Genomic DNA, 57,020 nt, shown 5'->3' on the forward strand with positions numbered 1-57,020 from the left:
GCGTGAACCACCTGATCCCTTGCCGAACTCAGTAGTGAAACCGCTTAGCGCCGATGGTAGTGTGGGGTCTCCCCATGCGAGAGTAGGTCATCGTCAGGCACTTATTATGAAAAATCCCCCGGGGCTTGCGCCTCGGGGGATTTTTTTATGTGCGAAAGAAAAAAGTAGCACGCACGTTACCATTCAACGGGCTTTCCCGCCCAATCCCAGAAACTGCCGGTATCATCGGGTGTGCGCTGGGAGATAACCTCCAGTAGCTGGTCTGCCACAAACTCAGGGGTAAACAGTTTTTCACTGGGCACGCGGGCTTGAAAAGGCTTTGAGAGCGATGTGTCGGTGGTGCCTGGGTGAAGGCACAAGACGACTGACTGAGGATTGAGACGCTTCAATTCGATGGCAGCGGTTTTAAGCAGCATATTGTGCGCCGCCTTGCTTGCCCGGTAGCTATACCATCCTCCTAGCCTGTTATCACTGATAGACCCGACCCTTGCTGACAGGCTGGCAATCACGCACGGGTGCGCGCCTTTGAAATTGTCTGCAAGAACCGCGACAAGTAGCGCTGGCGTGAATGCATTGACTTGCATCACGGCCTGTAGGTGCTCATCGCTGAGCTGATCGAGGCGCTTTTCGGGCTGAAGCGCTTGCGCATCGTCGTGCAGCAGGCCGAGCGCATTGAAAAATAGATGCACCGGCTGGCCAGCCAATTCCGTTTTTAGCGCCTGGCGGCCTTCGGCGGTGGTTACGTCAAGTGTGAGTGGAACCACTCGCTCGTCATCAACGGCAAGCGCTTGGCGGGTAACCGTTACGACACGGCCTACGTGAGAAGAGGATAGGAGCTTTTTTAAAATCGCGTGACCGATACCACCAGAGGCACCGGTGATCACAGCCGTAAAGCGTTCGGGGAGTGTATCGAGCATGGGCGAGCCTGATAAGAAAAGAAGGCTCTCATTGAAGCGGCTGCAAGAAGATCTGTCCAGCCGGCCGGCTCGTCAGGCAGAAGCGTTGATTCTTCCGGACTGAGCCCGCGTGCGTCCATCCGGCTTGTAGAGCGTCTTTTCGGCGATCTGGCGTATATAGTCGAGCATTTCCTGATTGTGCTTCATGCGCAACGAGAGCATCTGCCCGGTCAATTCGTTCATGCGCGCCACGCGCTCGGTTTTTTCGAGCAGTGTTTCCCAGGCATCCTGACAGTTACCATCACGCGCGGCGGCTCTGGCACCATCAGCGCTTTCTTCGTAGCCAAGGCGCTTTTGCACGCTGTAGCGGAGTGTTTCGATACGCTCGATTTCAGTAAGAAGACTCTGCTTGTCCATTGCCAGGCTGGCAAGGGCTTCGCCATCGATATCACCCTGCGTTAAAAGCGTTTGCTCACGCGACAGCAGGACCGAGAGTTCTTCAAGGCGCTGGTGTTGATCAGAAAGCAAGCGAGCAAGGCTCATTACTGGTTATCCTATGATTCACTAAGGTTGGCAATCAGGCCGTCTGCGATGCGCTCGGCGTTCATTTCAAGACGGCCCTCGCGAATGGCATCGCGTATTTCCTGCACTTTTGCCATATCGATATCGAACGTCTCATCAAGACGCGACTGGCTAAGTTGAGTGGACTCACGCGTAGTGCTGCCTGATTCGATCGGCTTGGGACTACCCGCTTTCTGCGTTTCATCGCGCTGGTGTGCCTGATTGGCACGTAGCAGCGGATTTGCGTTTTCAATTTTCACGTTGTGTGCCTCACCTGGTCAACGTCTTGTATTGGATGCAGTGTTAACAACTATCGGCACTGATGGATAAAACTTTAGACGTGGAATTAAAAATCTACCACCAATATTCCCTGGTCGGTAACGCGGGCCGTCAAGATTTCACGCGACTCGAAGCGCACGCGAACACGATCACCAAGCCCACCTTCCTCGAGCGCTTCACCTTCGCGAGAAACGCGAAAGGAACTGCCCTGTGCGATGACCGTTACACGCTGACCACGCTTGACCAGTGCCGGCACCTGCAAGGCATTGGCCTGGAACACGCTGCCGCCCCGAATTGGGCGCTGAGCGATCTTGCCTACAATGTCTGTTTCATCAATCAGGGCCTGGGAGGAAAGCGCGCTTAAACTCCCGCTTTGCCTGGCCAGCATGTCTTGTGTGATCAATGTACCCCGCTCTATATCGTGCTGGGCTACCCAGTAACCACCAATGACATCGATCTGGGCCTGGAGGTAGCGTACCTGCCGCTGTGCTTCGCCACAGCGAACGCCTACCGACACACGCCCTAAAGGGGGTTGACCTGCGTTGGGCAGAAAAGGTTCCGGTTTGACGCAGGCAGGCAGATGGGGTGAAGGGGGGCGGATATCGATGACCACTTCCTCTCCAAGTGCCTGTGTCTGCTCGTAGAGAAACTGATGAACCCTCATCATCAGCTCATCATCAGCCCGGACAGAAGACGTATGGATAAACAGGCCTGCGCCCAGCAGCGCATAGCACATCAATACTGCCAGGCGGCGGAACGTAACGTGCAGCGGGTAAGGCATGAACGGTGCTCGAAAAAGAGGAGAAGTCAGGAGGAATGACTAGCAAGTTTAGCGAAAAGGCACGACAGGAAACACGCGAAATGCTGGTGTAAACACGAGCTGTTCCAGGCTTTGGGCTGACATTCTAGCGCGTATTCTCCACCATCAATAAATTCCATCATATGTTGCCTCCCGGCCAGCGAGAGTTCGGCATGCTTGATCAGCTAGAGTCTGCTTTTAACTACCATCAACGGGCACTTGGCCTGCGCCAGGCGCGCCACGAAGTACTTGCCGCCAATATTGCCAATGCCGATACGCCCAACTACAAGGCGCGGGATATCGACTTTGCCAGCGAACTTAAAAAAGCGGTTGAAGGTGGCGCCACTCAGCAGGGTAGTCAGGGGGGGCTGGCGTTGGCGCGCACGTCCGAGCGCCACCTCCAGGGGGCTGGGCCCGCCTGGCGGGGCGTTGGCAGTACGGATCTTCTCTATCGGATCCCAGACCAGCCGAGTCTGGATGGCAATACGGTGGATATGGATCGCGAGCGTACTCAGTTTGCTGACAATGCGGTGCGTTACCAGGCGGCACTGACCATCATGAACCGCCGTATCCAGGGTTTGAAAAACGCGATGCAGCCTGAGTAGGCAAACCGATCGCGGAGGAGATAAGTATGTCGATGTTTTCAGCGTTTGATGTGGCCGGTTCTGCCATGAGTGCTCAGTCGCAGCGCATGAACGTGACCGCCAGCAATATGGCCAATGCCGACAGCATTGCCGGACCCGATGGCGAGACCTATCGTGCCAAACAGGTGATGTTTCAGTCCCAGGCGCAGAATACCCGCTACGGCGTGGGCGGCGTTCGGGTTTCCGAAATAGTCGAAGACGACTCGCCGTTACGCTTTGAGTATATGCCAAACCACCCCGCGGCGGATGAAGATGGCTATGTGGCCAAGCCTAACGTGGAGCCTGTGCACGAAATGGTGAACATGATTTCTGCGTCTCGCTCCTACCAGGCGAACGTCGAGGTGTTCAATACCACAAAGCAGATGATGATACAGACACTGTCGCTGGGTGAGGGGTAAACATGAGTATTGATACTAGCGTTATAAATAGCATCAACGGCGGTAGTACCAGCACCAATGGAGCGTCTGCTCGCCGTTCGGACGATCTACGCGACAGCTTCATGACCTTGCTGATCACCCAATTGCAGAATCAGGATCCGCTGAATCCCATGGAAAATGCGGAAATGACGTCTCAGCTGGCACAGATCAATACGGTAAGCGGCATCGAAGAGCTTAATACTACGCTCAAAGGTATTACCCAGCAGATGGATGCCTCTAAGACGTTACAGGCGGCAGGGTTGATCGACAAGGCAGTGCTGGTGCCCGGTAACAGGGTAATGGTAAGCGTTGATGAAGCGAATGGATCCTACGCTACGCCTTTTGGTATTGAGCTGGACTCGGCTGCTGACAATGTGGTGGCCACGGTCGTTAGCAAAGCGGGAGAAGTGGTCTACACCAAGGACCTAGGCGCGGTAGCGGCAGGCGTTGAGTCCTTTAGTTGGGGCGGGTTGACAAATGATGGTACTGCAGTACCCGCCGGTGCCTACAGTGTCAACTTCAAGGCGACGAATGCCGAAGGCGAGCTGATGGAGTCGCGAGCGCTCAACTATGCGCTGGTGCAGGGCGTTTCGCCCGGCGCAGGTGGCAAGGATGTTCGTCTGGATCTGGGCGCGATCTACGGTCAGGTAGCGCTTGATCAAATTAAACAAATTCTTTGATTATTCGCTAAACACTATCTTTTCAGGGGAACATCATGAGCTTCTCACAAGCACTCAGCGGCCTAAATGCCCAGCGTGAAAAACTAGGCGCTATTGGCAACAATATCGCCAACTCACAAACCGTTGGTTTCAAGAGCTCCAGCGTGCAGTTTGCCGACGTATATGCACAATCGCGTATCGGTCTGGGGGTTCGTACCTCTTCTGTATTGCAGGATTTCAGCCAGGGTAACGTCGAATCCTCGTCCAGAAATTTGGACCTTGCTATTGCCGGGGACGGTTTTTTCCGCTTTCAGCAGACGAATGGTGAAATAGGTTACTCGCGTAACGGGCAGCTAACGATGACTCCCGATGGCCGTCTGGTGAATGCTCAGGGTGCACAAATAATGGGCTACCAGGCCAGCGCCGATGGCAATATTCAGGCTAGTGGTCAGGTGTCGGCGCTTACTGTGGACTCCGGGGCGCTGCCGGCTCGATCAACGACGGCAGTACAAAACGTTTTGAACCTCGACTCGCGTGAGCGCGCAGGAGAAGAACTCAACACGATCAGCGTTAATGGGCAGAATATCGATTTTCATTTCTCGACGAACTTTACGGCCTACGACTCTTTGGGGAACCCTGTCAATACCACGGTTTATTATGAAAAGGTGGGAAGTCCAGGAGGCGATAACCAAAATGTTTGGGAGGCTAAAGTTGTCTCCAATAATACATATGACCAAAGAAACAACTTCTTTGTTGCATTCAATCAAAATGGCACCTTGACATCCATTCGTGAGCAAACGTCTGAGTATCTGGCTGCTCAAAACAACCTAAGTACAGCTCAGCAGAATTTAAGCAACTCAGGAAATGCACTTAATACGCAGCTTAGTAATATTCGTAGTCGGCTTGGTTCTGCAGAAACTTATCTTAATGGCTTGGTTGAAAACGGAAGTGTGGCTGCTGATAACCCGCAAATTACGACCTTGCGAAACAATATAGCTAGCTTGAGGAGTAGCTTAACTACTGCGGAAGCAAACGTCGCTAATGGAAATAACGTTGGAATCGGATTTATAACCAATTTGAATAATCTGATTGATGCTGCCGATGCCGTAAGTGATCCTGATTTTGACGATGAAGAATTTCTTGGTACGTTGGGCAACTTCAATGGAGAGGACCAGCGAGATACCTATAATACGCGTATAGCGGAGTTAGGTACTGCGCAAGCAGCGCTAGAAGCCGCATTCAACGATTTGCCGAGTCAGGATAATCAAGCTCAGCTTTCTTTAGCTATCGATAGTGGTGCCGCCTCACCGCTCACGTTTACTTATAACCTGGCCGGCACAACGCAGTTCGGTAACGATTCGACGGCGAGCGATTCAAACCAGAATGGTTATACGTCGGGCGCTCTGGTGGGTATTACCATTCAGGATGACGGCACCATCATGCGTAACTACTCCAATGAGCAGTCACTCGCAGCAGGTCAAGTCGCTTTGGCAAGCTTTCGTAACCCAGAAGGCTTGAACCCTATTGGCAATAATCTTTGGACGGCTTCGGCAAGCTCAGGTCAGGAGTTAGTTGGAGCGCCGGGTACCGGGCTACGCGGGTCAATACAGCCCGGCGCTACCGAAACTTCCAACGTGGATCTGGCTCAGGAACTGGTCGACATGATCGTCTCCCAGCGCGCCTACCAGGCGAACTCGCAGACCATCAGCACCCAGGACGAGCTCCTGCAGACCATCATCAACCTGTGATAGCGGGCCCAACGAGCGAGGAGTAGCGCGTGGATAGAATGCTGTATACCGCCATGAGCGGTGCTAAAAACGCCATGGACCAGCAGTCGGTGGTGACCAACAACCTGTCCAATGTGACCACGACGGGGTTTCGTGCCCAGCTGCAGGCGGCGCGCTCCGTACCTGTTCAGGGGGATGCCTTGCTGGCCACGCGCACCTCGGTGGTTACCACCACGCCGGGCAGCGATTTCTCCCAGGGGCCGGTCGAGTTTACCGGTCGTGCGCTGGACGTAGCGATGCAGGGGAACGCCTGGATGGCGGTATTGGCAGACGATGGCTCCGAAACCTACACCAAGCGTGGTGATCTGCAGCTCGATAGCGACGGTGTACTGCTGAACGTCGGCCGGCCGGTCATGGGCGGTGGCGGCCCCATCGCGGTTCCTCAGGGGGCGCAGGTATCTATTGGCGCCGATGGCACGATCAGTGCCATTCCTGCAGGTGAAGGTCCTGAAGCGCTGGTTGAGGTTGGTCGCATCAAGCTGGTAACGCCGGATGAGCAGTTTCTGACCCGCGGTGACGATGGCCTGTTTCGCGGTCCGCTCAATGAAGAGGGTGAGCCTGGCGTTTTGCCCGGCGATGAAAACGCCCGCCTGGTGAGTGGCGCGCTTGAGGGCAGCAACGTCAGCGCCGTGGATGCCATGGTATCGATGATCGATGTTGCCAGGCGTTACGACATGCAGATGAAGATGCTCAGTACTGCTGATGAAAACGCACAGCGTGCCAACAGTATTCTCTCCGTTCAGGGCTAGACCCTAGCCTCTTACTTCAAGGGAACATGAATCCTCATGATTACTTCTCTATGGACCGCCAAGACCGGCCTTGAGTCCCAGCAGACCAAGCTGGATGTTATCTCCAATAACCTGGCCAACGTCAGCACCAACGGTTTCAAGCGTTCGCGTCCGGTATTCGAAGACCTGCTGTACCAGAACATGCGACAGCCTGGCGCCCAGAACAATATTCAGGATCGTCTACCCTCCGGCATGCAGGTCGGTACCGGTGTTCGCGCCGTTGCCACCGAGCGTCTGCATACCCAAGGCGGGTTGGAGCAGACGGAAAACTCGCGCGACCTGGCGATCAACGGTGAAGGTTTCTTCCAGGTACTTCTGCCGGATGGCACCACGGGCTACACCCGAGATGGCAGCTTCCAGCTCGATGAAAATGGTCAGATGGTAACCGCCAACGGTTACCCGCTGGAGCCAGCTATCTTTGTACCCGAGAATGCCCTGGCCGTGACAATCGCCGAAGATGGCACCGTAAGCGTGCGCCAGCCTGGCGTCGCACAGGACAATAACGTGGGCCAAATAACGCTGACCTCGTTCATCAATCCGGCAGGTCTTGAGAGTGTCGGAGGCAATCTTTACCTGGAAACCGGCGCCTCAGGCGCGCCGAATGAAAATATACCCGGTAACAATGGTGCCGGTCGCCTGTTTCAAGGCTACGTGGAAACGTCGAACGTAAACGTTGTGGAAGAGATGGTCAGCATGATTCAGACCCAACGGGCCTACGAAATCAACAGCCGGGCCGTGTCGACCAGTGATGAAATGCTGGCGCGACTGAGCCAGCTCTAAGCGCGTCTTGAGGTCTATTGAGCCATGCAGGAATTGAACTATCTTGGCCGTCGGCTGGGCGTCATTGCCGTGCTGTTTTTTGTACTGCTGGCAGCGGGGTGCGCGCAGATCCCCCGTGCTTCGGTAGTCGGCGAGCAGGAGCAGATCGATATCGTGGATCGTCCGCCGCCTGTTCCCAATGGCTCGATCTACCAGGCCCGGCGTGGTTATCAGCCACTGTTTGAAGACCGCCGGCCCAGGGCCATGGGCGATATCCTTACCATCGTGCTGGATGAGCAGGTAAGCGCAAGCAAGAACGCGCGCTCCAATGCTACGCGTGCTGGCAGTTCGTCACTTACGCTTGCCCAGTTGCCTGACGTGCTCGATACCTTGGCCGAATACGGCTTCGACGTCTCTGGTGCCAATGACTTCACCGGGGGCGGGGGCGCACAAGCCACCAACTCCTTTACCGGCACGATTACCGTATCGGTCCTGGAAGTCATGAACAATGGCAACCTGAGGGTAAGAGGGGAAAAGCAGATAGCCATCAATCAGGGCACGGAATTTATCCGCTTCTCGGGCGTGGTGAATCCTCGGACGATAACGACGCAGAACACGGTGCCGTCCACGCAGGTAGCCGATGCCCGCATCGAGTATGTTGGGGACGGTTACATCAATGAAGCGCAGCACATGGGGTGGCTACAGCGCTTTTTCCTGAACGTTTCACCTTTCTAGCAGTGCCTGGAAGGTTGCACAGCAGAGTATTCCAGAGTGATGGCAATGCGGCTAAACGGTTTTCGATTGATTAAAAGACGCTTTATCCAGCTAGGTAGCGTACTGCTTGTATGCCTGCTTGCCCTGCCGGCCCACGCCGAACGTGTTCGCGAGCTGGCCAGCTTTGCAGGCGTGCGCGATAACCAGTTGGTAGGTTACGGGCTGGTCGTAGGTCTGGACAGCACGGGTGACCAGACGACCCAGGCGCCGTTTACCGGTCAAAGCTTGACGAATATGCTGTCGCAACTGGGCGTGACCATTCCACCGGGCACCAACATGCAGCTGCGCAACGTGGCCGCGGTAATGGTAACCGCCGATCTGCCACCGTTTTCACGACCGGGCCAGCGTCTGGATATCGTGGTTTCCTCGATTGCCAACGCGCGCAGCTTGCGTGGCGGCACGCTCCTCATGACCCCCTTGAAGGGTGCCGATGGCGATACCTACGCAATTGCTCAGGGCAATATGCTGGTAGGGGGGGCGGGAGCTCAGGCGGGCGGCAGTAGCGTACAGATCAACCAGCAGGCCTCAGGGCGCATCCCGGGCGGGGCGCTGGTCGAACGTGAAGTGCCACTGAACCTGGGCGGCAATGGGGGGCTGCTGGAGTTGCAGCTCAACGAAGCCGATTTTGGCACCGTGCAGCGCATGGTATCTGCTATCAACAGCGAGTTCGGTCAATCCGTGGCTTACGCCCGTGATGGCCGTGTAATCGCGCTTGATGGCCCGCTGGATCCCAATGCGCGGGTCAATTTCATGGCGCGGGTCGAAAATGTTCAGGTCACGCCTACCGAGGCCCCGGCGCGCGTGGTGCTTAATTCCCGTACGGGTTCTGTCGTCATGAACAGTGCCGTGACACTTCGCCAGGCGGCGGTTGCCCATGGCAGTCTGTCCATCATGATCGATTCGCGCTTTGGCGTGAGCCAGCCAGCACCGCTGGGCCAGGGGCAGACCGTCGTGGTACCCGATGCTGACATCGATATCGAGCAGCAGGAGGCCTATCTGCAGATTGTCGAGGGTGCCCAGCTCAATGAAGTCGTCAACGCGCTGAATGCGCTCGGCGCGACGCCTCAGGATTTGATGTCGATTCTGGAGGCCCTCAAGGCGTCTGGCTCGCTGCGCGCTGAGCTCGAGGTCATCTGATGAGTATTTCCAATGACATGACCAGTCAGTTTGCTCTCGATGTCCAGGGCTTTCAGCGTTTGCAGCACAACGCTCGCATGAACCCTGAAGCCAGCGTTCATTCAGCGGCTCAGCAGTTTGAAGCCCTCTTTGTGCAAATGATGATGAAGAGCATGCGGGAGGCGATTCCAGCCTCTGGTCTGATGAACAGTTCCACCACCGATACCTACCAGCAGATGCTGGATCAGCAGTGGTCACAGGTGATTGCCTCAAAGGGCATGGGCCTGGCCGACGTGCTGGTCGAGCAACTGCAGCGCCAAGGAGCCATCGGTGGCGCCCCTGAGGCGGATAAAGAACTTCAGGCACTCATTGCCGGCATCCCGAGGGGGACTCCCCGTGTACTGGATGGAGCCTTGCAACCCCAGGGTGAGCGAGCCGTGGGAACTCAGGCGGATGGCCGCTTTTTGAGCGAACTTGAGGCCATACGTCAGAAAGCCGATGCCGCAGCAGCGGAGCCTGTCGTGTCTCGCTCGCCGGTATCCACTAACGCACCAGACCATGTTCAGCGCTTTCTGGACAAGCTCGCCACGCCTGCCCAGGCCGCAAGCCGGGCCAGCGGTGTGCCTGCCGAGTTGATTCTGGCTCAGGCTGCGCTGGAAACGGGATGGGGCCGGCATGAGATAGCGACTCGCCAGGGTGGCAATAGCCATAACCTGTTTGGTATCAAGGCAGGTAGCCATTGGCGTGGAGAAACCACCGATATCGTGACGCACGAATATATCAATGGCCGACGTACTCAGGTGGTGGATACATTCCGTGTCTACGATTCGTTCGAGCATTCGCTTACCGACTATGCCAATCTGATAGGTAAGAACGCACGTTACGCAGGGGTTGTCCAAGCGGGCAGCGCCGAACAGGCTGCCTACGCACTTCAGCAAGGTGGGTATGCAACCGATCCACGCTATGCCCAGAAGCTTATCGCCGTGATGAACACGATGGGCAGGCTACCCGACGCAGGCACTTTACTGGCCGATTCCCGCTAGCAGATTCTCAAGTTTCCAAGAATGCTGCCGATAGAGTGGGTATCGGTTTGAGGATATAAATTATGAGCATGTTTTCTGTTGGTTTAAGCGGCCTGAACGCGGCGCAAAATGCCCTGAACACGACCAGCAATAATATCAGCAACGTGTTTACACCCGGTTATAACCGCGAACTTGCCCAACTGGGGGAGGGGCGCGTTGGCGGCGGCGTTCGTGTCGACAGTATCGAGCGCCAGTTCAATACCTATGTGGCCAATCAGTTAAACAGTGCGAAGACTCAATCCAGTGCGCTAAATACCTACAATAACCAGATTTCACAGATCGATAATTTGCTGGCAGATAGGGCAGCAGGTCTGTCGCCGTTGATGCAAAATTTCTTCTCTTCCCTGGAAGCAATGGCCAGTGCGCCTTCTGATCCAGCGGCACGCCAAGGTGTGCTCGGGACCGCTAACACCCTGAGCTCCCAGTTTCGCTCGTTTGATGGTTACCTGCAGGACATGCAGAGCAACATCAATAATCAGATAAAAGATGAAGTTACTCAGATCAATAATACGGTAGAACAGATTGCCGGGCTCAATAAAGAAATATCCCTGGCCCGAGCGCGTACCGGTGAAGCGCCCAACAGCCTTCTGAACCAGCGCGATAAAATGGTTTCTGATCTTAACGAGCTCATGGATCTGCGCCTGAATATTCAGGATGGCAAAACGTACAATATCAGCTTGCCTAATGGTCAGCCGTTAGTGACCGGCACCAACACGTTCAAGCTAGAAGCTGTGGCGTCCGATGCTGACCCACAGCGTATTGTCGTCGGTTATCGTGATGGTGGTAATAATCTAAAGAAGTTGGATGAGTCAACGATCAAGGGTGGAGCGCTGGGCGGCTTGATGACCTTTCGCTCAGAGACCCTGGACAAGACCCAGAATCAAATTGGTCAGTTGGCGGTGTCACTCTCCGTTGCATTCAATGAGCAGCACAAGGAAGGCGTAGACCTAGAGGGAGAAAGGGGAGGGGACTTTTTCTCTGTTGGCACGCCACGAGCAATTCCCAGCCAGAGAAATAGCAGTAGTGTTGATGTGGTGGTGACCTTTGACGCTGACAATATCGGTCAACTTAAGGCAACGGACTATACCATTCGTTTTGAAGGTACTGACCCTGTTATCACGCGTAAAGATAATGGACAGACCGTAGCGTTCGACAAAGATGCCTGGAATAACGACAGGGAACTTAAGTTCGGTGGTGTCAGCGTTGACTTTAATGGTAATCCGCAAGCCGGTGATCGTTTCGAAATCCAGCCCGTACGGCGTGCCGGTAACGGTATGAACGTGGATATTACCGATATAGATAAGATTGCTGCTGGCGATGCAGGGTTTGAGGGCGGAGACAGCAGTACGCTCAACTCATTTAAACGTACGGGTAATTTAAACATTAGCGGACTAGAAACTTCTCCGACAGCGTTTTCTAGTAGCAAGCAGTATCAATTAACTGTGGATGAAGACGGTAAGTTGACCGCAGTGCCTTCAGCTCCGATCAGGGTCAATGACACGGCTTTTGATGCAGATACTGAAGTATTAGAGGAAGGAAATATAGTAGTTATTGATGGCATCAGCTTTACGATGGGAGCACTGCCAGACGCCAATGCAACAGCGACGCTAACCGTTAGTCAGAATATTATTTCGGCCACAGGTGATAACCGTAACGCCTTAGCCCTGCAAGCGCTGCAGAATAATAATAAGGTGGTGGGCGGCTCCGCTTCGGTCAGTGGCGCGTATGCTTCTATCGTGAGCGATGTGGGTAATCGTGCCAATATTACCCAAGTGAACCTGGACGCTCGCCAGGGATTGACGGATCAACTGCGTGCGGTTCAGCAGTCGGAATCCGGGGTCAATCTGGATGAAGAGGCCGCGAACCTGATTCGTTACCAACAGTACTATATGGCTAATGCGCGGGTCATTGATACCGCAGGCTCCATTATGGACACCATCCTGAACCTGCGTAGCTAATTTTAGGAGTTCCTGTCATGCGTATTAGCAGCGTCACCATGTTCGAGCAAAGCACGGCGTCGATGAATCGACAGCAGAGCGATTTTCTGAAAATTAGTCAGCAGATTGCAAGTGGCCGCCGCGTCGTGAACCCTTCTGACGATCCTCAGGCAGCATCACGTGCCATTGGGGTCGATCAGTCTATGGCTATTACCGAGCAATATACGAATGCGCGCGTTTCTGCGCGTAACTCGCTTGCTCAAACGGAAAGCATCGTCAACAGCGTTGCAGACGCCATTACAAGAGCTAAAGAACTTTTAATACAAGCATCAAGCGATACACTCAGTAACGCTGACCGTGAGTCGGTCTCTAGTGAGTTAAAAGGCGTTTATGAGACGCTGATAGGCCAGGCAAACGCGACCGACGGGAATGGTCGGCATCTATTTGGCGGATACAAAGATAATGCACCACCGTTTGCCAGAACGCCAGATGGCAACGTTGTATACAACGGCGATGCGAATGGCCGCCAGCAGCAGGTAGACAGTATGCGTTTGATGCCAGTAGCTGAGAGTGGCAAGTCCATTTTTCAGAGCGTGGCGAGCAGCGCCGGTTACATAGCCAAAGCTGAGTCTAGTAATGCAGGTAACGTAACGTTCTCGGGTCTAAGGACTCAAAATGCCTCTGATGATAATTACGGTGGAAGCTTTGCTATTCAATTTTCAGTAGCCGATAGCGGAGACGGTTTTACCTATAGCGTTATCGGAGGCGATGGCGCAGAGCTTTCAACAGGCAGCTATATAGGCAATGGTCAGCAGATAGTATTTGGTGGGCTGAGTATTACGCTTGATGGCATGCCTGCAGCAGGTGATCAAATTAGCGTGGCTCGAGCAGGTAGCGAAGAGCAGCCAGCCGATCTGTTCAAGACGATGGAAGCTGCTATTAGCGTGCTGGAAAAACCTGCTGAAACTCCAACTGAAAAAGCGGCATTGCGCAATACGCTTAGCACTTCTATGCGCGAGCTAGACAATGCACTGGATAATGTATTGACCGTCAGGGCTTCTGCCGGTGCTCGCCTTAACGAGCTGGATGTCATTGACGCCGTAGGCAGCAACCGCATGATGAACTACACGCAAACGCTCTCCGATCTGGTAGATCTGGATTACGCGGAAGCGATTTCCGAATACAGTTTGCGCCAGGTGGGTCTGCAGGCTGCGCAGAAGACGTTCGTGGATATGAAGAGCATGTCGCTGTTCAACTACATGTAGAACCGGCCTGAGTACTTCGCGTCATCGTATCCCCCTTGAGGCCAGCAGCTTCACGGGGGATTAGTTTAAGGGGGCCATCGCTTCTATCAGTGTTTGCATCATCCCGAGCGCCTGGCTGAAGAGTGATTGCAAGAAACGGCCGATATCGGTCATCAGGACCATCAAGAGGGTAAGGCCAACGGTCAGTGAGGTAGGAAAGCCGATGTTGAAAACCGTGAGCTGAGGGGCGGAGCGGTTGAGAATGCCAAGTGCGAGATTAATGGTCAAAAGCGAGCCAACCAGCGGCAGAGCCAGCAACATGCCTGAAGCAAAAATGGTACCTGCATACCGGGCCAGCAGTTCGAAGGCGTTTGGATTGAGTCCTTGCATGCCGATGGGTAGCGTCTGAAAGCTCATTACCAGCGTTTCAAGCACCATCAGATGTCCGTTGTACGCCAGAAACATCAGTAGCGTGATCATGTACAAGATACGCGAAAGCACCATGATATTGGTACCGCTTGCCGCGTCAAAGAAACTGGCGAATCCCAATCCCATCTGCAAGCCGATATACTCACCCGCCGCTTGCACGACTGCAAATATGATGTGCATCACCAGGCCAATGGCCAGGCCGATCACGATCTGCTCGACCATGATGCCTATTCCCGCCCAGGACATGATGGCCACGTTGGGCATGGCCGGCAGGAGAGGGGCGATGACGATGCTGACCAGAACGGCCAGGCCTACCTTGGCCTGATTGGGAATGCTGGAGTGCCCCCAGAGCGGTGCGGCGGCCATGAAGGCCGTGATACGCGCAAAGGGCCACAGGAAGGCGATAAGCCAGCCTTGCAGTTGGGCGAAGGTGACCTCTACCACCGCACTACATCACCATGTTGGGGATATTGGTAAATAGCCGATAGGTAAAATCGGTGATAAGCCCGATCAGCCACGGGCCGGCCAATACGAGAACGGCAAATACCGCCAGAATCTTGGGAATGAACGTCAGCGTCATTTCATTGATCTGGGTCGCGGCCTGGAAAAGACTGATGATCAAACCTGTAAAAAGGGCTGCCAGCAGTACGGGCGCTGCCAGGAATAGCGTTACCCGCATGCCCTGATAAGCCATGCTCATCACCATTTCAGGGGTCATTTCGGCGCTCCTAGAGTATGTAAAAGCTTTCGGCCAGCGAGCCAATGATCAGTTGCCAGCCATCGACCAGGATAAACAGCATCAACTTGAACGGCAGCGAAATGGTGACTGGTGGTACCATCATCATGCCAAGTGCCATCAGCGTACTCGCCACGACCAAGTCGATGATCAGAAAAGGAATGAAGACGGTAAAGCCGATCTGAAAGGCCGTCTTGAGCTCGCTGGTGACGAAGGCCGGCAGCAACACACGCATGGGCAGCTCTTCGGGACCTTGCAGCGGCCCTACGTCGGCCAGACGAACAAACAGGGCAATATCCGGCTCTCGTGTCTGTGCCAGCATGAACTCACGAAACGGTAGTTGGGCAAGCTGCAGGAACTCCTCGAAATTGATGGTCTCGTTCGCTAGCGGTTGCCAGGCGGTGTCATATACCTGGGTAATGACCGGCGACATGATGAAAAAGGTCAAGAATAGCGCAATGCCGAGCAACACCTGATTGGGGGGTGTCGACTGGGTTCCCATGGCCGTGCGCAGCAGGCTGAGAACGATGATGATGCGCGTAAAGCTGGTCATCATCAAAAGCATCGCCGGCAAGAAGGCAAGGGAGCTTAACAGCAGCAGTGTTTGAAGGGAAAGAGACCACTGCTGGCCACCATCGTCCAAGGGTTGGGAAACAATGCCTGGCAACTGCTGGGCGTGAGCGGGGGTGATCAGTAGGCAAAGAATGATCGCAATGCCAGGCAGCAAGCGCCAGAGGGGCCGAGAAAAGTGCATCCGGTATCTCATGGAGTCTGGGGGGGATCGCTGTCGACGGCTTTACGCCGGGTTTTCGCCAGTGCCTGAGCAAGGCGCTGCGAAAAGCGCGAAGAAGCGTCAGGGGGCGTATCCGTATCAAGCGGACGATCTGCTGGCGCCGGACGTTCATGGAGCTTGGTAATACGCCCGCTACTCACGCCCAGCACCAGCCACGTATCTTCTATCTCGACCACGACCACGCGCTCACGATTGCCGACCGCCGTACTGGTAATGACGCGCAGATGAGCGCCCTGGTAAGGGCGCAGGTTCTGCCAGCGTTTCAATAGTGCGGTAAACAGCAAGATAAGTGCAATGACGAATGCCAAGGCCGCGGCCGTCTTGCCCAGCATGGCCATGCCGATAAAGGCATCGCTGCCACTACCCAGCGCGTCAATGGCGTTATCTTGATGTGACGGCGGTGCGACACTCATCGGTTAAGCTTGTGAATGCGCTCGGATGGGGTAATGATCTCCGTGATGCGGATACCATACTTGTCTTCAATGACCACAACCTCGCCCTGGGCAATCAGATAACCGTTGATCAGGATATCCATCGGTTCACCCGCGAGTCCCTCGAGCTCGATCACCGAGCCCTGAGCAAGTTCAAGCAGCTGCTTGATGGTCAGTTTGGTACGGCCAAGCTCGACGGTCAGCTTTACCGGAATATCCATGATCATTTCGAGATCGCGGGCCTGCTCGTTGGCACTACCCGGACCCAGTGGCCTGAATATCTCATCGCTTGCGGCCTTGGCCACCGGGGCAGGCTCGCTTGGAGCCTCTTCTTCTTCGGAAGCTCCCTGTTCGGCCATCGCCGCCGCCCACGGGTCGTCCTCTTCAGCGGCGTCCTCTTCGGCGGCTTCCTGTTCGGCCATCGCGGCTGCCCAGGGATCTTCTTCACCAGCCGTGCTGGCGACGGAGGAGTCTTCCTGCTCAGACATGGCGTCCGCCCAATCGTCATCGGAAACATTTTGATCGGGTTTGTTAGGATCAGTCATGCTTTGGATTCCTTGGCTTTCTGTCGCGTCGAACCTTTAATAAAGTCCTTCGACGATACGTTGTTCATGACCGCATGGTCGATCATGCGAAGTACGCGCAGCGCGCGTTGCTGGCGCTGGCTACCGTATTCGCACTCCATGACCGGGACACCGTCAACACGGGCCGTGATGGTATTGGGAATATCCAGAGGCAGCACGTCGCCTTGCTTGAGCCCCATCACGTGCGCGATGCGACTCGAGATCTGGGCAAACTCGGCAACAAGCTCTACCTCTGATTGGCGCAGCTCGCTTGCCATGCGTCGTGACCAGGTGCCGTCATGATCATGGTTACTGTCGTTGATAGGGTTGGCAAGCAGATCCCGCAACGGCTCGATCATGGCGTAGGGCATGCAGATCTGAAAGTTGCTCGAAAGATTGCCCACTTCGATATTGAACTTGGTATTGACCACGATTTCATTGGGCGAACTGGTGATGTTGGCAAACTTGGCCTGCACCTCTGAGCGCATGAAATTGACATCCAGCGGATATACGACCTTCCAGGCTTCCTGGTAGGCATCGATCGCCAGGTTCAGCAGTCGGTGAATGATGCGCTGCTCGGTGTTGGTAAATTCGCGGCCATCCGACTTGGTAACGAAGCGACCGTCTCCGCCGAACAGGTTATCCACCACCATGAACACCAGGTTGGGTGGAAATACCACCAGCGCTGAGCCGCGCAGCGGCTTCATCGATACCAGGTTCAGGTTGGTGGGTACCGGCACGTTACGCGAGAATTCGCTAAAGCTCTGATAGCGTACCGACTCAACCGTAATGTCCGCGCTGCGTCTGATCAGGTTGAACAAGCCGTTACGGAAGTAGCGGGCAAAGCGCTCGTTGATGAAATCAAGCGCATGCAGGCGTTCGCGGATGACCCGATGCTGCGTGGCAGGATCATACGGGCGAATGCGTGCTTCATCCTTGGACGATGACGATACAGCCGACGGCTCATCGTCACCGCTGACCCCTTTCAGCAAGGCATCGATTTCTTCCTGGGACAGTAGATCGTCCTGCGACATGAACGGCTCCAGTTCCCGGGTTATTGCACAATGAATTCGGTAAACAGCACTTCGCGCAGATCGAGCGGCGGCTGATTCTCCGTCAGAGGGACGCTGAGGCGGCTGATAATGGCCTGCGCCAACTGCTCCTTGCCCTCCACCGAGGTCAGCTCACTTGCCTGCTTGCCGGAAAGCAGGATCAGCAGGCGGCTACGTACCTGGGGCATGTGCTCTTCGATAATCGCCTTGCTCTCTTCGTTTCCAACGCGCAGTGTAATGCCGGTGTACAGCAGGCGCGAGCCGTAGCGGTCATCGTTGAGATTCACCGTGAAGGGATCGATACGTGTAAAGACCGGCGTTTCGCGCACTAGCGGCTTTGCATCTTCACCGTCAGCGCCATGCCCATCACGTTGATCCAGCACCATGTAGATGGCCGCTGCAGCCCCTATGGTGGAGAGCAGGACCAGCACTACCATTATCCAGAGCAGCTTTTTAGATCCACCGCTTTTTTTTTCAGCCATGTACTTTTCCGTCTCAATCGTCACTACCTGCTACTGATCAGGCATTATGCCCAATGTGGAAGCGGGTGATGAAATGAACAGGCTCGCTTGGCAAGCCTATCTTTTGGTTTAGCTGTTTTAACGCCTGCTCAGTCTGCAAGCGTCTGATCAGCGTGCGGGTGTTCAGGCGTAAAGATCGACCCGGCCATCTAGCGTCAGCGTGGTGCTATCGGGCATTGCTGTGCCGTCATGGCTGCCATCTGGCAGCAGGCTATCGCCACTGCTGGCGTCAGCGATGGCGCCCTTGCCCGATCGAGAAGGCGACTGCTCCCTATGGTGCTGCTGTTCACCCACGGAGGTCTCGCCTAATGAAATGCCCTGTTCCGCCAGCGTTTCGCGAAGCTGAGGAATGGCATGCTCTATCACTTGGCGAACCTGGGCGTGTGCCGACAAAAAGTGTGCCTGGGTACCCTGGTCGGTCATCTTCAAGGTGATGGAGAGGGGGCCGAGCTCAGCCGGATGCAGCTGCATCTGAACCTGTTGGTCGCCACCGCGCTGGGAAAACTGAATCAGCTGCTGACCAAGCTGGGAGGGCCAGGCTGGGCTGGTGACCGGCGTGCCAATAAAGGAAGGCAGCGCCGTACCCGTGGCACCTTCAGCCAAGGGGCTTGACGGAACGAATGGCTGAAGACCACCCGCCATTTGTCCGGCACGCAAGGGCATCAGGTCATCCAGCGTGGTGCCATCTGCTGGTGCGAGAGCCGCCATGATGTCCTGGCTGGCAAGGCTAGTGAATGATGGATTAAGGAGGCTGGCTGCCGGGGAGTAGGAAGCGTTTGGGCGGTAAGCATCCAGGGCAGCAGCGTCACTGCGCCACTGTGCCATTGAGGTCAGCGCAAAAGACGCCTGACGAGCAGGCTCGGCCAGAGGTAGGGGACTGGCCTGCTTACTATCACCCTTGAGCGGGGCAAGCAGGGTGCTTAACGTGCTGCTGACTTGCGCCACTTCGTCTTCTGACAACTCGAAGGTACCGGCAACTCCCGCGCCAAGAGGCTGACGAGGATCGATCAGTGCCTGCAGAGTGCTGATGAGGCTGGCAGTTTCGTCTTCGCCGAGATCAAGCTGTCGAGCGATGCTTTCCAGAGTGGGGACGGCTATCGGCGATGCCTGAGAAGCAGATACGTCGGAGAAGGAGGCCATCAGCTTGAGACGCTCGGCAATCTCCTCAAGCGGCGTGGATGCTTCGCCCGCGGAAGTATCACGTGCCAGCAGCGACGGAAGCGTTTCTTCGCTGGCGAGTGAAAGCTGAGACAACAGAGTCGAAAGCTCGGCTTCGCTCAGTTCGAATCCCAGACTGTGTAGTATATCAAGCAGTGCTGCAGCGGGCTCTTCCCCGATTCCTGCATGAGCCAGATTGGTAGCAGGGGGCTGTGCAGACGCACTGGCCGCTTGCGACAGCGCCTGGCGGAAGAGGGCCTGCGAGGATTCCAGCGGGCCAGTCAGTGCCGGCCTGGCTGGCGAGGAAGCGTCCTGGTGCTGTACCCCTGAAAGCAATAGCTGTAGGTTCATGTACTATTCCTCGGGCGCCGTCAGTGCGGCGTTTCGTTGCGCTGGCGGGCCAGACGGCCGTTCACCAGGTCATCACTTGTTTTTTGTTCAGAACGCTCAAGACGGCGGTGCTCTTCCGATAACCGGCGTGTGGCCAGTGTATCGTAGGAGGATAGCTTGCGCTGTTCCTGCTGCCAGTGCTGCTGGCTTTTCTGAACCCGTTGCTGCTGGGCAATAAGCGCTTGGCGTGCACGGCTAAGGGCTGCGTCAAGCGAGGCCAGAAACTGCTGGTAGTTGTACATGGTGGCCGGGTCGATACCTTCGCGCATCGCCTTTTGCAAGCGCTCGGCGTATTCGGCGCGGTACTGGCTCAGCGACTGCAGTTGAGCGGCGGTCTGCTGCTCGGTCTGGCGCTCCTGCGCGAGCAGTTTACCTGCCTGGTCACGGGCATCCTTGGCCATGCCCGTCAACATTTCAAGCTGTGAATGACTCATGTTCGGCCTCCCACCACGGCGTGCAGTGCTTGGTGTGACTCTTCAAGCGTTGCCCGCTCATCGATATTCTGTTGAAGAAAACGCTCCAGTGCAGGAAAAAGTTTCACTGCTTCGTCAAGCCTGGGGTCGTGCCCCGGGCTGTAGGCTCCAACGCTGATCAGGTCACGGTTACGTTGGTAGCGGGAAAACATCTGCTTGAAGACACGCGCCTCCTGCAGTTGTTCAGGAGTGGCAATGGCGGTCATGGCCCGACTGATCGACGCTTCGATATCGATTGCCGGATAGTGTCCAGCTTCGGCCAAGCTGCGCGAGAGCACAATATGACCGTCCAGAATGGCCCTCGCGGAGTCTGCAATAGGATCCTGCTGGTCATCGCCTTCGGTCAGGACGGTATAGAACGCGGTAATCGATCCGCCGCCGCGTTCGGCGTTGCCGGCGCGCTCCACAAGTCCCGGCAGCTTGGCAAAGACAGAGGGCGGGTACCCCTTGGTAGCTGGCGGCTCGCCAATCGCCAGGGCGATTTCCCGCTGGGCCATGGCGTAGCGTGTCAACGAATCCATGATCAAAAGCACGTTTTTTCCCGTATCACGAAACCCTTCGGCAAGGCGCGTGGCGTACGCGGCACCCTGGAGCCGCTGCAGCGGCGAGGTGTCGGCTGGTGCGGCCACGACCACCGAGCGGCGGCGGCCTTCCGGGCCCAGAATGTGATCGATGAAATCCTGTACTTCACGGCCACGCTCGCCAATCAGCCCCACAACGATGACATCGGCCTGGGTATAGCGCGCCATCATGCCGAGCAGTACCGATTTACCCACCCCCGAGCCGGCAAATAGCCCCATCCGCTGGCCTCTACCGACGCTCAAAAGAGCATTGATCGCGCGGATGCCCACATCGATCTGATCTTCTATCGGTGCTCTGGAAAGCGGGTTGAGCGGGGCTGAGCTGAGGGTTGCGTGAGGAACATCATCGATGCCTTCACGGTCATCCAACGGCTTGCCATTGCCGTCCAGTACGCGTCCGAGGAGTTCGTCGCCAATGGGAAAACGGCGTGCGCTATGGCCGCTGCCATCCCCCAGCGGTGATACGCGAGCGCCAGGCATCAGCCCGGAAATCTCTTCCAAGGGCATCAAGAAGAGCTTGTCGCCGGCAAACCCCACTACTTCCGCTTCGGCATGTCTATTACTATCAGCCAGGCGGCCATCTGGCCCGGGCAGCTCTATCTGGCAGGCGCTGCCGACGGCCACACGCAGCCCCACGACTTCAATGACCATGCCGGTGGCGCGCGTTACCCGACCGCTGCTGCGGTGGGACGGCAACCGGCTGACGCGCTGCGTGGTGCGGCGTACAGCCTTGCGCCAGTGATGCTGATGCGGACAGGTCGAGTCGCTCATGGGCTGCTCATTTATGATGACGCCGAGGTTGAAGAATGGCGCTTGCGGGCCTGGGCTTCAATAGCCTGCCAGCGCGTTTCAAACGTTGCATCCAGCTCGCCCTGGGCGCTGGTCACTCGGCAGCCGCCGCGTGCCAGCTGATCATCGGGCTGCAGCTTCCAGCCGGCGGCGTTGAGCTCGGCGCCTAAATGCTCTTCGACGACGGCATGATCCTCGATATTCAGCCACAGACGCTGCGGACCTACCAGGGGTGGCTCGGTATGCAGAAGTTCACGCACGATGGTCAGCACCTGCTCGGGTTTCTCCTGCAGCGCTTCCCCGGCAAGCTGTCTACCGGTGGCCAGCGCCAGCTCGACCAGATCATGGGCGATGGTGTCGTCGAGTCGATCCAGCGCATCCGCAAACTGTCTGGCCAGTGCCTCCAGCGGCGTAATGGTCTGGCGAACCTGGTTTTCCAGTTCTTGGCGCGCCTGAGCGCGGCCCTCTTCCAGACCTTTCATGACGCCTTCGGCATGCCCTTTCTCAAGGCCAGCCTGATAGCCTTTCTCTTCCGCTTCCTGGCGAAGCTGCTCATAGACGGCCTGACGCTGTTCCTGCTCGCGTTGATGTGCCTGCTCGGCGGCCTTTTGAGCGGCCAGCACTTTTCGCTGGTGCGCCGTCGGTTCGCTGCTGAACGTCCGTTCATCATTTCGACTGGTCGTGCCCAGTTCGTCCATCTGCCAGCGTTTCCAGCTGCCATGGCGGTCAAACTCGGGCGTCGACGGGTTAGACATACTCGTCATCCCCGCCAGCCAGCACGATTTCGCCGGAGTCGGCCAGGCGGCGTACTACCTGCAGAATAGCCTTCTGCTCGGTTTCGACCTGGGAGACACGTATCGGCCCGCGCGCTTCCATGTCTTCGCGCACAAGGTCGGCGGCGCGCTGGGACATGTTGCGCAGGAACTTGTCGACCAGCGCCTCCTGGGCGCCCTTGAGCGCGACGACCAGCGAGTTGGTCTCGACTTCCTGTAGCACCATCTGGATGGCACGGTTGTCCAGGTCGAGCAGGTTCTCGAAAAGGAACATCTCGTCGATGATCTTCTGAGCGAGGTCTTCGCTGTGAGCCCGCACGGTTTCGATGGCTGTCTCTTCCTGAGAAGAGTTCATCAGGTTGAGGATCTCGGCTGCGGTTCTCACGCCGCCCATCTTGCTGCGCTTGAGGTTCTGGCCATCCAGCATGCTGGTCAGTACCTCGGTCAGCTCCTGAAGAGCCGCTGGCTGAACGCCGCTGAAGGTAGCGATACGCAGGACGACATCGTTACGCAGCTTCTCTTCGAACAGTTCCAGAATATCCGCGGCCTGGTGGCGCTCCAGGTGAACCAGAATCGTGGCAATGATCTGCGGATGCTCATCGCGGATCAGCTCGGCCACCATGGAGGCTTCCATGAGGTTGAGCGCATCGATACCCGAGTTGTTACCCGTACTATCAAGTATGTCTTCGATCAGGCTGGTAGCCCGTTCACTGCCCAGCGCCTTGGTAAGCACCGAACGGATATGCTCGCTGGAATTGAGGTTGAGCGCGACAAACTCTTCGGTTTCGCGATGGAAGGCTTCCAGCACCGCTTTCATGTCTTCATGAGAGATCTGGTTGAGCTTGGCCATCTCCAAGCTGATCTCTTGCACTTCACTGGCGCTCAGGTACTTGAAGACCTCAGCCGCACTGTCTTCATCAAGGGCGAGCAGCAGAATGGCGCTCTTGCGAGTGCCGCTCATGTCGGCCGTTGCACTACTCATTGGCATTCATCCAGCTGCGAATGATCATGGCGACCATGCGGGGATCTTCTTGGGCCATTTCTCGCAGGTCATTAAGGTTGTGCTCGTAAAGCGATGTCTTGCGCCGCCGCTTGGGCTGGCCGCTGTAGGTATCATCGCTCTCGTCAAAGGTCGTGTCTTCGCTCTCGTCCTCGTCGCCTTCACCGCCGACACTGGCGGTCAACGTGCGCCCTGGCATGGCGGCAGGGGCGGCAAGCGGCGTTTGCGTATAGCGCTTGATCAAGGGGCGCAGAATCAGCAGATACAGCAGCAGTGCGACAATCGCTACCAGCAGGTAGCGGCCCAGCGTGCTGGCCATGGCCCGAATCTCTGGATCCTTCCACCATACGGTTTCTTCGATCTCTTCGCGGGTATCGGCGAAGGGCGAGTTCACGACTTCGATCTGATCCCCGCGCACTTGAGAAAAGCCGATCGCCTGCTGCACCAGACGCTCGATCTGGGCAACTTCGACATCGGTCAAGGCAACGCGCTCGATCTCGCCTGCGTCATTGGCGACCTCGCGATAGTTGACCACCACGGCGGCCGACAGCCGCTCTACCTGCCCAAGCCGGTGTTGAACATGCTCAACACTGCGATCGACTTCGTAATTGACCACGTCTTCCTGGCGCAGGCTGCGCAGCGCATCGGCGGGTGCGTCCTCACCGCCTTCCTCACCTTCGCCATCTGCCTGATTGATGGGGGAGGGGGCAGTGCCGGGAGGCGTGTTGCTCAGCGCGCCAGGAATGCCGCTGGCAAGCGGATCATCGCCATCAAACGACAGGCTGAGCTGACGGCTGCGTATTGCGGCCTCGTTGGGCGGCTGGTTCGGTCCGTAGCGCTCCGAGGTCTGTTCACGGCGTGAAAAGTCAATTTGTGCCGCAACCTGGGCGCGCACATTGGTGCTGCCCAGGATGGGCGTCAGGATATGTTCGATGCGCTGCTGATAGGAGCGCTCCACTTCGGCAATGTATGCAAGCTGAGTGCCGTCCAGATCAGAGCCTTTCGTGGTGTCGGTAGACAGCAGACGACCGTTCTGATCAACGACGGTGACATTATCGGCAGCCAGTTCAGGAACGCTGCCGGATACCATGTGGACAATGGCGTTCACTTGCCCTTCACCCAGCGCCCGGCCGGGTACCAGGGTCAGAATCACGGAGGCCTTGGCGGGCTCGCGGTCGCGAATGAATACCGATGGCTTGGCCAGGGAGAGGTGCACGCGCACCCGCTCGACCGGCCCCAGGGACTCGATGGAGCGGGCAAGCTCACCTTCAAGGCCGCGCTGGAAGTTCACCTGCTCGGCAAATTGGCTGATGCCGAAGGCCTGGGTGTCCATCAGCTCAAGGCCCAGATTGCCTCCACGCGGAAGGCCTTGTTCGGCAAGTTGAAGCCGCAGTGTGTGGATCTGGTCGCTGGGCACGAGCAGTGCCTGGCCGCCCTCGCTGAACCGATAGGGCACGCCGCGGCTATCCAGCTCGGCGATGATGCGCCCGCCGTCGGCCTCGCTGAGGTTGCTGTAAAGCACGCGGTAATCCGGGCTGCTTGCCCACATGAACAGCGCCGCCACCACGGCAATAGACGCCGCCGCGGCAAACAACAGCATTACCAGCGGATTGCTGCGCAGCTGCTTTAGCATGCGTTCAACCGCAGATTGACTGTTTGACGTGCTGTTGGTGGAGCTGCTGGAAGAAGCGTTTTGTGTCGTACTGTTTTGACGGCCTGCCGTTGCACCTGCTTCGCTCATGCGTCCCTCCATAGGGGTAAGCAGATCAGGTGTCGGCCCAGGCACATCACCAAAGAAGGCATAGGCTATATCCGTCAATCGCGGTTATCCGCAAAACAAAAGAGCGGAATTGTGATGGGCGCCATTATGCGGAGGTGTGTCGAGCATAAATGAACGAAAAGGTTGGCTTTTGATACGCATTTGTTCGTATGAGGCGATCGTCAGGAGTGTTAGGCTTCGCCCATTATCTACTTTCCAGCCGATGAGGCATGTCTATGAGTACACCGGCGATACAGTCAGCGCTTCAACAGATGCAGGGGCTGGCCACACAGGCAGCGGCGCAGCCTTTAAAAGGTGGGCATGTCTCGACGGCGGTAGGGCAAGGTGGTTTTGGCAGTGAGCTGCAGGCCTCCATCCAGCGCATCAACCGCCTTCAGAAGACGGCAGACACCAAGGCGATGGCCTTTCAGGCCGGCGAGCCCAATATCGAGCTCAACGACGTCATGGTAGACATGCAAAAAGCGAGCGTTGCCTTTCAGATGGGGCTTCAGGTGCGTAACCGCCTGGTCACCGCCTATCGTGATGTCATGAATATGCAGGTCTGACCCCTGCTCGGTTCAGTGCAGACAGCGAGCGTCAAGAATCAATGCCATGCGTCTGGTTAACGCTCGCCTTTGGGCGTCAAGCTTCGAGCGAGATCAGTCGGCCCTGCAGCTCTTCCAGCCGCTCGGCCAGTTGCAGGACTTCCTCGGCAGGAATTTGGCGGATTACCTCGCCGGACTCACGATCAACGACTCGCGTAATGACGCGCGACGACTGTTCGCTTACCTCGAACTCCAGGCCATGCGGGCGCATGGTGGCGTTGATTCGCTGAAGCGGCTCGACCAGTTCACCTTTGCTTATCGCATCGGCGGCAGCGCCTTGCTGAGTGGCAGAACCATCCGTGACGGAGAGTTGGGTCAGCGTACTGTCCAGCCGTTGCTGTGGCGTCAAGGTGCGTGACGAAGTGCTTGATAGCGTTGTTATCATATCCGTTAGTGGTGATGTCATGAGAGCCGTTCCTCGCAAAGATAAGCGCTAATATTAACTTCCGGTTATTTCCCTTGATTGAGTGAAGCGCAAGCCCCGCATAATTTTATTGAGCTTCACCCATACCATCGGCCAATGCGCCGTAAACTTTATATACCTCTAGCGAAAACGCCCCTCTCCCCCAGTCGATGGGGCATTCAGCGTTAATGGCGGCTTGCCTGGGCTAAGAGAAAGTATGCGTTGGGCATCTGCGATTGCTTGAGTGCATCTGATATGCTTCGCCGGTTTGTGACAAGTTGTAAACGGTAGTTTCGATTAACGCAGTCGCTAAAGCGAGGCGAACATGCTAGCGCAGCAAGATGGATATGAAACGGTTGCCAACGTGGCAATGATCGAGTCACTGCTGGATACCATGATAGAAAGTGGGGGGGTGTCGCTTTGCATGGCGGTGCCCGGGTCTCTCGCCGAACCTATCGTCTTGATGGAGCAGCATCCGGGTGAGTCGCTCGTGATGGATCTCTCTTCCGTCGATTATCTGATGGGGCGTCTTCAGCAGGGAGAGGCTTTCTATCTTCGCGGTCAGGCGCAGAACAAGGTCGTCCGTACACCATCTCTCAACCTTACCGAGGTGCGCCGTTCGGGTGGGCGCTTGCTGTGCTGCAGTGACTATCCGGCCACTCTGGATGTGCTGCAGCGGCGTGAGTCCTTTCGTGCGGAGCTGCGCATGGGAATGGTCGTGTCGGCCAATGTGTTCGGCGTGCTGGGGGATACGGTAGCAGGCGAGTTGCGCGATATTTCCCAGGACGGTTGCCAGCTGGAGCTGCCGCTCACTGCCAGCGGCATACTGGCCGAAACAGAAGGCCCTTTGAAACTTGCCTTCAGTTTTCCCGATGGTACCTACTTCGAAGGGCACGGAGCTGCGCGACATCAAAAGGTCGACCCGGAGCGGCACTTGCTGCGTGTAGGCTTCAAGTTTACTGGTTTTACCGCCGAGCAAGAGCGCCAGGTATGGTATTTCGTGTGTGAAATAGAGCGCGAGGCGGCTCGCTACAAGAAGGAGGGCGCTGATGGGCGCCAGTCATCACCGCTCTTCGAGCAGCCCCGTAAGCATATCGACACCGAGCATGTAGGGCGTCGCGATATCAAGCTTTATGCTACGCCCATGGCGCGACGGCTCGTCAAGGTAGCGGCCTACCTGAATGCCCAACTGTTGCTGCTGCAGCAAGGTAGCAATATCGATGGTCGGCGGCTGTCGCGTAACGCCGATCGCGTACTGGCGCTGCATGAGGAGGATCGCGAAGGGTTGCTGTTTGCCTCGCGCTGCATGTCGTTCGAGCCCTTGCTGGTGCGCCATGGGATCGGCGTGGCGGTTCATCTGTTGGATTTGGTGGGTGCCAATATGCCCCACGAGGCGCGAAAGGCCATTGTGGCGAGCGGCTTGATTCATGACCTGGGGAAAGCCTTGGTACCGCACGTGGTATATAGAGTGCCACGTTTCGAGGCGACACACCGCCAGGCAATGAGTGAGCACGTCTCGCTGCTGATCGGCCGTCTTCAGCACTGCCAGTGGCTGTCGAAGCATATCGTTCAGGCGGTCGTTGGCGGCATCAATGAGCGTCTGGATGGCAGCGGTTATCCCGATGGGTTGAGCGGCAGTGATATCAACGAACTTGCCAAGGCTTCTGCGGTCGTTGATGTAGTGGAAGCGATGAGGCGTGACCGTACTGACCGGCCTGCCACGACGACCCAGCAGATCTATCGTCATCTACTGGGTCACGGCCATCAGTTCGATTCGCGGTGGATAAAGTGCTATATCGAGCACTTCAAGGTGCTGCCAGTTGGCACTCTGGTGCGCTTTTCCAGTGATCAGCTTGGCTGGATAACCCGTCTGGATCAAGCGGGCGCGCCTGCTGAGGTGGTGCTGACCCAGCAGGCCGAGCCGCCCATGCGCGATACGCTTGGCAGCGTCGTCAGTGGCGACGTGCATGATCGGCTAGGCAAGCCCGTACAGGAAGTAGCCGTTTCAACCTGAGGGAGGCGCATGTAAATAATCGCGATCTTGTAAAGAAAACTCGGCTTATCCGCTAAAGTCTGGTGGTTCAGGGCCGATATGATCTATAGCCGAGCCTGATGTGCTCGTATCAAGTAATGAAGCAAGTGGCGTCTCTTGGCCTTTTCATCGGCAGCCGCCACATACAAGGAGCTTTAGCGAATGACATACTCTCGCGGCGGTGCTGCCTACGGGCGGGGTGCGAATGCTTACGCCCGCGTTGGCGTAGAAAGCGGCGTCATGTCAGCCGATCCGCACAAGCTAATTGCGATGTTGTTCGAGGGGGCGCAAACCGCCATTCGGGCAGCGCGTATCCACATGCAGAGTGGCAATACTGGCGAGAAGGGCAAGGCAATTTCCAAGGCGCTGGATATCGTCAATAACGGTCTTGCTGCGGCGCTTGACCAAGAGAAGGGCGGAGATATTGCGGAGCGGCTGGCCTCCTTGTACGACTATATTGCCCGTCTGCTGCTGACCGCCAACCTGCGCAACGATGAAGAGAGTTTGAACCAGGCTGAGCAGTTGCTTGAAAACATCGCCTCCGCATGGCGTGAAATCGGCCAACCGCAGAGCACATGAGGCGACAATGGCAGCTTCCGTAAATGCCCACGGGGATACGCAAAAAACATTGATAGATGCGTATGAGGCGTTGCTGGTTCATGTGGCGCAAATGCATGAGCTGGTCAACGCCGAGCAGTGGGAAGATCTGATTGTGCAGCGTACCCATTACGTCATGCTGGTAGAGAGGCTGCGTGGGCTCGACAGCACAGTGCTCCTTGATGACGCTGGCAGGCAGCGCAAGGCCGCCCTGCTCGAGGATATTCTGGAGTACGATGCAGACATTCGCCGCCGCCTGGTGGCAAGGCGAGATGAACTGGGCAAGCTGATCGGCGTGTCCCAGCGTCAGCGTGATCTGCACCGCGCCTATGCGCCCCAGCAGGGGATATATAGCGGTGGCGATGATGGAGACATCACGTGAGTGGTATCACGCCGCTGATCGATACATTGATGCACCAGGTATTGGGGCGGCAAGGGGAGGTATCGCTGCAGCGTGCGCTTGGTGAACAGGTCAAGCCGGTTTTGCCGGGCGAAGGCCCGCGCCCTGTTCAGCGAGATGCACACCTGGACGGCCGTGCTGCGCCGGGTGCGCTGAATGATCTGCGGCGCATGCCCGGTCTGCTGGATGGCGAGCGCCCGCTGGCGCGCGGGGATACGTCCGCTCCACCTGCTGGATCGACGCAAACTCACTTCAGCCCGGCGGCGCGTACCATTGCCGATGTGCTGCTGCGTTTTCCCGCTCCGGCGGCGGTCATTCGGCCGGCAGAGCCGCTGATGACCGGTCAGTCGCCCCCGGCGGCTAGCGCTGTGGCTGAGCGGCTTGAGGCCAGCGTACGTGATAGCGGGCTGTTTTATGAGTCGCACCTGAAACGCTGGTTTCAGGGAGACATGCCGCGCCAGCAGCTGCTGCGTGAGCCACAGATGCAGCCAGGCCCGCGTCCTTTGGCGCCACCCCCGGCGGCGCCTTTGCTCCAGGGTGCTTCATCAACCGGCGTGCCGTTTGTGAGCGGGAATACCGCTGAGCCTGTGGGTAACCGACTGATACTGCCAGACAGTCGCATGCTCTATGTGCCTGCCGCAAGGCCGACTGTGGCTGTGTCGGACATGCCGGCTGCAACGCCGTCGGCCCAGGCAACCCCGAACCAGGCAAGTTCTGCCCAGGCAGGCAGCGCTGCACCTGCACGCGATGTCGGGAGTTTTTTCGCCTCGCGCGATATGGCCGATGAGCATGATATTGATAACCTCAGGATACGCGGCCATCGCGAGATCGTGCATGAAAGTCTGCAGGGTCTGGTGCGCCAGCAGCTGGACATGCTGGTGACACCGGCCATTCGCTGGGAGGGGGACGTCTGGGCGGGCATTTTCATGGCATTGGTCATTCAACTGCCGAGTCGTGAAAAAACGCATGAGGATCAGCAGGAAAGCGGCGAACCCGATGATGGTTGGCGATCTGAAATTCGCCTGGATGTGCCAAGTGTAGGAGCATTTAGCGTCTCTTTGTGGTTTTATCGAGCGGTGTTGAGTATCGATCTGACAACGGCCGATAGCGTCACTCATCAATATCTGGAAGAAGGCATGTCCACGTTGGAGCAGCGTTTGAATGCGCTGGATCTGGAAAGGGTTCAACTGCGTGCGCGGTATATACCGCAGGAGCATGACAATGACCTTGCCGGATGAACGCCGCCGACAGGCCGTCGCACTGGCCTACAAGGAGAACGAGCGTGCGCCGCGTGTAGTAGCCAAAGGCTACGGGGAGCTTGCCGAGCGTATTATGGCCGAAGCTCAACGTCAGGGAATTTATGTGCATGATGCGCCTGAGATCGTAGCGCTTTTAATGCAACTAGATTTAGACACTGAAATACCACCGCGCCTTTATCAGGTGGTAGCTGAGCTGCTGGTATGGGTGTTTGAGCTGTCAGAGGGGGGGCTTGAACACCGTCATCAAGCCACGTAGCCAATCAAGATATAGTGTGCAACCATGATGTTGAGTAAGGAAAAAGTCATCAGGGCGCCCTTATAATGGTTACAAGATAGCGCCTGTGCCATTTGATGGAACACTATGAGCCACACTAACTTTCTCGATGAAATTCAAGAAATAAACTTAGCCTACTTACTTCTGGCGCAGCGCCTTTTAAGTGAAGACCGCGAAGCGGCTCTGTTTCGTTTAAAGATAGATAGCGACGTTGCCGACCTGCTGGTAACGCTCAGTGCGCGTCAGTTGACCAAGCTGGCGCGTACCAACCAGCTGGTATGTCGGTTCAGTCAAACCAGCGCGCAGCGCCTGCGGCAGGTTACCCAGAACCCGCGCGACCAGGGGCTGGCCGGGCTTCATGCATCGCTGCTGCTGGCGTGCGACACGTTTGAGTCGCTGCCGCCAGGGGGTGAGGAGTGAGTCAGAAAAGCTTGGTCGATGAAATGCACCAGGTGCAACTTGCAATAGAGCTGATAGAACTCGGGGCACGACTGCAGGTGCTGGAAACGGAGACCGAGCTGAGCCGAACACGGCTGATCAAGCTTTACAAGGAAGTCTGTGGCATGTCGCCGCCTAAAGGCATGCTGCCTTTTTCGGCCGACTGGTTCATTACCTGGCTGCCCAACGTTCACTCGTCGCTTTTTTACAACATTTACATCAGCCTGAGAAAAGAGACACGCTGCGAACGCATCGAGGCCTTTGTAAAAGCCTACCGGCTCTACGACGAGCAGATGATGCTGGAAGGCGCAGAGCCGGTACTTGGGCTGACACGTGCCTGGACGCTGGTACGCTTTTTCGAAAGTGACCTGCTTCAGCTCAATCGGTGTACGCGCTGTAGTGGGCATTTCGTTGCGCACGCGCATAGTCCTGAGCGCGATTACGTGTGCGGTATCTGTCAGCCGCCCTCCCGAGCGGGTAAAACGCGTAAATCGCAGCTCGCTCAGGAAGATAAAAGTGGCCCTGGCGATACCTGCTAGCGTTTGGCCCGGAAGGCCTTTAACGCATAGATAGCGGTAAAAGGCGTTGGTAATTTTTAATTAAACTGCGCATCGGCCCTTGTATGATGGCGCTGATCTGTGCTCGAACTCAAACGACGCCTGACCCTCAGAGCCGACGGCTAACGTTTAGTTCCCCCCACTTGATACTTAAACACCGCAAGGACCCTGCTTGTGCTGATACTTCTAGGCTATGTAGTCGTTTTGTTATGTGTATTTGGTGGCTATGTACTGGCAGGCGGCAGCCTGGGCCCCTTGTACCAGCCGCTTGAGCTGCTCATTATCGGCGGCGCCGGCGTGGGTGCATTCATTGCGGCCAACAACATCAAGGCCATCAAGGCATCCTTCAAGCTGTTGCCCAGGCTCAAGGGAGCAAAAAAATATAACAAGGCGTTTTACATGGAAGTGATGGCCATGCAGTACAAGCTGCTGTCCAAAGTTCGCCGTGAAGGGATGCTGGGCATCGAGCGCGACATCGATAACCCCCAGGAAAGCCCGCTTTTCCAGGAGCACCCGACCGTCCTGGCCGACCCCTTGGTCATGACGTTCTTGACCGACTACCTGCGCCTGATGGTGAGCGGTGGCATGGAGCCCATGGAAATCGATGAGCTGATGCTGCATGAAATCGAGGTGTTCGAACAAGAGGCTCACGTTCCCATCGATGCCATCGCCAAGGTGGGGGATGCCATGCCTGCCTTCGGTATCGTGGCAGCCGTCATGGGGGTCATCAAGGCCCTCACCTATGCTGACGCCAGCGCCCAGCAGATGGGGGAAATGATTGCCCACGCGCTGGTAGGTACCTTCCTGGGCATCTTGATGGGTTACGGCTTTATCAGCCCGATCGCAAGCTATGCCGGGCGCCAGGCCCAAGAAGTGGAAAAGATGATGCAGTGCATCCGGATCACCTTGCTGGCGAGTCTGCACGGCTATGCCCCCCAGCTGGCCGTCGAGTTTGGTCGCAAGGCGCTGTATACCGCTGAGCGCCCAAGCTTCGCCGAGCTCGAGGATTATGTGAAAGATGCCAAGAAGGCCGGTGGTGCATGAGCAAGGGAAGTGATAAGCGCCCGATCATCATCCGGCGCAAGAAAGTGGTGCATGCGCACCATGGGGGCGCCTGGAAAATTGCTCTTGCGGACTTCATGACCGCGTTGATGGCGCTTTTTCTGGTGATGTGGATTTTAAGTGTCTCCAGCGAGGAAACCCGGCGCGGCGTGGCGGAGTACTTCAGTACGCCTCTGGTGACAGCGATTACCGGCGGCGACCAGGCGGGCAGTACCAGCGTGATTCCAGGAGGAGGGCCGGATCCCACCCATAGCGATGGTGAGCGAGCGCGCATGGACATCCTGCAGCATACCCGGCCGAGCATGCAGGAGCAGCGCTTTTTCACTGACCTGCAAGAGCGTATCGAGCGAGCCATCGAGCAGGACCCTGAACTGCGCCAACTGCGCAATCAGATGCGTTTTGACTTGACCCGTGAAGGTCTGCGTATCCAGTTGCTGGATACCGAGCAGCGTCCCATGTTCGAGCTGGGCCGTGATCAGGTGGCGCCCTACATGCGCAACCTGCTGCGCACGATAGCGCCCCTGCTGAACGAGCTGCCCAATGACCTGAGCATCAGTGGGCATACTGACAGCGTGCCCTACGCCGGCGGCTATCGAGGCTACAGCAATTGGGAGCTCTCCAATGACCGGGCCAACGCTTCGCGCCGCGAGCTCGTTGCCGGAGGGCTCGACCCTGATCAACTGCTGCGTGTATCGGGCTTTGCTGATCGCGTCCTGCTGCCGGATACCGAGCCTGACGACCCGGTCAATCGGCGCATTGAACTTGTCGTTTTGCTGCCTGAAATCGCAGAGGCGATCCGCAACCCTGGCATCATGAGTCCCAGTGTCACGACGCCTACCTCTGCTAATGAACTGGTAGAAGAGCTGCCACAAGATACTTCACCGGACGACATGACTGAATGATCTCGGCCGGTGAAAAAAATATGACGTTAGAGTGGAGTGGTGCATGGATATAGCGGACTTTTTTGACACTTTCTTTGAAGAGGCTGAAGAGCTGCTCGCCGATATGGAGCAGCATCTGCTTGAGCTCGACGTCGATAACCCGGATAGCGAGCAGCTCAACGCTATTTTCCGCGCCGCGCACTCGATCAAAGGGGGAGCCGGGACCTTCGGCTTCAGCGTGCTGCAGAAGACTACGCACATTTTTGAAAACCTGCTGGATCATGCACGCAAAGGCGAACTTACGCTGCGTGCCGACCTCGTGGATACCTTTTTAGAGGCCAAAGACATCATGCACGAGCAACTCGATGCCTATCGCAACGAGGAAGCGCCCGACCAGGAAGCGTACGAAAGAATTTGTCAGACCTTGCAGCAGATCGCGCTGGAAGAGATCGGTCAAACGCTGGAAGCACCTGCGGCCACGCCTGCGCCGCTGTTCAAGGAAGAAGAACCCGCCATGGAAGAGCCTGCTGAGCCGGCAGGTGAAACCGCCGAGAACCAGCTGGTGGTGGCTCTGCTCAACGTCAATGACAAGGACCGTGCCCTGCTGGTCGAAGAGCTTGAACAGCTGGGCGAGGTTCAGGCGCAGTCTGGTGACGAGAAGCGCTACGAGGTCATCCTGCAGGGGGACATCAGCGCTGATGCTATCGAAGCAGTCATGTGCTTTATCATCGAGCCCGAGCAGATCGAGATCAAGGCTTCTGAAAGCACCCCGGCAACCGCTCCGGCCGCGTCAGCACCGCCTGTCGAGGCTGCTCCTTCCGTGCAGGCACCCGCTGAATCCACTGCAAAGGCCAGCGCGCCGGCGGCCGGGGCCAGCAAGGAGGCCGCCGCCAAGCCCAAGAAGGCGGCAGCCGAGTCCTCGTCGATTCGGGTATCGGTAGACAAGGTCGACCAGATCATCAACCTGGTGGGAGAGCTGATCATTACCCAGTCAATGCTCGACCAGACGGTCAGTGATCTGGACGACCAGTCGGTGGGCAACAGCTCTTTGCAGAACGGCATGAGCCTTCTGCAGCGTAATGCTCGCGACCTTCAGGAAGCGGTCATGTCGATCCGCATGATCCCCATGGAGTTTGTCTTCAGCCGCTTCCCGCGCGTGGTGCGTGACACGGCCGGTAAGCTCGGCAAGGAGATCGAGCTGGTCACCGAGGGTAAATCCACCGAGCTCGACAAGAGCCTGGTCGAGCGTATTACCGACCCCCTGACCCACCTGGTGCGTAACAGTCTGGATCACGGCATCGAAATGCCCGATGAACGCGAAGCGCTTGGCAAGCCGCGTACCGGCAAGCTCATTTTGTCGGCGCGCCATCAGGGCGGCAATATCCTGATCGAGGTGCGCGATGATGGCGCGGGCATGGACCGTGACCGGCTGCTGGCCAAGGCGCGGGAAAATGGCCTTGCCGTCTCCGATACCATGACCGACGAAGAAGTCTATCAACTGATCTTTGCGCCGGGCTTTTCGACGGCCAAGGAAGTCACCGACGTCTCTGGGCGTGGGGTGGGCATGGACGTGGTCAAGCGTAATATCCAGGGCATGGGTGGGCGCGTTGAAATCCAGTCCAAGAAAGGGGAAGGCACCAACACCCGAATCGTATTGCCGTTGACGCTGGCGATTCTGGACGGCATGTCGATCAAGGTCGGCGGCGAGACCTTTATCCTGCCGCTCTCTACCGTGCTTGAGTCCCTGCAGCCGACCAAGGATGACATGTATGCCATGGCCGGTGATGACGTCGTGCTCAAGGTGCGCGATGAATATCTTCCGGTCATCGCCATTCACGAAGTGCTGGATGTGGAAAATGCAATTACCGATCCGACACGCAGCATCGCTGTGATCGTGCAGGGGGAAGGACGGCGCTACGCCATGCTGGTCGATGAACTGATCGGTCAGCAGCAGGTCGTCGTCAAGAATCTAGAAGACAACTATCGCAAGGTGCCGGGCATTTCCGCGGCTACCATCCTGGGCGATGGCAGCGTGGCCCTCATTCTGGATATCACAGGATTGCACCGCTTGAGTCGGGTCAAGAAAGAAGCGGGCAAAATCGTCAATAATCAACATCTCTCTTTTTACAAGGAGGCTGAGCCGTCATGAGTCAGGCAACTAATGGGGCGGTAATGGCCGCCGAAGCCGAAAGCCGTGAATTCCTGGTGTTTTCGTTAGGCGACGAAGAGTACGCCATCGATATCCTCAAGGTGCAGGAAATCCGGGGCTATGAAAACGTCACTCGCATTGCCAACGCGCCGGACTTCATCAAGGGGGTAACCAACCTTCGCGGCGTCATCGTGCCCATTGTGGATCTGCGCATCAAGTTCCATCTGGAAAATGTCGAGTATGGCGGCCAGACCGTGGTGATCGTGGTCAACGTGGCGGATCGTATCGTGGGTATCGTGGTGGATGGCGTCTCTGACGTCATGACGCTGACGCCTGAGCAGATCAAGCCCGCGCCCGAGTTTGGCGTCACGCTCTCGTCTGATTTCCTGAGCGGCCTGGGCAGTCTGGATGATCGCATGCTGGTACTGGTAGATATCGACAAGCTGCTGACCAGTGAAGAAATGGCGTTGGTGGATAGCACCAGCAACCGCTGATCGGCCAGCGACTATATCATCGAAAAGACAAGACACAGGGAGCGTGTCTGTTCAAGTGAAAACAAGACGACCCAAGCGTAAAGGACAACGCCTGTGAGTGATGTTGTGTTGGGAGACACAAGGGTGACACAGCTAATGCGGCAGGTGATGGGTAACATGACCGTGCGACTCAGTTGGGGGCTGGTGCTGGTTTCCTTCTCGCTACTGGTGATCGCGGCATGTGGTATCGGTTTTTATGCGCTGCAGCACGGTGCGGCCATCATGCAGGCGATTGGCGATGGCCAGGTATCGCAGGCAGCGTTTACCGACTTTACGGCGCGTATTCGCTGGATGCTGATAGCCATCGTCCTGATCACTATTGCCACCGTGGTGATCGTGATCTGGGGCGTGACAAGCAATGTGCTCAAGCCGCTTGATCGGCTGGTCGGCTACTTCGAGCATATGGCCCAGGGCGATTTGAGCCAGCAGATTACCGCTCCCGGCAATAACGAGATCGGTCGGCTATACGTTGCCATGGCGCACATGCAGTCCTCCCTGTCGGAAACGGTCGGTGTCGTTCGCAGCAGCGGCGCCACCATTTTCGAGCGCTCCCAGCAGATTGCCAGCGGCAACAACGATCTCTCCTCGCGTACCGAACAGCAGGCCTCTTCGCTGGAAGAGACGGCTTCCAGTATGGAGCAGCTCGCCTCGACGGTCGGCCATAATGCCGACAATGCGCGCCAGGCCAGTCAGCTGGCCCAGAACGCAACGTTGACCGCCCGACGCAGCGGCGAAGAGGTGGGCGGCATCGTTGAAACGATGCAGGACATCAGCGCAAGCTCCCATCAGGTAGCGGATATCATCACCGTTATCGACAACATCGCATTTCAGACCAACATCCTGGCGCTCAACGCCTCGGTAGAGGCCGCACGTGCTGGTGAGCATGGCAAGGGCTTTGCCGTCGTTGCCCAGGAAGTGCGCAGCCTGGCCAGTCGCAGCGCCAATGCCGCCAAGGAGATCCGTACCCTGATCGATACCTCGCTTGGCAAGGTGGATACCGGCACCCAGCGCGTCAACCAGGCCGGTGAAACCATGCAGGCGCTGGTGGATGCGGTACAGCGGGTCAGCGATATCATGGATGAAATTGCCGCCGCCTCGGAAGAACAGAGCAATGGCATCGGTCAGGTCAATCAGGCCGTCGCGCAGATGGATGAGGTGGTGCAGCAAAATGCCCAGCTGGTTCAAAATGCCGCGCGTAGCGCCAACGAACTCGAAAGTGAAGCGGCCCGCCTGAGAAGCGCCGTCGAGCGTTTCCAGGTAGCCACTACCCATCGCCGCGAAGCCGCTTTATCGGTTTCTGCTCCCGCCCTGCCGGTGTCTGCATCAGCACCTCGCACGTCGCGCGCGGCAACTGCCCCCAAGGTGGTGGAGAACGATGCCTGGGAAGCCTTCTAGGCGCTGCAGTAACCATTACAACTATTCTAAATACGTAACATTCAGGGCACGCTAATGCGCAATAACCAGCCTGTCACTCAACGCGAGGTTGAACTCAAGGAGAGCGACTTTCTAGTCTCCCGTACGGACCTGAAAGGTCGTATTACCTACACGAACCCTGCGTTTATCCAGATCAGTGGCTTCACGCGGGAAGAGCTGCTGGGTGCTCCGCACAACCTGATTCGTCACCCAGACATGCCCGCCGTCGCCTTCGCCAACCTGTGGGAAACCATCAAGGCCGGCGACACCTGGCGGGGGCTGGTCAAGAATCGTTGCAAGAACGGCGACCACTACTGGGTCGATGCCAGCGTGACGCCGATTATCGAGAACGATGACGTGGTGGGCTACGCCTCGGTACGCGTTCAGGCTTCGCGCGACGCCATCGCGCGTGCCGAAAAGGCGTATACCGAGATACGCGAAGGGCGTGGCAAGCGTCTCTATCTGGACAAGGGGCGCCTGCGTCAGCGCGGTATTGGGCAGCGCTTGAAACGCGTGCGGTTAAATACCGTGCGCGCCAAGCTGGTGGGCATGGTGACGGCGGCGGCGGCTTTGCTGCTGATCAGTGGCGGCCTTGGTCTTTATGGTTTGGATGCGTCAAGCGAACGTCTGGAGCGGCTCAACCGCGACGGCCTGCGTGACGTCGTCAGGCTACAGCAAATCGATCAAACGATTGCCAACACGCGTCAGGAGATGATCGAGCCTGAGCGTATGGCGCTGATCAATCAGCGTTTCGAAATAGGCCAGACCGTCGAGCAGCGTGCCGAAGAGATCGCCAGTGTCTGGCAGGCATACTACTCACGCCCGGTGAATGCCACGCCCCTGGCCCATGCCTTCAATGAACAACTTCAAGCGTTTCTGGACGAGGGAATGGGCCAGGCCGCGAGCGTCTTGCAGGCGGAAGAGACCTACCAGGCCTTTACCGGGCTGGATACTGTGATCGACATCATGTCCGGTGAGGGCCGGGCGTTATCCGAAAGCGTCAACCAGTTGATCAGGCAGAAACAGGTGGCGGCCGAAGCCATGGCAAGCGAAGCCGGGCAGGCACAAACCACGGTCATCGCGTTTCAGGCGCTGATACTGGGCGTTGGTTTGCTGGTACTCGTCCTGATTGGTTGGGTAACCCTGCGTTCCATCGTGCGGCCTCTGAAAAGCGCCTCGCGCTTTACCTTGCAGATTGCCGGCGGCAATCTGGCGGCGATGGCGCCGACACGTCGGCATGATGAGGTCGGCCAGCTTATCGACTCGCTCAAGGCGATGCGCAAGAGCCTGAGCAGTATTATTGGTGACGTGAGGGGCGGGATTGATATCGTGACCCCGGCCGCCCAGGATATCGCCAGCGGTAATGAAGCGCTCTCTTCGCGTACCGAGCAGCAGGCCGCTTCGCTGCAGCAAACTGCCTCCAGCATGGAACAGATGACCGCCACGGTGCGGCAAAACAGCGAGAATGCTCAAGAAGCGCGTCGGCTTGCCGATAACAATGCTACGCAGGTGTCGCAGACGGGCGAGCTGATGACGCAACTGGTAGAAAACATGCAGCGCATCACGCAGCGCTCGCAAAAGATGACCGATATCATCAACGTCATCGATTCCATTGCGTTTCAAACCAACATCCTGGCGTTGAATGCCTCGGTCGAGGCCGCGCGTGCGGGCGACCATGGTCGCGGGTTTGCCGTCGTAGCCGAGGAAGTCAGGAAACTGGCAGGCCGCAGCGCCGGCGCCGCCCAGGAGATTCGTGGGCTGATAGATGGCTCGAATCAGGAAGTCGCGACCGGTGCAGGGCTGGTCGAGCAGGCCGAAGCCGCCATCAGCGAAGTGGCGGAAGCGGCGCGCAGCGTAACGCATATCATGTACGAAATTTCGGCCGCCTCTACAGAGCAAAGCAGCGGCATCGCCGAAGTCAATCAGGCCGTGACCGAAATGGATCAGGCCACGCAGCAAAACGCAGTGCGGGTTCAGGAAACAGCACGCGCGGCCGTTAAGCTTGAGCAGCAGGCGAGCATGCTCGCGCTATCGGTCGAAGCGTTTCGACTCAATCACCAACGCGCTGGGTCGTCTCTGGCATTTGCGAATGCATCATCTGCCAAACAGACGTCCAGGCTCGCTGGCCCTGCAGAGCGCACGTCGCCACCCGTGCCCTCGACGCGGCGCCCAGCGGTACCTGTAGAGGAATGGGAAGCATTTTGACCGAGCAACGCGAACGGGGTATCGACGCCAGCCAGTGGGCGTCTGGCAACCAGATCGAACGTGATCTGGTGCTGACTGATGCCGATTTTGCCCGCATTCGAGAGCTGATTTATCAGCGGGCGGGCATCGTACTGGCAGAACACAAGCGCGAAATGGTGTATAGCCGGTTGGCCAAGCGCCTCCGCCATCACAACATGACGCGCTTTACCGATTACCTTGTCCGCCTGGAGCGCCAGCCCGAAGCGAAGGAGTGGGAAGCGTTCACCAACGCACTGACCACCAACCTCACCGCCTTCTTCCGGGAGGCGCACCACTTCCCGCTGCTGGCTGAGCATATCCGGCACAAGCCGGGGCCGGTCACCATCTGGTGCTCGGCGGCCTCCACCGGGGAAGAGCCCTACTCGCTGGCGATGACGCTGCTGGAAACGCTTGGGCCCAAGGCGGCCCAGTCGAAAGTGATTGCCACGGATATCGATACCGACGCGTTGAGCAAGGCGCGGATGGGGATTTACCCCCAGGAGCAGGTGCGCAAACTCGATGAAGTGCGGGTCAAGCGCTTCTTTCAAAAGGGTACCGGCCAGCATCAAGGGCTTGCCCGCATACGCCCGGAGGTATCCGAACTGGTCGAGTTCTTGCCACTGAACCTGCTGGCGCCCCAGTGGCCGGTCAAAGGCCCGTTCGACGCCATTTTCTGTCGCAATATCATGATCTATTTCGACAAGGAAACCCAGGCCAAGATACTCAAGCGGTTTGCGCCACTGATGAAGCCGGAGGGGCTGCTGTTTGCCGGACACTCCGAGAATTTCTCGTACATCAGTGACGCCTTCAAGCTGCGTGGCCAGACGGTATATACCCGGGCCTGACCCAGGCCATTGTCGTGCTTTTCATACGTTAAGGCGTAAAAGCCCCGCCCATGAAGCTGCACATCAAGCGTTAATTGCAAGAGGAGGCGTGCTTTGAGCGCTGCCAAGATCAAAGTGTTGTGTGTCGATGACTCGGCACTTATTCGTGACCTGCTGACTGAAATTATCAACTCCCAGCCCGACATGGAAGTGGTCGCCGTGGCGCCTGATCCTCTTGTTGCGCGCGACTTGATCAAGCAGCACAATCCGGACGTACTGACGCTGGACGTTGAAATGCCGCGCATGGACGGTCTGGACTTTCTCGAACGTCTGATGCGCCTTCGCCCCATGCCGGTGCTGATGGTTTCATCGCTGACCCAGAGCGGTTCTGAAATCACGCTGCGTGCACTTGAACTGGGCGCACTGGATTTCGTGGCCAAGCCGAGCCTGGGCATTCGCAACGGCATGATGGAATACGCCAACGAGATTGCCGAAAAGCTGCGTGCCGCGGCGCGCTCCCGGCCGCGACAGGCGCGGCACAAGAATACGCCGCCGCCGGCGCAGCTGAAGGCGCCGCTGGTATCCAGTGAAAAACTGATCATCATCGGTGCCTCCACAGGCGGAACCGAAGCGATCCGCGCCGTGCTCGAGCCGCTGCCGGCCAACGCCCCGGCCATCCTGATTACCCAGCACATGCCTGGCGGCTTTACCCGCTCCTTTGCCGAGCGTCTGGACCGGCTGTGCCGTATCACGGTAAAAGAAGCTACCGATGGGGAACGCGTACTGCCCGGGCACGCCTACATTGCCCCCGGCGACCAGCACCTGAAGCTGGTGCGCAGCGGGGCAAACTATGTGGCCCGTCTGGATAGCGGTCCGCCGGTCAACCGTCACCGCCCCTCCGTGGACGTCCTGTTTCATTCAGCCGCCGAGCACGCCGGGCGTAACGCCATCGGCGTGATCTTGACCGGCATGGGCAAGGATGGCGCCGCCGGGCTTCTGGAAATGCGCCAGGCCGGTGCACCGACCATCGCGCAGAACGAGGCAAGCTGCGTGGTGTTTGGCATGCCCCGCGAAGCGATTGCCGTGGGCGGGGCGGTTGAGGTCGTCGCGCTGGATGACATTCCCGCCCGCCTGATGGCGATGGTGGCAGCCTCTGGTCGTGCCCAGCGGGTATAAACCCTTTTTACTATAACAATGCTTGAATGAGGGAACGAATCATGACGCGTTTACTGCGCAATCTGAGTATCCATACGGCTGTCATCGTGGCGCTGGCCTGTTTTGCCACGCTGATTGTGGTGATGGCGGGGATCGGCTTTGTCTCTGATCGCAATACCCAGGAAAATATGGCTATCTATAGCCGAATCAGCAGTAGCCAGCTCAATGAGATCAACCGTGCAGATTCGCTGCTCAAGCAGTCCATGCTGGGCATGGAGACCGCGTCGAACTATATGATGGTCGGTGATATGCGCAGCACCAACGAGCAACTGGCGTTAGCGGAAAACAGCATTGAGCGCGCCGAAATGCATTTTGAAAACTTCGCCGCGACCCCACGCACGCCGCAAGGCGAGGCGCTGGGTGCTGAGCTGGTCAGCGACTTTCGGGAGGTGGTTACGCTGGTCAAGCAGCAGCACGAAAGCTTTGCGCAGATGGATATCAACACCTTCAACGACCTGCGTGATGAGCTGGTCGAGCCGCTGGCAAGTCTTGCCCAAAGCATGACGGCTTTTACGGACTACGCGTTTCAGCGGGCCGACACCATTCGTCAGGAGACAGCTGCGCAAGGGCAGCTCTTCACGCTCGTTGGCGCGATGGCGGTAGGCGTGGCAATACTCGTTATCCTGTTGATTTATATTGGCCTGCGTCGCACGGTAACCACGCCGCTCAACGATGCGGTCAATCGTCTTAACAAGATTGCCGAGGCGGACCTGACCCAGCCGGTGCCCGAGGCGGGCAACAACGAAATTGGCCGGCTGTTTACCGCCATGGCGGTCATGCAGCAGAATCTGGCCGCGATCGTGACACGAGTGCGCGAAGGCAGTTCGGAGATTCACTACGGCACCCGGGAAATTGCCGGCGGCAACGCGGATCTTTCATCGCGCACCGAGCAGCAGGCCGCCTCCATCGAAGAGACCGCGGCCAGCATGGAAGAGATGACCGCCACGGTAAAGCAGAATGCCGACAACGCCCGCCAGGCAAGCACCCTGGCAGCAGACGCCTCGAGCACGGCGGAGCACGGCGGGCAAGTGGTGGACCAGGTCGTTCAGACCATGCACGGCATCTCGACGAGCTCGCAGAAAGTGGCGGATATCACCAGCGTGATCGACTCCATCGCGTTCCAGACCAACATCCTGGCGCTCAACGCCTCGGTAGAAGCCGCCCGGGCCGGCGAGCAAGGGCGTGGATTCGCCGTGGTGGCCGGAGAGGTTCGCAACCTGGCCAGCCGCAGCGCCGATGCGGCCAAGGAGATCCGTACGCTGATCGATGCGTCGGTCAACCAGATCAAGCAGGGGTCCACGCTGGTGGAGCAGGCGGGGGCCACCATGGCGGAGGTCGTTACATCGGTGCGCCGAGTGACTGACATCATGGATGAAATTTCCGCCGCCTCTCAAGAGCAGAGCGATGGTATCGAGCAGGTAAGCCATGCCGTGGGCCAGATGGATCAAGTCACCCAGCAGAATGCCGCGCTGGTCCAGCAAGCGTCGGCGGCAGCAGCGTCGCTTGAAGAGCAGGCCAATCGCCTTGAGGAAGCGGTAGCCGTGTTCAAGCTGATGGGGAGTCAGGCACCGCAACGTACCTCCCTGCCAGCTCAGAAGCCTGCTTCGCTGCCCAAGGCACCCCAGAAAACCGTATCGGCAACCCCCACGACACGTACGGCGCCAAGCCATAGTGATCAAGAAGAGTGGGAAGCCTTTTAACCCTGACCAAGTAACCTGTCACCTTGTGACACGCATTGAATAGAGGATGACCAATGGCCGATAAGAACATGAGTTTCCTGGTAGTCGATGACTTTCCTACCATGCGCCGGATCGTACGCAGCCTGCTCAAGGAGCTTGGCTTTACCAATGTCGATGAAGCCGAAGATGGCCAGGATGCGCTGAACAAGCTGCGCGCCGGCAGCTTCGAATTTGTCGTTTCCGACTGGAACATGCCTAACCTGGACGGCCTGGAAATGCTCAAGGAGATTCGCCAGGATGACGCGCTGAAACACCTGCCGGTGTTGATGGTGACCGCCGAAGCCAAGAAGGAGAACATCATCGCAGCCGCTCAAGCGGGGGCCAACGGCTATGTGGTCAAGCCGTTCACTGCCGCTACCCTGGAAGAGAAGCTGAACAAAATCTTCGAGAAGATGGGTAAATAAAGCGGCTGGGCCGTTGGGCCCGGTCAGCGAGGAGACGTCGTAATGAGTCAGAACGAGCAGACAGGTTCTGCCCAGGTATCCGAGGAAGTCGCTGAAGATTTGATTCATCGCATCGGTAAGCTTACCCGCATGCTGCGTGACAACATGCGCGAGCTGGGCCTGGACAAAGAGATCGAAAAAGCGGCGGAAGCCATTCCCGACGCCCGGGACCGGCTGCACTACGTCGCTACCATGACCGAGCAGGCCGCCGACCGTGCGCTCAATGCCATTGATCGTGCGCAGCCGCTCCAGGACCAGCTTGCCGAGCGTGCCGAAGGGCTCGACAAGCAGTGGGCCGAGTGGTTCAAGGAGCCCAAGGAGCTTGAGGATGCCAAGGCCCTGGTCAAGGAAACCCGCACCTATCTGAGCGATGTGCCAGCGATCACGGCGGCCACGAACAAAGAGCTTCTGGACATCATGATGGCCCAGGACTTTCAGGACCTGACCGGCCAGGTCATCAAGCGAATGATCAACGTGATTCGGGACATCGAGCATCAGCTGGTTCGAGTGCTGATCGACAACGTACCCGGCGCTGAAGCCCGTGAAATCATGCAGCGCAAGGCGGAGGATCAGTGGAAAAACGACAACGCTCGGCGCAGTGAAGATCTTCTGAATGGTCCGCAAATCAAGGAGAACGCGCCCGATATCGTCACCGGTCAGGATCAGGTAGACGACTTATTGGACGAATTGGGCTTTTAATGCGGCGTTATTGAGACTTTGTAATCCACTGCCTCTGGCAGAATATGCGCTTTGTTCAGCCGTCCCCTGGGGCGGCTGAATTCATGGTGAGCCGCGCATGGCGGGCCAGGTGGCAGCATGGCAGATAACGATAGCGACCAGGAAAAGACCGAAGAGGCCACGCCCCGACGTAGAGAAAAAGCTCGCGAAGAGGGCCAGGTTCCCCGTTCCCGTGAGCTTACTACCTTCTTGCTGCTGCTGGGCGGCGTCATCGGGCTCTGGAGCATGGGCATGATGCTCTATGACCAGCTTGGCATCGTCATGGAGCAGGCGTTTCTGTTCGAGCGCCGCCAGGCCATGGAAGAGATCCCCATGCTGGTCAACGCGCTGGATCTGGGGCAGCGAACCCTGATTGCCCTGACACCGCTGTTTCTGCTGCTCATGGTGATCGCGCTGGTATCGCCGGCGCTGCTGGGCGGCTGGATCGTGTCGGCCAAGTCCATGCAGCCCAAGTTCTCCAAGCTCAACCCGGTGGCGGGCGTCAAGCGCATCTTCTCCACCCAGGCGTTGATCGAGCTTGCCAAGGCGATTGCCAAGTCGGTACTCATAGGCAGTGTGGTCTCGGCGTTTTTGTACTTCAATGTCGGCAAGTTTCTGTCCTTGATGGATCAGCCTGTTCAGCAGGCCCTGGCCAGCGCGCTTAACATGGCCGCCCAGGCCGCCGCGCTGATGGTATTTTCGCTGATTGTCGTGATTCTCATGGACGTGCCCTTTCAGCTGTGGAGCAACGCCAAGAAGCTTCGCATGAGCAAGGAAGAGGTCAAGCGCGAGCACAAGGAGTCCGAGGGCGATCCCCACGTCAAGGGAAGGATTCGTCAGCAGCAGCAGGCGATGGCGCGGGGCAGAATGATGAGCAAGGTGCCCCAGGCCGACGTTATCATTACCAACCCGACCCACTATGCCGTGGCCCTGATGTATCAGGAGGGCAGCATGGGCGCGCCGCGCCTGGTGGCCAAAGGGGCGGACGCCGTGGCGGCGCGCATCCGCGAGCTGGGTCATGAATCCGGCATTCCGCGCCTGGAGGCGCCGCCGCTGGCGCGCGCGCTGTACCACCACGTGGATCTGGATGCCGAGGTGCCGGCCGAGCTTTATACCGCCGTGGCTGAGGTCATGGCCTGGGCTTATCGCCTGAAGCACGTTGCACAACAAGGAGGCGAGGTGCCCCCAACCCCCGATAACCTGCCGGTACCCCCGGAAATGCAAACCCCTGGCCCCAAGGCCCGTGGTGACGAGGCGCAGTCATGAAAGGTTTGAGCCAACTGGTCAGTCAGCGCGATTGGATGGGCGATGTGCGCATGAAGCTGCTCGCCGGGCCGCTGCTGATCCTGATGATTCTGGGCATGATGATTCTGCCCCTGCCGCCGTTCGCGCTGGATCTGCTGTTTACCTTCAATATCGCGCTGGCCATCATGGTGCTGCTGGTCAGCATGTTTGCCGAAAAACCGCTTGATTTTGCCGCGTTCCCGGCGGTATTGCTGTTTACCACGCTGCTGCGTCTATCGCTCAACGTTGCCTCGACCCGAGTGGTGCTGATGGAAGGCCATCAGGGCGGCGCATCGGCCGGCAAGGTCATCGAAGCGTTCGGCACCTTTCTGGTGGGCGGTAATTTTGCCGTGGGCCTGGTGGTGTTTCTCATTCTGGTCATCATCAACTTCATGGTCATCACCAAGGGCGCAGGACGGATTGCCGAGGTCGGCGCGCGCTTCATGCTCGATGCCATGCCCGGAAAGCAGATGGCGATCGATGCCGACCTGAATGCCGGCCTGATCGGTGAAGAGGACGCCAAGAAGCGTCGAGCCGAAGTAGCCCAGGAAGCCGACTTCTATGGGTCGATGGACGGGGCCAGCAAGTTCGTGCGCGGCGACGCCATGGCAGGGCTGGTCATCATGGTGGTCAATGTCATCGGCGGGCTCTTGATCGGCATGCTGCAGCACGACATGAGCTTTGCTGATGCAGGCCGTACCTATACGCTGCTGACCATCGGCGATGGCCTGGTGGCCCAGATTCCGGCACTGGTGATCTCCACCGCCGCTGGCGTGACGGTATCCCGAGTCAACACCGAGCAGGACGTCGGCCAGCAGATGATCAGCCAGTTGTTCGTCAATCCCCAGGTGATGATCCTGGCAGCCATGGTCATGGGGCTGCTGGGCATGGTGCCGGGGATGCCGAACCTGGTGTTCTTGATCTTCACCGCCCTGCTCAGCGGGCTGGCCTGGTTCCTGATTCGCCAAAAGCAGAGAACCCTGGTACACGAGGAGATTTCCGCCGCGCCCCCGGTCACGCAGGAGACACCCGAGGCCAGTTGGGAGGATGTGCAGCTGGTGGATACGCTGGGCCTGGAAGTCGGTCACCGCCTGATTCCGCTGGTGGATGCGCGCCAGAAGGGCGAGTTGCTGGGACGTATCAAGAGCGTACGCAAGAAATTTGCCCAGGAAGTCGGCTTTCTGCCCCCGGTGGTGCATATCCGCGACAATCTGGAGCTATCGCCCAATACCTATGTGCTTTCGCTGAAAGGCGCAGAAATCGGCCGTGCCGAGGCACAGCCGGGCAAGTGGCTGGCGATCGATCCAGGCCAGGTGTCCGGCGAGCTTCAAGGGACCACCACCCAGGATCCCGCCTTTGGCCTGCCGGCAGTGTGGATCGATACCAATCAGCGCGAGCATGCCCAGGTCTATGGCTATACCGTCGTGGATGCCAGTACCGTGATCGCCACGCACCTGAATCATCTGCTGCATCGTCATTCGCCGGAAATGCTGGGGCGTCAGGAAGTCCAGAAACTGCTCGACAAGCTGGGCGAAGATCAGAAGTCGCTGGTCGAGGAAGTGGTGCCCAAGGCCATCTCGCTCACCGTCTTGCAGCGTATCTTGCAGAATCTGCTGGAAGAGGATGTCTCGATTCGTGACATGCGCTCCATTCTGGATACCCTGGCTGAGTATGCCGGTCAGCAGAAAGATCCGGGCGAACTCACGGCCCTGGTGCGTATCGGCCTGGGCCGTGCCATCACCCAGCAGTGGTTTGCCGGCCAGGAAGTGCTCAACGTGATGGGGCTCGATGCCCAGCTCGAGCAGGTGCTGATTCAGGCGATGAACGGCAACGGAGCGATGGAACCCGGCCTGGCAGATACCCTGATGACCCAGGCGCACCAGGCGCTGGAGCGTCACGAGGCGAGCGGTGAAGCGCCGGTGCTGGTGGTCCAGCACTCGCTGCGTGGCGTGCTCGCACGCTTTCTGCGCCGCCGGATGCGCCATCTGGTGGTGATGTCCCAGGCGGAGATTCCGGATGACCGAACGCTGCGCGTCACGACACTGGTCGGGGGCCGCTAGGCATGGCGGCAATGTGCAGCGATCCTTTCGACACACAAAAGGTAAGTCATGAGCGTTAGGCGTTTTATTGGAGCAAACAGTCGTGATGTCATGCGCCAGGTCCGCGAGACCCTGGGCGATGATGCCCTGATTCTGGCCAATCGACGCACTGATGACGGCGTGGAAATACTGGCCATGGCCGATGATGCGGTCGACTCCACCGAGCCCGCAGCCATGCCACCGATGGATGCGGCCAAGCCGGTCAATGCGCCAGACCCCCTGCAGGCGATGAGTGAGCGGCTGCTGCAGGAGATGCAGGATATGCGCGCGCTGCTGACCCGCCAGCAGACAGCGCCCCCTGCCGAGCCCGCTCCGGTCGCCGCCAGCACCCAGGCGCAGCTCAGTGAGCTGCTTGCCCGGGTGGGCTTCAGCGCCGAGCTTGGCGACGAAGTGCTTGCGGGACTACCCGAATCGCTCAAGGCGCTGGGCCCGCACAGCGATGCGCCGCTGGTCTGGCTGCGCCAGCAGCTTGCCGACCGGCTGCGCGTACTCGATGACGAAGCCAGCTTCTTCGATCAGACCGGCATCGTTGCGCTGGTGGGGCCCACCGGCGTCGGCAAGACCACGACCACCGCCAAGCTCGCTGCTCGCTTTGTCATGCGCCATGGCACCCGCCCGGTGGCGCTGGTGACGACCGACAGTTTCCGTATCGGCGCCCACGAGCAGCTGCGCATTTACGCGCGGCTGCTCGATACGCCCATGTACGCGCTCGATGCCGAACAGCCGGTAGACGACCTGCTCAACCGGCTGCAGGGCAAGCAGTGGGTCATGATCGATACGGTGGGAATGAGTCAGCGCGACCAGCGCGTGATCGAACAGATCGCCCACCTTCAGGGCGGGCACTCCCGCGTTCGTCTGGTACTGCTGCTGAATGCCGCCAGCCAGCCGGAAACCCTGGAGGAAGTCGTGCTGCGCTATCGGCAGGCCGCTCGGGCGGCAGGCGCCGAGCTTGACGACTGCATCATTACCAAGCAGGACGAGGCAGGCCGCCTGGCCCCCGTGCTGGATATCGTCATCCGCCACGGCATGCGTGTACTGTTCAGCTCGCATGGCCAGCAGGTGCCCGAAGACATGAGCGTGGCCTCTCCCAAGGCATTGATCCAGCAGGCGCTTGACACCCAGGCGCCGGTCAGTGCGCGTACAGGGCTTGCCGCCCCGCTTGGCATGCCGCGCTGGTCGCGGGACGTACTGGGCCAGGGGCGGCGTCTGTCATCGCTGCTGGCCCGGCTGCGCCAGCGCATGACCGGCTTTGGAGCGCTCGAGGCAGTGTGGGATATCAGTGCACTGCCCGGCAGCCTGCAGGACAGCCAGCTGGATGCGCTGCTGGCAACTTCCCTGCCCACGCCGGTCATGATGTGGGCGGCGCGGCGCAACGAACGCGGCTGCGACTGGGCCCTGCCGGACCTGGGTATCGATGAGCGAGGCGCCTGGCTTGCATTGCCTGCGTTGCAGCACCGCCAGCCCGCCGGCTGGCAGGCCCGGCTGGAAGCGTGTTGTGAACGCTCGGCAGCGCGTACGCATCTGCTGCCCGTGCTGCCCGCGGTCGAAACCCGGCAGTGGCTGAATGAGCGAGGGTTGACCTGGGTCAGCCAGGTCCCCCCTACTCAGCGGGTATCCTCTCACGGCGAACGCTCCACGCTGCGCGCGCTGTTCAATGAGAGCACACCTGGCCATCGCGTCGATGTTCGCTTTCGCGGCCAGGCCATGCAGCTATGGAGCGCTTACGCCGAAGTACATGGCGACACTGGCGATGCCCTGATCGCCTGGTATGGCGAGATTCGCGACCCGGAAAGTGCCAAGGTGGTGACCCGGCGCTACTGGCTTACGCCCGCGCGCCTGGGTGGTGACATGCTGCCGCACTTGGTTACCCAGCTGCAAGGCGAAGGGCTTGCGGCGTTGACCAAACGCGCCTGGCAGCAGCTCAAGGATGCCGATAGTGGCGACGTGAGCGGTGAGGTGCGTCTGTTGATGGCCAGCGGCGTGGCGGCGGTCGTCAGCCATCTGGATAACGCCGGCGATGAAGCCGCGCTCGCCCTGCGTACCGATCTGTTGAACCTCTTGGGTACGCGCCGCAAACGCCGCGATACGGCCATGCTGGATGCGCTGGTCCACGCCTTCATGGCGCGCGACGCTATCCGGCAGTTGGGCAGTGTCAGCCGTGAGGTGAGCGTATGAGCCAAGACCAGGCGGCGGGGCTTCGTCAATGGGCGGATGCCCAGCGCAGGCAGCAGTCGCAAGGCACCGAGGAGCTTGCCGAGGAACCCCTTGACCCCATGATCCCTGTCCCTGGCAGCCAGGAAGCGTCTGCGAGTGAACTATTGCTCGACGTATCCAGCGGCCCTCGGTTCGCAGCCCCCCAGGCCGTCACACCGCCTGTACCGCTGAAACCGCTATGGGTAATCGGCCCGGCAGGGCGGGAGGCGCTTACCCACGAGCGGGTAAGGCAGCGCCTGGAGCAGTGGTCGGCGCTGGGACGTGACTGGGCAGCCAGCCCCGAGGCGTGGGATATTCATGTCGTCAAACCGGATGCCCCGGAGCTTGCCCGATTGGCAGCCCAGCACGCCCGCTGGGCGCTGTGGATCAGCAGTGATGCCGATGCCTTTGTGAAGGTGTACCGCGCCTTGCGCCTGGCGCGTGAGCACGGCGGTCCGCAACGTCTGCTGGCGCTCCACGAGCCACATGTAAGGCGTCAAGGACTGTTGAACAATCTGCGTGCTGCCGCCGCCGGCTACCTTGCCACCGATCTTCTCTTGTTGGCACGTTGAATGCGGGGTATATCAGCGGCTTGGGCAGCGCCGTTTTGTCGGAACCGTTATCTTGAGGATGTATCAAGCATGCTAAGCTGGACATTAAGGGTAATGAGTTGCTGCTGGTTGGTTGCATTCATCGGCGCAGCCCAGGCAGCAGGCAGCTGGAGTGCTCAGGTGCCGGGCATGATGGTCGCCATGAGTGACCGGGAAAGCGTCAGCCAGCCGGCCACGCCGCCTGCCGAGGCGTCTATCGGCGGCGGCGTCATCGACCGGGTACACTGGCGTCTGGATGTGCCGCCCGGAGAGGGGGTCAACGCCTGGCTGTGCCATCCCCAGCAGTGCGTTGCGCTTTCCGGCATGCGCGGAACCGTTACTGCGCTTGCGGGCAGGCAAGCGGATGCGCCGCTGCGCTTTCGCTTTGCGCTACGCCCGGGCCAGCGTCCAGTACGCGTGCAAGGGCTGCAAGTCATTGTGAACTACCAGTGAAAGTCGTTTGTATAGCCGCGAGGCCATGAGATGTACACAGCACAAGGCAGGATTCAACAGCGTGAGCTACTGACGCAGTACATGCCCCTGGTGAGACGTCATGCCTTAACGCTGCAGGTCAGGCTACCGGCAAGCATTGAGCTTGACGATCTCGTTCAGGCCGGTACGGTCGGGCTCCTGGAAGCGCTGAGCCGTTTCGATGCAACCCAGGGCGCCAGTTTTGCGACCTTTGCCAGCCAGCGTATCCGAGGCGCGATGCTCGACGAGCTGCGTACCCGGGACTGGCTGCCACGCAGCGTTCGGCGAGCTGCAAGGGCGGTGGACGATACCATCCGCCGGCTCGAGCAGCAGTTGGGGCGTCCGCCCGAAGAGGGCGAAATCGCCCGTGATCTCGATATGCCGCTTGACGAGTATCAGCAGCTTCTCAACGATACCAACAGCGGCCAGCTGCTGCCCTTTGAAGAGCTGGTGGCCGATGGTAGCGAGCCGGCAAGTTTCGATGCCGGTAATCTGCCGTTCGACCAGCTGCTGGGTGATCAGCAGCGTGAGACATTGGTCGCGGCGATCGACGCCTTGCCGGAGCGCGAAAAGCTGTTGATGGCGCTTTACTACCAGGAAGAGCTGAACCTGAAGGAGGTGGGCGCCGTGCTCGGCGTTACCGAATCGCGGGTTTCCCAGCTGCATAGCCAGGCCATCAGCCGTTTGCGGGCTCGTCTCAACGATGCCGGCTGAACCGCTACTTTCACCCACCCCAATCGGCTAGGAGCCGTTGATGAACCCGTCTACGTTGATAGGTATATTCGCCAGCATTCTGTTACTGATAAGCGTGCTGTTCTTTACCGCCGAGTCCCCGGAAAGCTTCATTAACCTGCCGGGTCTGGCGATCGTCGTGACCGGCACGCTGGCGGCCACCTTCATCAGCTACCCTCTCAAGGAAGTGCTGCGCGTCGTACGTCTGGTCGGTCTGGTCTTCCGGCGTGAAAATACCTACGCCCGCGACGATATCAACGAGCTGGTCGCCATGTCGCGGCTGTGGTTCAAGGGTGATGTGCGCGCTGTGGAAAAAGCACTCGAGCATACACGCAACCCCTTCCTGCGCACCGGCATTCAACTGGTGATAGCCAATACCAAGGAAGATGAGATCTTCGACATGCTGCGCTGGCGAATCGCCCGCTTGAAGGCGCGTGAGCACGCCGAGGCGCAGATATTCCGCACCATGGCGACGTACGCCCCCGCCTTTGGCATGATTGGCACACTGGTTGGACTGGTCAACATGCTCGAAGTCATGGACGCCGGTGACCTGGAAGTGATCGGTCCGCGCATGGCGGTGGCGCTACTCACCACGTTCTACGGTATCTTGCTGGCCAACCTGGTGTTCAAGCCGATTGCCGTAAAGCTTGAACGACGGACCGAAGAGCGCCTGATTACCATGAACATGGTGCTGGAAGGCATCTCGCTGATTACCAAGCGCCGGCTGCCGTCCTTTATCGAAGAGACGCTCAACTCCTTCATTGCCAACTACAACGATGAGATTCGTGATCCCAGCATAAAACCCCGGCCCGCCCCCGATAACGCTTCGGCCAAGGGCTGACCGATGCTTGATCGCGATACGCGCCATACGCTGGAGTTGCCCGGCGGGCAGGGTGACAACGACGAGAGCTGGTTGACCAGCTATCTGGACGTACTGACCCTGCTGATCACGCTGTTTGTGCTGCTGTTGGCGCTGACGCCCGCCGGCGAGCAGGCGGTGCGAGAGGGGGCCGACTCGTCAGGGATGCAAGGGGGGCTGCCGGCACCCGCCACGCAGGCCAGCGGCATATTGCCGCGCCACAGTGGGGTGCAGCCGAACATGGCCGCGCTGGATATACCGGGCGTCAGCGTCTCTCAGGGGCGAGAGGGGGTGACGCTGCGCATCGACGATAGTCTTTTATTCCCGAGCGGTGAGGCGGTGCTAACCGCTCAAGGCCAAGATGTGGTAGAAAGCCTGATTGACGTACTGGCGACCTTCGATGGGCAGATTTCCGTTGAAGGGCATACAGACGACATCCCGATCGCCACGCCCCGCTTTCCTTCCAACTGGGAGCTATCTGCCGGGCGCGCTATCGCCGTGATGCGTCACCTCGAGCGTCAGGGAGTCGCCATTTCTCGCATGCGGGCTGTTGGTTACGCCGACACCCAACCCATGGAAAGTAACGCAACGCCGGCCGGACGAGCCGCTAACCGGCGCGTTGAGCTGTTGCTGCGTCAACAGCCTGAGGGTGAAAATGACTAAAGGCCGGGTTTGTGTCTCAACACCACCCTCTATTGCAATCGTTCGGTGTCTTGCTGGTACTGGATGCCGATAGCCGCCGTATTCAGGCGGCCAGCACCAATCTCGACAGGCTGGTTGGCCATGATGCCTCCTCGTCCCCGTTAACGCCTGAGCAACTGCTCGGCAAACGTCTGGTTCAACAAGTGCGGCGCGAGCTGCAGGGCCAGGCGCGGCTGGCAGCACCACTGGTCTTCAGGCGAGGGGCGAACACCTCGCGCTTTCAGCTGCGCGCCTTTAGAAGTGGCGAGCAGGTCATCATGGAGATCGAACCGTTCCAGGTGAGCGGGCAGCATCGCCTGCTGGGCGCCTTGCAGGAACATCTTTCACGTCTGGCGGAGATGACGCATCAAGAAGAGGTGCTCGCTTTTCTCGTCACCACCGTTCGCAAGCTGACCGGCTTTGCACATGTAGGGGTCTGCCAGTTCGATCCGGATTGGCACGGGCATATCGTGGCTGAAGCCAAGGCGGACGACGAGTTCTCCGTCGTGGGCCAGCGTCTGGCGGCCTGCAATTTTTCCGCCGCGCTGCGGCGTGCCTACGTGCGCCATCCCGTGCGTTACATTCAAGATGCCCAGGCCCCCCTGGAGCGACTGATGCCCGACCTTCCGGTTGACCTGTGCGCCAGTGTCCTGCGCGCCCCTACGCCCGAGCGCCAGCGTTATCTGGAGCGGTTGGGCGTACGCGGTATGCTCAACGTCTCCATGGTCTGCGAAGCCGGGCTGTGGGGCGTGATGTTCTGTCACGCGACCGCCGCGCACGAGGTGGCGGCTTCGGTGCGCGATGCGGTGCACATTCTGGTACAGGTCGCCACCAAGCGGCTTTCCCTGCTGCGCGCCCGACATGAAGCGCGTTATCTGAAACGCGTCCAGGATAGTCTGGGGTCAGTCGTCAGCGCGACGCACGGGCCGCGCAGCCCCGAGCAGCTTCTGCATGACAAGGCCCCCATCTGGATGGATCTGTTTCGCGCCCGTGGCGTGGCCTTGTGGCTTGGTGGCGTGGTCTACCAGGCAGGCCGGGCACCGACGCCAGAGGTCATCCGTCAGTTCGTCATGCGCTTGCACAAGGCCCACCCCCATAACGGTCCCTGGTGTACGCGCAACACGGCCAGGCACCCGTTGACCAGCTCGCTTGCCATGTCAGAGCAGGCTGGCGTGCTGGCGGTTCCCCTGCCCATGAATAGTACCCAGCGCGCCTGGCTACTGCTCTTTCGCCCCGCGCAAGACGAGGCGCCCTACTGGTCTATGCGCCCCGTCAAGGCAGCCATGCCTTCGTTGAGCGTCATGCTGGGGAGATCTCGCTACGAGAAGGTGGTGGGCTGTAGCGAAGCATGGCAGCGCGTCGAGCGGCTGGCGGCGATGAACCTGGGCAACGACCTGACCCTGGCCATTTCGAGCTACGAGATCAGCATGCTCAATATGCATCTTGAGCGTGAGCGCAAGGCGCTGGCCGCCGCCAATCAACGCCTCGAGCAGCTGGCGCATTTCGACCCGCTGACGCAGATATGGAATCGCTATCGTATCGAGCAGGCCATCGATAACGAGCTGGTCGCCGCCAAGCGATACGGCGCCGAATTTGCACTACTCATGTTCGATGTCGACCATTTCAAGGCGATCAATGATACCTACGGCCACAGTCTGGGAGATGAGGTGCTGGTAGCGCTGGCCCGGCAGGTGGAGGGCTCGCTGCGTGGCTGCGACTATTTCGGTCGCTGGGGCGGCGAGGAGTTCGTGATATTGGCCTCCCATTCCGATATTCAGGCGGCAGCCGGCCTGGCCGAACGACTGCGCGAGCTGTTGATGACGCTTCGCCTGCCAGGGCTCGAGCAACCGGTAACGGTGAGTATCGGCGTGGTGGCCTGGCAGGCTGAAGACAGCTGCAAGACGCTCATTGCTCGCGCCGATGCGGCCATGTACCAGGCCAAGCGCAAGGGACGAAACCGGGTCGAAGTGGCCGCTGGCGAAGTGGCCTGACCGGTGGCGAAAGAGCTAGGCCGCTTCGCATAGTGTCTGCATGCGTGCAATGGCTTCATCGGCTCCTTCGAGCCCGAACGTCATGTACCAGGGCGGCCGTTCGCCCTGATCAAAGCCCAGGAAAAGCTGCTGCCCCTCTTGCATCTGATGAATCAACGCTGGCATGTCGGCCAGGTAAAAGTGCACGTAGAACCCGTCATCACCGCGTTCGGTGATGAATTCCGCCATGCTGTCCATCACCGGCTGCTCGTCGATACGCAGGCGGACGGGCACCAGATTCACCGTACGGCTGCTTGCCTGCTGCTCCTCGAGGGTTACGCGAACTTCAAGCCACGGTAAATCGCACACCCCCTGCGTAGCGTTCAGGCTCAGCGTGGCATCGGAGTAGCTCTGGGTTTCGACGGCGCGAAAGTGGTGCTCGCGCCCCAGGCTCAGGATCAGCGATTGCCACTGGCCGTGGGTTTCGGCTTCCTGGGTGTTGAAGGTGACGCCGGATGCCACGGGCGCGCCCACTAAAAGCGCACTGCTCGCCAAGGCTGTTAAGAGTGGTTTCATGATCAGTACAGTCAGTTGGGTCGGAATGCACAGATTACAGGGCGCAACGACGCGGCAAAAGCGCCGGGCGATGTTCAGCCCCCGCTGAATCAACCAACAGGGGCATCGAGGGGGCGTTGGCCAGCCGATCAGGCGGATACGTCGAACAGGGGGCGAACGCTATCGCTCAGGTAGCAGGCGTCGAACTCACCGGCTTCGGCAAGCGCCTTCAGGTCGGGGATGGTAACGCTGTGCCGGTCACGAAATACCAGCCCTTCTTCGCTGAGCAGGCTGAAGGTGCGGCTGACATGCACCGGGCTCAGCCCCAGGATGTCCGCCAGCTGCTCTTGTGAGAGCGGAAGGCGAAACTTGCCATCAAGGTTGCTGTTCGTCTGGCTCAGGCGCGCATACATTTCATACAGGAAGTGCGCGGTCTTCTGGCGCGCGCTGCGCCTTGCCAGGGTGACCAGCCGCTCGGTAATCAGCGCCTGATGGCGGCTACTGATGGCAAAGATCACCGAAGTCAGGGTCAGCGACTGGCGAAAAAGCTCCAGAAGGCGCTTGTGAGGAAAGTGGCAGATCACGCCGTCGGTGATCATGCGGACATTCTCCAGGCGTTCGGCAAAGGCGAAC

The 57,020-nt window shown here is 58.5% G+C and carries 59 protein-coding genes, 1 rRNA gene and 1 pseudogene (1 of these 61 running past the window's edge); 41 read left to right on the plus strand and 20 right to left on the minus strand.

Annotated elements, in window-relative coordinates:
• Positions 1–99: ribosomal RNA gene (gene rrf, locus HW452_RS13470) — 5S ribosomal RNA — on the plus strand; the annotation flags it as partial.
• 77 nt (positions 100–176) lie between these two features.
• Here rrf and HW452_RS13475 read toward each other — a convergent pair.
• From HW452_RS13475 to flgA, 4 genes are all read right to left on the minus strand, one after another.
• The gene (locus tag HW452_RS13475) at positions 177–917 is read right to left on the minus strand and encodes an SDR family NAD(P)-dependent oxidoreductase (RefSeq protein ID WP_224106634.1); all 741 of its coding nucleotides are present in this window, start codon (positions 915–917) and stop codon (positions 177–179) included.
• A gap of 72 nt (positions 918–989) precedes the next feature.
• Entirely contained in the window at positions 990–1,439 is a 450-nt protein-coding gene (locus tag HW452_RS13480; protein WP_224106635.1) for a flagella synthesis protein FlgN, read from the minus strand.
• An 11-nt stretch (positions 1,440–1,450) separates the two neighbouring features.
• Positions 1,451–1,717, minus strand: a complete 267-nt coding sequence (flgM, locus tag HW452_RS13485) for a flagellar biosynthesis anti-sigma factor FlgM (RefSeq protein WP_224106636.1) — start codon at positions 1,715–1,717, stop codon at positions 1,451–1,453.
• Between the two features lie 86 nt (positions 1,718–1,803).
• Positions 1,804–2,517, minus strand: a complete 714-nt coding sequence (gene flgA, locus HW452_RS13490; protein ID WP_224106637.1) for a flagellar basal body P-ring formation chaperone FlgA — start codon at positions 2,515–2,517, stop codon at positions 1,804–1,806.
• A gap of 191 nt (positions 2,518–2,708) precedes the next feature.
• Between flgA and flgB the strand changes: the two genes are divergently transcribed.
• From flgB to flgL, 12 genes and pseudogenes are all read left to right on the plus strand, one after another.
• Entirely contained in the window at positions 2,709–3,140 is a 432-nt protein-coding gene (gene flgB / locus HW452_RS13495) for a flagellar basal body rod protein FlgB (RefSeq protein ID WP_224106638.1), read from the plus strand.
• 26 nt (positions 3,141–3,166) lie between these two features.
• On the plus strand, positions 3,167–3,577 hold the full coding sequence (flgC, locus tag HW452_RS13500; protein ID WP_224106639.1) for a flagellar basal body rod protein FlgC: 411 nt from the start codon (positions 3,167–3,169) through the stop codon (positions 3,575–3,577).
• Between the two features lie 2 nt (positions 3,578–3,579).
• Positions 3,580–4,275, plus strand: a complete 696-nt coding sequence (locus tag HW452_RS13505; RefSeq protein ID WP_224106640.1) for a flagellar hook assembly protein FlgD — start codon at positions 3,580–3,582, stop codon at positions 4,273–4,275.
• Positions 4,276–4,310: 35 nt separating this feature from the next.
• Positions 4,311–5,123, plus strand: a pseudogene (locus HW452_RS17750) (flagellar hook-basal body complex protein); the annotation flags it as partial.
• An 81-nt stretch (positions 5,124–5,204) separates the two neighbouring features.
• Positions 5,205–6,002: a flagellar hook-basal body complex protein gene (locus HW452_RS17755; protein WP_425348113.1), complete on the plus strand. Its 798-nt coding sequence runs from the start codon at positions 5,205–5,207 to the stop codon at positions 6,000–6,002.
• 29 nt (positions 6,003–6,031) lie between these two features.
• Positions 6,032–6,790 carry a flagellar basal body rod protein FlgF gene (locus tag HW452_RS13515; protein ID WP_224106642.1) on the plus strand — a complete coding sequence of 253 codons (759 nt, stop codon included), beginning with the start codon at positions 6,032–6,034 and terminating at the stop codon, positions 6,788–6,790.
• Between the two features lie 36 nt (positions 6,791–6,826).
• Complete coding sequence (gene flgG, locus HW452_RS13520) at positions 6,827–7,609, plus strand: flagellar basal-body rod protein FlgG (protein ID WP_224106643.1); 783 nt, start codon at positions 6,827–6,829, stop codon at positions 7,607–7,609.
• Between the two features lie 24 nt (positions 7,610–7,633).
• On the plus strand, positions 7,634–8,323 hold the full coding sequence (locus HW452_RS13525; RefSeq protein WP_224106644.1) for a flagellar basal body L-ring protein FlgH: 690 nt from the start codon (positions 7,634–7,636) through the stop codon (positions 8,321–8,323).
• Between the two features lie 45 nt (positions 8,324–8,368).
• Positions 8,369–9,499 carry a flagellar basal body P-ring protein FlgI gene (locus tag HW452_RS13530; protein WP_224106645.1) on the plus strand — a complete coding sequence of 377 codons (1,131 nt, stop codon included), beginning with the start codon at positions 8,369–8,371 and terminating at the stop codon, positions 9,497–9,499.
• Positions 9,499–10,521 carry a flagellar assembly peptidoglycan hydrolase FlgJ gene (flgJ, locus tag HW452_RS13535; protein WP_224106646.1) on the plus strand — a complete coding sequence of 341 codons (1,023 nt, stop codon included), beginning with the start codon at positions 9,499–9,501 and terminating at the stop codon, positions 10,519–10,521. Before HW452_RS13530 ends, flgJ begins: the two co-directional genes overlap by 1 nt.
• Positions 10,522–10,583: 62 nt before the next feature.
• Complete coding sequence (flgK, locus tag HW452_RS13540) at positions 10,584–12,518, plus strand: flagellar hook-associated protein FlgK (protein ID WP_224106647.1); 1,935 nt, start codon at positions 10,584–10,586, stop codon at positions 12,516–12,518.
• 17 nt (positions 12,519–12,535) lie between these two features.
• Positions 12,536–13,762, plus strand: coding sequence for a flagellar hook-associated protein FlgL (flgL, locus tag HW452_RS13545; protein ID WP_224106648.1), 1,227 nt, complete (start codon positions 12,536–12,538; stop codon positions 13,760–13,762).
• A 60-nt stretch (positions 13,763–13,822) separates the two neighbouring features.
• Here flgL and fliR read toward each other — a convergent pair whose 3' ends face one another.
• The 13 genes from fliR to fliF all read right to left on the minus strand — a co-directional run bounded on the left by fliR (position 13,823) and on the right by fliF (position 25,171).
• On the minus strand, positions 13,823–14,614 hold the full coding sequence (gene fliR, locus HW452_RS13550) for a flagellar biosynthetic protein FliR (RefSeq protein WP_224106649.1): 792 nt from the start codon (positions 14,612–14,614) through the stop codon (positions 13,823–13,825).
• A 4-nt stretch (positions 14,615–14,618) separates the two neighbouring features.
• Positions 14,619–14,888, minus strand: a complete 270-nt coding sequence (gene fliQ, locus HW452_RS13555) for a flagellar biosynthesis protein FliQ (RefSeq protein WP_224106650.1) — start codon at positions 14,886–14,888, stop codon at positions 14,619–14,621.
• A gap of 10 nt (positions 14,889–14,898) precedes the next feature.
• Complete coding sequence (fliP, locus tag HW452_RS13560; protein WP_224106651.1) at positions 14,899–15,660, minus strand: flagellar type III secretion system pore protein FliP; 762 nt, start codon at positions 15,658–15,660, stop codon at positions 14,899–14,901.
• A gap of 8 nt (positions 15,661–15,668) precedes the next feature.
• Positions 15,669–16,112: a flagellar biosynthetic protein FliO gene (gene fliO, locus HW452_RS13565; protein ID WP_224106652.1), complete on the minus strand. Its 444-nt coding sequence runs from the start codon at positions 16,110–16,112 to the stop codon at positions 15,669–15,671.
• Positions 16,109–16,675, minus strand: coding sequence for a flagellar motor switch protein FliN (fliN, locus tag HW452_RS13570; protein WP_224106653.1), 567 nt, complete (start codon positions 16,673–16,675; stop codon positions 16,109–16,111). Before fliN ends, fliO begins: the two co-directional genes overlap by 4 nt.
• On the minus strand, positions 16,672–17,727 hold the full coding sequence (gene fliM, locus HW452_RS13575) for a flagellar motor switch protein FliM (protein ID WP_224106654.1): 1,056 nt from the start codon (positions 17,725–17,727) through the stop codon (positions 16,672–16,674). Before fliM ends, fliN begins: the two co-directional genes overlap by 4 nt.
• Before the next feature lie 20 nt (positions 17,728–17,747).
• The gene (gene fliL, locus HW452_RS13580) at positions 17,748–18,227 is read right to left on the minus strand and encodes a flagellar basal body-associated protein FliL (protein ID WP_224106655.1); all 480 of its coding nucleotides are present in this window, start codon (positions 18,225–18,227) and stop codon (positions 17,748–17,750) included.
• A 162-nt stretch (positions 18,228–18,389) separates the two neighbouring features.
• Positions 18,390–19,775, minus strand: coding sequence for a flagellar hook-length control protein FliK (locus tag HW452_RS13585; protein WP_224106656.1), 1,386 nt, complete (start codon positions 19,773–19,775; stop codon positions 18,390–18,392).
• 20 nt (positions 19,776–19,795) lie between these two features.
• Positions 19,796–20,248: a flagellar export protein FliJ gene (gene fliJ, locus HW452_RS13590; RefSeq protein ID WP_224106657.1), complete on the minus strand. Its 453-nt coding sequence runs from the start codon at positions 20,246–20,248 to the stop codon at positions 19,796–19,798.
• Positions 20,245–21,639, minus strand: coding sequence for a flagellar protein export ATPase FliI (gene fliI, locus HW452_RS13595; protein WP_224106658.1), 1,395 nt, complete (start codon positions 21,637–21,639; stop codon positions 20,245–20,247). Before fliI ends, fliJ begins: the two co-directional genes overlap by 4 nt.
• An 11-nt stretch (positions 21,640–21,650) precedes the next feature.
• Positions 21,651–22,412 (minus strand): flagellar assembly protein FliH, encoded by a 762-nt coding sequence (locus tag HW452_RS13600; RefSeq protein WP_224106659.1) that lies wholly within the window; start codon positions 22,410–22,412, stop codon positions 21,651–21,653.
• The gene (gene fliG, locus HW452_RS13605) at positions 22,405–23,412 is read right to left on the minus strand and encodes a flagellar motor switch protein FliG (protein ID WP_224106660.1); all 1,008 of its coding nucleotides are present in this window, start codon (positions 23,410–23,412) and stop codon (positions 22,405–22,407) included. Before fliG ends, HW452_RS13600 begins: the two co-directional genes overlap by 8 nt.
• A complete protein-coding gene (gene fliF / locus HW452_RS13610; RefSeq protein WP_224106661.1) occupies positions 23,405–25,171 on the minus strand; it encodes a flagellar basal-body MS-ring/collar protein FliF in 1,767 nt (588 codons plus the stop codon). The genes fliG and fliF overlap by 8 nt, the downstream gene beginning before the upstream one ends.
• A 254-nt stretch (positions 25,172–25,425) precedes the next feature.
• Between fliF and fliE the strand changes: the two genes are divergently transcribed.
• Positions 25,426–25,755 carry a flagellar hook-basal body complex protein FliE gene (gene fliE / locus HW452_RS13615; RefSeq protein WP_224106662.1) on the plus strand — a complete coding sequence of 110 codons (330 nt, stop codon included), beginning with the start codon at positions 25,426–25,428 and terminating at the stop codon, positions 25,753–25,755.
• Positions 25,756–25,831: 76 nt separating this feature from the next.
• On the opposite strand, the gene HW452_RS13620 is transcribed toward fliE, so the two are convergent.
• On the minus strand, positions 25,832–26,200 hold the full coding sequence (locus tag HW452_RS13620; RefSeq protein ID WP_224106663.1) for a flagellar protein FlaG: 369 nt from the start codon (positions 26,198–26,200) through the stop codon (positions 25,832–25,834).
• Positions 26,201–26,522: 322 nt separating this feature from the next.
• Here HW452_RS13620 and HW452_RS13625 point away from each other — a divergent pair, with 322 nt between their 5' ends.
• From HW452_RS13625 to HW452_RS13755, 27 genes are all read left to right on the plus strand, one after another.
• Positions 26,523–28,211, plus strand: coding sequence for an HD domain-containing phosphohydrolase (locus HW452_RS13625; RefSeq protein WP_224106664.1), 1,689 nt, complete (start codon positions 26,523–26,525; stop codon positions 28,209–28,211).
• Between the two features lie 180 nt (positions 28,212–28,391).
• Positions 28,392–28,808, plus strand: coding sequence for a flagellar export chaperone FliS (fliS, locus tag HW452_RS13630; protein ID WP_224106665.1), 417 nt, complete (start codon positions 28,392–28,394; stop codon positions 28,806–28,808).
• Positions 28,809–28,815: 7 nt separating this feature from the next.
• A complete protein-coding gene (locus HW452_RS13635; protein ID WP_224106666.1) occupies positions 28,816–29,208 on the plus strand; it encodes a flagellar protein FliT in 393 nt (130 codons plus the stop codon).
• A complete protein-coding gene (locus HW452_RS13640) occupies positions 29,205–30,464 on the plus strand; it encodes a flagellar hook-length control protein FliK (protein WP_224106667.1) in 1,260 nt (419 codons plus the stop codon). The genes HW452_RS13635 and HW452_RS13640 overlap by 4 nt, the downstream gene beginning before the upstream one ends.
• A complete protein-coding gene (locus HW452_RS13645) occupies positions 30,448–30,741 on the plus strand; it encodes an EscU/YscU/HrcU family type III secretion system export apparatus switch protein (RefSeq protein WP_224106668.1) in 294 nt (97 codons plus the stop codon). The genes HW452_RS13640 and HW452_RS13645 overlap by 17 nt, the downstream gene beginning before the upstream one ends.
• Before the next feature lie 105 nt (positions 30,742–30,846).
• Positions 30,847–31,179, plus strand: coding sequence for a flagellar transcriptional regulator FlhD (gene flhD / locus HW452_RS13650; protein ID WP_224106669.1), 333 nt, complete (start codon positions 30,847–30,849; stop codon positions 31,177–31,179).
• The gene (gene flhC / locus HW452_RS13655) at positions 31,176–31,736 is read left to right on the plus strand and encodes a flagellar transcriptional regulator FlhC (protein ID WP_224106670.1); all 561 of its coding nucleotides are present in this window, start codon (positions 31,176–31,178) and stop codon (positions 31,734–31,736) included. Before flhD ends, flhC begins: the two co-directional genes overlap by 4 nt.
• 192 nt (positions 31,737–31,928) lie before the next feature.
• Complete coding sequence (gene motA, locus HW452_RS13660; RefSeq protein ID WP_224106671.1) at positions 31,929–32,798, plus strand: flagellar motor stator protein MotA; 870 nt, start codon at positions 31,929–31,931, stop codon at positions 32,796–32,798.
• Complete coding sequence (gene motB, locus HW452_RS13665) at positions 32,795–33,718, plus strand: flagellar motor protein MotB (protein ID WP_224106672.1); 924 nt, start codon at positions 32,795–32,797, stop codon at positions 33,716–33,718. The genes motA and motB overlap by 4 nt, the downstream gene beginning before the upstream one ends.
• A gap of 43 nt (positions 33,719–33,761) precedes the next feature.
• A complete protein-coding gene (gene cheA, locus HW452_RS13670; protein WP_224106673.1) occupies positions 33,762–35,846 on the plus strand; it encodes a chemotaxis protein CheA in 2,085 nt (694 codons plus the stop codon).
• On the plus strand, positions 35,843–36,340 hold the full coding sequence (gene cheW, locus HW452_RS13675; RefSeq protein ID WP_224106674.1) for a chemotaxis protein CheW: 498 nt from the start codon (positions 35,843–35,845) through the stop codon (positions 36,338–36,340). Before cheA ends, cheW begins: the two co-directional genes overlap by 4 nt.
• 147 nt (positions 36,341–36,487) lie before the next feature.
• Positions 36,488–37,774: a methyl-accepting chemotaxis protein gene (locus HW452_RS13680; RefSeq protein WP_224106736.1), complete on the plus strand. Its 1,287-nt coding sequence runs from the start codon at positions 36,488–36,490 to the stop codon at positions 37,772–37,774.
• Positions 37,775–37,828: 54 nt separating this feature from the next.
• Positions 37,829–39,997 carry a methyl-accepting chemotaxis protein gene (locus HW452_RS13685; RefSeq protein WP_224106675.1) on the plus strand — a complete coding sequence of 723 codons (2,169 nt, stop codon included), beginning with the start codon at positions 37,829–37,831 and terminating at the stop codon, positions 39,995–39,997.
• Positions 39,994–40,860, plus strand: coding sequence for a CheR family methyltransferase (locus HW452_RS13690; protein ID WP_224106676.1), 867 nt, complete (start codon positions 39,994–39,996; stop codon positions 40,858–40,860). Before HW452_RS13685 ends, HW452_RS13690 begins: the two co-directional genes overlap by 4 nt.
• A 93-nt stretch (positions 40,861–40,953) precedes the next feature.
• A complete protein-coding gene (locus HW452_RS13695; RefSeq protein WP_224106677.1) occupies positions 40,954–42,015 on the plus strand; it encodes a protein-glutamate methylesterase/protein-glutamine glutaminase in 1,062 nt (353 codons plus the stop codon).
• Between the two features lie 41 nt (positions 42,016–42,056).
• Positions 42,057–43,754: a methyl-accepting chemotaxis protein gene (locus tag HW452_RS13700; protein WP_224106678.1), complete on the plus strand. Its 1,698-nt coding sequence runs from the start codon at positions 42,057–42,059 to the stop codon at positions 43,752–43,754.
• Between the two features lie 53 nt (positions 43,755–43,807).
• Positions 43,808–44,197 carry a chemotaxis response regulator CheY gene (gene cheY, locus HW452_RS13705; RefSeq protein ID WP_224106679.1) on the plus strand — a complete coding sequence of 130 codons (390 nt, stop codon included), beginning with the start codon at positions 43,808–43,810 and terminating at the stop codon, positions 44,195–44,197.
• A 42-nt stretch (positions 44,198–44,239) separates the two neighbouring features.
• A complete protein-coding gene (gene cheZ, locus HW452_RS13710; protein WP_224106680.1) occupies positions 44,240–44,935 on the plus strand; it encodes a protein phosphatase CheZ in 696 nt (231 codons plus the stop codon).
• A 117-nt stretch (positions 44,936–45,052) separates the two neighbouring features.
• The gene (flhB, locus tag HW452_RS13715) at positions 45,053–46,219 is read left to right on the plus strand and encodes a flagellar biosynthesis protein FlhB (protein WP_224106681.1); all 1,167 of its coding nucleotides are present in this window, start codon (positions 45,053–45,055) and stop codon (positions 46,217–46,219) included.
• Positions 46,216–48,297, plus strand: a complete 2,082-nt coding sequence (gene flhA / locus HW452_RS13720; RefSeq protein WP_224106682.1) for a flagellar biosynthesis protein FlhA — start codon at positions 46,216–46,218, stop codon at positions 48,295–48,297. The genes flhB and flhA overlap by 4 nt, the downstream gene beginning before the upstream one ends.
• A gap of 48 nt (positions 48,298–48,345) precedes the next feature.
• Positions 48,346–50,511: a flagellar biosynthesis protein FlhF gene (gene flhF / locus HW452_RS13725; RefSeq protein WP_224106683.1), complete on the plus strand. Its 2,166-nt coding sequence runs from the start codon at positions 48,346–48,348 to the stop codon at positions 50,509–50,511.
• On the plus strand, positions 50,508–51,101 hold the full coding sequence (locus HW452_RS13730) for a hypothetical protein (protein ID WP_224106684.1): 594 nt from the start codon (positions 50,508–50,510) through the stop codon (positions 51,099–51,101). Before flhF ends, HW452_RS13730 begins: the two co-directional genes overlap by 4 nt.
• A 108-nt stretch (positions 51,102–51,209) precedes the next feature.
• A complete protein-coding gene (locus tag HW452_RS13735; protein ID WP_224106685.1) occupies positions 51,210–51,572 on the plus strand; it encodes a flagellar protein FlhE in 363 nt (120 codons plus the stop codon).
• A 30-nt stretch (positions 51,573–51,602) separates the two neighbouring features.
• Positions 51,603–52,304: an RNA polymerase sigma factor FliA gene (locus HW452_RS13740; RefSeq protein WP_224106686.1), complete on the plus strand. Its 702-nt coding sequence runs from the start codon at positions 51,603–51,605 to the stop codon at positions 52,302–52,304.
• Positions 52,305–52,344: 40 nt separating this feature from the next.
• Positions 52,345–53,163: a motility protein A gene (locus HW452_RS13745; RefSeq protein ID WP_224106687.1), complete on the plus strand. Its 819-nt coding sequence runs from the start codon at positions 52,345–52,347 to the stop codon at positions 53,161–53,163.
• 3 nt (positions 53,164–53,166) lie between these two features.
• Positions 53,167–53,844: an OmpA/MotB family protein gene (locus tag HW452_RS13750; RefSeq protein WP_224106688.1), complete on the plus strand. Its 678-nt coding sequence runs from the start codon at positions 53,167–53,169 to the stop codon at positions 53,842–53,844.
• An 11-nt stretch (positions 53,845–53,855) separates the two neighbouring features.
• Complete coding sequence (locus HW452_RS13755; RefSeq protein ID WP_224106689.1) at positions 53,856–55,853, plus strand: sensor domain-containing diguanylate cyclase; 1,998 nt, start codon at positions 53,856–53,858, stop codon at positions 55,851–55,853.
• A 15-nt stretch (positions 55,854–55,868) separates the two neighbouring features.
• Here HW452_RS13755 and HW452_RS13760 read toward each other — a convergent pair whose 3' ends face one another.
• Entirely contained in the window at positions 55,869–56,408 is a 540-nt protein-coding gene (locus tag HW452_RS13760; RefSeq protein ID WP_224106690.1) for a hypothetical protein, read from the minus strand.
• A 128-nt stretch (positions 56,409–56,536) separates the two neighbouring features.
• Positions 56,537–57,020: the 3' portion of a Crp/Fnr family transcriptional regulator gene (locus HW452_RS13765; RefSeq protein WP_224106691.1), read on the minus strand. Its footprint extends 260 nt past the window's final position; the window shows 484 of its 744 coding nt (coding positions 261–744); the start codon falls outside the window, past its right edge; its stop codon occupies positions 56,537–56,539.

Origin of the sequence: Vreelandella aquamarina, from assembly GCF_020075495.1 — a bacterium.
Lineage (GTDB): Bacteria > Pseudomonadota > Gammaproteobacteria > Pseudomonadales > Halomonadaceae > Vreelandella > Vreelandella aquamarina_A.

Bases quoted from the DNA above. Each gene is read 5' to 3' on its own strand.
- HW452_RS13745 (WP_224106687.1), top strand. From the start codon at position 52,345: ATGAACCCGTCTACGTTGATAGGTATATTCGCCAGCATTCTGTTACTG.
- cheY (WP_224106679.1), top strand. From the start codon at position 43,808: ATGGCCGATAAGAACATGAGTTTCCTGGTAGTCGATGACTTTCCTACC.
- flgK (WP_224106647.1), top strand. From the start codon at position 10,584: ATGAGCATGTTTTCTGTTGGTTTAAGCGGCCTGAACGCGGCGCAAAAT.
- fliS (WP_224106665.1), top strand. From the start codon at position 28,392: ATGACATACTCTCGCGGCGGTGCTGCCTACGGGCGGGGTGCGAATGCT.
- fliE (WP_224106662.1), top strand. From the start codon at position 25,426: ATGAGTACACCGGCGATACAGTCAGCGCTTCAACAGATGCAGGGGCTG.
- flgA (WP_224106637.1), bottom strand. From the start codon at position 2,517: ATGCCTTACCCGCTGCACGTTACGTTCCGCCGCCTGGCAGTATTGATG.
- HW452_RS13700 (WP_224106678.1), top strand. From the start codon at position 42,057: ATGACGCGTTTACTGCGCAATCTGAGTATCCATACGGCTGTCATCGTG.
- HW452_RS13625 (WP_224106664.1), top strand. From the start codon at position 26,523: ATGCTAGCGCAGCAAGATGGATATGAAACGGTTGCCAACGTGGCAATG.
- cheW (WP_224106674.1), top strand. From the start codon at position 35,843: ATGAGTCAGGCAACTAATGGGGCGGTAATGGCCGCCGAAGCCGAAAGC.
- HW452_RS13530 (WP_224106645.1), top strand. From the start codon at position 8,369: ATGCGGCTAAACGGTTTTCGATTGATTAAAAGACGCTTTATCCAGCTA.
- flhA (WP_224106682.1), top strand. From the start codon at position 46,216: ATGAAAGGTTTGAGCCAACTGGTCAGTCAGCGCGATTGGATGGGCGAT.
- HW452_RS13620 (WP_224106663.1), bottom strand. From the start codon at position 26,200: ATGACATCACCACTAACGGATATGATAACAACGCTATCAAGCACTTCG.
- fliO (WP_224106652.1), bottom strand. From the start codon at position 16,112: ATGAGTGTCGCACCGCCGTCACATCAAGATAACGCCATTGACGCGCTG.
- fliL (WP_224106655.1), bottom strand. From the start codon at position 18,227: ATGGCTGAAAAAAAAAGCGGTGGATCTAAAAAGCTGCTCTGGATAATG.
- HW452_RS13585 (WP_224106656.1), bottom strand. From the start codon at position 19,775: ATGAACCTACAGCTATTGCTTTCAGGGGTACAGCACCAGGACGCTTCC.
- flhD (WP_224106669.1), top strand. From the start codon at position 30,847: ATGAGCCACACTAACTTTCTCGATGAAATTCAAGAAATAAACTTAGCC.
- HW452_RS13760 (WP_224106690.1), bottom strand. From the start codon at position 56,408: ATGAAACCACTCTTAACAGCCTTGGCGAGCAGTGCGCTTTTAGTGGGC.
- HW452_RS13525 (WP_224106644.1), top strand. From the start codon at position 7,634: ATGCAGGAATTGAACTATCTTGGCCGTCGGCTGGGCGTCATTGCCGTG.
- fliI (WP_224106658.1), bottom strand. From the start codon at position 21,639: ATGAGCGACTCGACCTGTCCGCATCAGCATCACTGGCGCAAGGCTGTA.
- fliQ (WP_224106650.1), bottom strand. From the start codon at position 14,888: ATGACCCCTGAAATGGTGATGAGCATGGCTTATCAGGGCATGCGGGTA.
- HW452_RS13680 (WP_224106736.1), top strand. From the start codon at position 36,488: ATGGGTAACATGACCGTGCGACTCAGTTGGGGGCTGGTGCTGGTTTCC.
- cheZ (WP_224106680.1), top strand. From the start codon at position 44,240: ATGAGTCAGAACGAGCAGACAGGTTCTGCCCAGGTATCCGAGGAAGTC.
- flgB (WP_224106638.1), top strand. From the start codon at position 2,709: ATGCTTGATCAGCTAGAGTCTGCTTTTAACTACCATCAACGGGCACTT.
- flgC (WP_224106639.1), top strand. From the start codon at position 3,167: ATGTCGATGTTTTCAGCGTTTGATGTGGCCGGTTCTGCCATGAGTGCT.
- HW452_RS13730 (WP_224106684.1), top strand. From the start codon at position 50,508: ATGAGCCAAGACCAGGCGGCGGGGCTTCGTCAATGGGCGGATGCCCAG.
- flhF (WP_224106683.1), top strand. From the start codon at position 48,346: ATGAGCGTTAGGCGTTTTATTGGAGCAAACAGTCGTGATGTCATGCGC.
- fliM (WP_224106654.1), bottom strand. From the start codon at position 17,727: ATGTCGCAGGACGATCTACTGTCCCAGGAAGAAATCGATGCCTTGCTG.
- HW452_RS13645 (WP_224106668.1), top strand. From the start codon at position 30,448: ATGACCTTGCCGGATGAACGCCGCCGACAGGCCGTCGCACTGGCCTAC.
- flgJ (WP_224106646.1), top strand. From the start codon at position 9,499: ATGAGTATTTCCAATGACATGACCAGTCAGTTTGCTCTCGATGTCCAG.
- HW452_RS13685 (WP_224106675.1), top strand. From the start codon at position 37,829: ATGCGCAATAACCAGCCTGTCACTCAACGCGAGGTTGAACTCAAGGAG.
- HW452_RS13505 (WP_224106640.1), top strand. From the start codon at position 3,580: ATGAGTATTGATACTAGCGTTATAAATAGCATCAACGGCGGTAGTACC.
- fliJ (WP_224106657.1), bottom strand. From the start codon at position 20,248: ATGAGTCATTCACAGCTTGAAATGTTGACGGGCATGGCCAAGGATGCC.
- fliN (WP_224106653.1), bottom strand. From the start codon at position 16,675: ATGACTGATCCTAACAAACCCGATCAAAATGTTTCCGATGACGATTGG.
- HW452_RS13635 (WP_224106666.1), top strand. From the start codon at position 28,816: ATGGCAGCTTCCGTAAATGCCCACGGGGATACGCAAAAAACATTGATA.
- flhB (WP_224106681.1), top strand. From the start codon at position 45,053: ATGGCAGATAACGATAGCGACCAGGAAAAGACCGAAGAGGCCACGCCC.
- fliP (WP_224106651.1), bottom strand. From the start codon at position 15,660: ATGCACTTTTCTCGGCCCCTCTGGCGCTTGCTGCCTGGCATTGCGATC.
- fliG (WP_224106660.1), bottom strand. From the start codon at position 23,412: ATGAGTAGTGCAACGGCCGACATGAGCGGCACTCGCAAGAGCGCCATT.
- flgL (WP_224106648.1), top strand. From the start codon at position 12,536: ATGCGTATTAGCAGCGTCACCATGTTCGAGCAAAGCACGGCGTCGATG.
- HW452_RS13600 (WP_224106659.1), bottom strand. From the start codon at position 22,412: ATGTCTAACCCGTCGACGCCCGAGTTTGACCGCCATGGCAGCTGGAAA.
- motB (WP_224106672.1), top strand. From the start codon at position 32,795: ATGAGCAAGGGAAGTGATAAGCGCCCGATCATCATCCGGCGCAAGAAA.
- HW452_RS13480 (WP_224106635.1), bottom strand. From the start codon at position 1,439: ATGAGCCTTGCTCGCTTGCTTTCTGATCAACACCAGCGCCTTGAAGAA.
- HW452_RS13740 (WP_224106686.1), top strand. From the start codon at position 51,603: ATGTACACAGCACAAGGCAGGATTCAACAGCGTGAGCTACTGACGCAG.
- fliF (WP_224106661.1), bottom strand. From the start codon at position 25,171: ATGAGCGAAGCAGGTGCAACGGCAGGCCGTCAAAACAGTACGACACAA.
- HW452_RS13475 (WP_224106634.1), bottom strand. From the start codon at position 917: ATGCTCGATACACTCCCCGAACGCTTTACGGCTGTGATCACCGGTGCC.
- flgG (WP_224106643.1), top strand. From the start codon at position 6,827: ATGATTACTTCTCTATGGACCGCCAAGACCGGCCTTGAGTCCCAGCAG.
- HW452_RS13750 (WP_224106688.1), top strand. From the start codon at position 53,167: ATGCTTGATCGCGATACGCGCCATACGCTGGAGTTGCCCGGCGGGCAG.
- cheA (WP_224106673.1), top strand. From the start codon at position 33,762: ATGGATATAGCGGACTTTTTTGACACTTTCTTTGAAGAGGCTGAAGAG.